The sequence below is a fragment of the Clostridioides sp. ZZV14-6154 genome (genome assembly GCF_020657785.1).
In the GTDB taxonomy this organism is placed as follows: Bacteria; Bacillota; Clostridia; order Peptostreptococcales; family Peptostreptococcaceae; genus Clostridioides.
The window spans coordinates 115344-173014 of record NZ_JAGWCY010000006.1 but is presented as its reverse complement, the minus strand read 5'-3'; the positions used below and the strand labels follow the sequence as shown (position 1 = coordinate 173014).

The following is a 57671-nucleotide window of genomic DNA, read 5'->3' as shown; positions in this document are numbered from 1 at the left end:
ACCTTATGCTTAATAAGTAGATATATAATTAAGGGGGGGGTATTATTAAAAAAAATATTGTAGCTATCATAGGTTCTAATAATAATAGATCACAAACAAAAGCAATTACAGAGAATATACTTAATGAGTTGACAAAACTAGATCAAGCTTATAGTTACAAAGGTATTTTTCTAGGAGAATTAAATCTTAAGTATTGTATAGGATGTCAAAAATGTTTTAATGATGGTTTTTGCGAATTAGATAAATTAGATGATATGGTCTTAATTCGTGAATATATGGAAAAAGCAGATATTATACTTTTGGCATCGCCAGTATATGCCAATGATGTATCTGGGATAATGAAGACATTTATAGATAGGATATCTTATCAATTTCATCTATTAAGTTTTTCAGGTAAATTAGGATTTACTTTAACTGTTGCTGATCACAGCGGGTCAGAAAAAGTTATTGAATATCTTGATCATTTATCTATTCATTTAGGAATTAAAAATTTATCTAACTATAGTTTTATTTATATTAATGATTCAATGTATGAAAAGCCAACTTTAATAGCTAAAGATATGCTTAGAAAGATACAAGGAAACTATGGATATTCAAACTATTATTTAGAGTATTTATTTAGAATGTATAAATCTGAAACATTACCAAAGGATGCTGTGAATTTTGAAAATGTGTCTCATCAAAATGAGTTAAAATTTTGGTCTCAAAATTGGATAAAAAATACTGATTCTTTCCAAGAATTTGCTGCCAAAAAAAGGAGCATAAATTATGATCTCTATGAAAAGTAATATTGAATTGAAAAAAAGTTATTTTGATAAAATTAAAGTTATTATTGAATGGTATTTAATATCAATAAAACAAGAATATAGAAATGATTACATACCACCATTTAGATATGAAGATTATTTAATTACAATATCCGAATTTATTCTTTTGGTAAATAATGAGAAAAAAGAAGAATATATAGAAATAGGATATAGTTTAGCAAGAGGTATAAAACATAAACTAGAACATGATTTTGAAAGTAATAAAAAGCCTTCTATGTTTATTGGTTTAGGTTATTCAGCTTTTTCAGTATATTTATTTAATAAAAAAACAGGTCTTTTAGGAAACTTTTTATACTCATTAAATAATTTATTATTGAGTGAGTGTTATAAGAAAGTTGAAATTTTAACAAAAAATATAACATTTAAAGGTTCTAAAGATACTGATTATGATTTAATATATGGAGTATCTGGTGTATTGTACTATCTTTTAGAATTTGAGTGGGCTGATGAAGATATTTGTAAAATAATGAAAATTGGCGAATATCTTATATCACTTTGTTTTGATTATGAATATAAAGAATATATAATTCCAAGATTCCATATGGAATCTAAGTATATCATTAATGAAATTGATAAAGATAGATTTCCAGAAGGTTATTTAAATTTTGGAATGGCTCATGGTATGATAGCACCTTTAATTTCAATAACTAAATTAAAGAAAAAGATTAACAATATAAAAGATATTGATAAGGCTATAGATAAAATTTTAAATTTATATAAGGTGTTTGTAAATAAAGAAAAAGATTATTATAGATGGCCAACACAAATATCCCCTGATGAGTATATGAAAAAAAGTTTCGATGTTAATCGCTCGCAGATAGAGAGTTGGTGTTATGGAGGAATGAGCATAGCTAAAGGATTGAAAAATGTATTTATAAACTTAAAAAATGATACTTTAGTATTTCAAAGCAATGATATGTTAAAAAACTTATTAACTCAAAATTTTGAGCAATATGATTTGTACACACCAATTCTTTGTCATGGACATAGTAGTGTTTTATCTATAATGACATCAATATATAAAGAAACTAATGACAAAGTTTATCTGTACAATCTTGAAAAAACTTTGGACGAAATATACCTATTATTTGATCCATCATTAAGATTTGGTTTTAAAACATTTAGAGACGCAGAAATAATTAAAAATACAAGCTTTTTAGAAGGAACAACAGGTATAATTTTATCATTAATTTCAATAATAAGTAATGAATCAGATTATGAAAAATTATTATTTCTAGTCTAAAGTGATATGAGGGCTACTTCAATTACAGCATGAACAATTTTATTATATGATATTTTACTGCTTTATCAACTAAACCAGTAGCCCTAAATTCTATGGCATATTTAAAAATCAAATTTAAATATTTATTCTGAACATTTGATATCTAAAACTATTATAGTAATATATATAGTCATCTGTAGCTTTAACTAATTGTTAATATGTATCAAACTTTTGCAAATAATACCTTTCCATCTTTAAAATCTCCCCAAAACATGCCATAGGAGACTTATCAATGCAACGACTAACTCTTGACATACTTTGTACCATGACTTGTGTTAAAAGCTTTGATTTAAATACCTTACTAGTATACTGGTAACCTCTATTACTATAAAAGATAGGTTTTTCACATGGATAGACTTCTATTGTTTTATCAAAAGTTTCGAATAACATATGAAAATATACTTCTATCATCTAAATCCAAAATCGCATTTAAATAAGCCTTAGTCCCATTAGTTAATTTAAATTCAGTTACATCTGTTAACCATTTTTGACAGGTTTTATCTGCACTAAATTTTCTACTTAATACATTTTCAGCAATAATTTCTGGTATACATTTAACATAAATAAATTTATTTTTTCTATAAATAGATCTTAAGCCTGTGCTCTTATTAGTCTGTATACTCTTTTGTGACTCACATAAGTTTATACTCTATATTTAACTGTAGAGTCATCTTTAATGAACCAAAGACAACATTTTTCTCTTCATATATCTTAGTTATCAATGTTGTTAATTTAATGTTTTCAAGTTCTAAATTACTTTTATCTAGATTTAGCCATTTATAGTATCCAGAACGATTTACTTTAGCAATTTCACATAATTGGATAAGCGAAGCTTTTTTTTCATTGAATAAATATTGAATCACTTTATGTTTATCTTCATTCTGGGAAGTGTAATTACCACCATCTTTTTATTTTTTTAACTTCTTTAAGAATTCATTTTTCAGTTATAATTTGTGTTTTCTGCTTTTACAATTTTCAATTCCAGCTTTATCTCATCTAATTGAGTTAATGCATCTTCTTTTTTGCTTTACCTCTTCTATTTTCTAATCCATCTATACCTTTTTCTTTATATTTAAGAGTCTATCTTCTAACTTAATTGTATGAAACAGAATATTTTTCTGCTATTAAATTGTAAATTACTGATGACTATGATTGGGGCTATAAATGAGTTTGAAAGAACTAATCTACTGGAACGTAAAGTGGAATGTATAATAATAGCAAAACAGAAAGGTAAGCACAAAGGAAGCAAAAATATTGTGATTGAAAATTTTGAAGAATACTATAATAAATATATTAATAAAAGAATGTAAAGTTGATACGAAAGTTGGGTTATAATTAAAAGAGGAGCTATAGGGAAATTTGTTTTTACACAAATCTACTTATAACTCCTAAAATAATTTATTTTTTTAAAAATGGGTAATGTAAAATAATTTGTACTTCAAGATTAATAAAAAGCTTCTTTGTGGCAATGATTTAATCATATTCTAAAAATTTGCCATAATAGATATGGTTTCCAAAAATATTTAAGAATATCCAAATATATATATTTTACAATTTATTAAAATAAAATTCATATATTGGGAAACATTAATAGTAAATAAACAATTGTTGCTATAAAGTGAAAATTATCTTTAAAAGCACAAATTAATTTACAGTCTCGAAATCGGTGTAATAAATTTACACCGATTTCTTTTTTTGTAAGTATTATCATTATATATAAATTATTTTTTTAGTACAACTGTCATGCAGATATTTAATTTATGCAAGTCCAGTATTTATACAAGTACTAATTATTATATAAATATTGTTTTTGTATAAGTATAATTTTATCATCACATACAGATTTTTATTTTTCAAAAATATTATAAGATATATCATATTTAGATATTGGATAAAGTTCAATTTCAACTCTAGGGTTATCCTTATCTATAAAATCAAATAAAAGTACTGGCTTAAGCTGCTTATCATTTTTTATTATTCCACTTTTTTCAATACCATCACAAATGCTCTTTGGATAGTTATGTAAATCGCCCATTCTCTTATTAGGGAAGAATAATTTTAACACTGTTATTAAATTTTCTTCAACAGTTTCTCCTTGATACTGTTGATTTATAAAACCTGCAATCATGTTCTCATATGCTAAATACTTAGAATATTTTCCCTTTGAAGGCATCCATGCTTGACCATTTATATTATGAAGTTTAAAATTAGATTTACTAATGGGTCTACCTGGTATTGTTATTTTAATCAATTTATTCACCATCCTTATACAGTATTTATTATAATCTGTGGATGGTTTAAAAGCAAATTCTTATTTGTTGTGCTTTTATGAATAACAAAATATAGATAGTGAAAAATAAGTAGTGTTATAAGAGCAAAATAGCTGAAAATTTAAAATAGATAAATATTAAATTATACTAAGACAACAGTACATAAAAGTCAAATTATATAGAAAATAAATTATATAAATATGTAAATTTAAAAAATTAGACTATTTAGACTATATATTTTTAGACTATACAAATGTTGTTATGTCTAAACAAAGAAACAGAAGTAGCATAATTGTAATTTTAGAATTTAAGTTGAGAAGGAATAATTTTATGGATAATAACAGAGTAAAAGAATTTTGTAATCTTATAGGATTAAAGTGTGTAGGAATAGCTGGAGTAGATAAGTATGAAAATCTAAGAGATATACTTGAAGATAGACAGAAAAAAGACTATTTAACAGGTATGGAAGAACCTATAATTGAAAATAGAATTAATCCTAGAAATATAATGGAAGATGCTAACTCCATAATAGTGTGCGCTTTTCCATACCATATAAATAGACAAGAAAAGAATAAAAATTCAAATTTATCAAAATATTGTCATGGAAAAGACTATCATATTGTAGTAAAAGATTTTTTACAACAAATTTGTGATTATATTTCCAAAAATGTAGAAGGTTTTAAATATAAGGTATTTGCTGATAATGGACCATTAGTTGACAGATATTTAGCTTATTTATCGGGTATTGGATATTTTGGAATAAATAATAATATTATAACTGATGAATATGGTTCTTATATATTTATTGGATATATAGTAAATAATTATAAGTTTGAAGAAGATAAACCACTAGAAAAAAGCTGTTTTAAATGTGGAAAATGTGTAAAATATTGTCCGGGAAATGCTATATTGGGAAATTATGATATGAATCCTAAAAAATGTTTATCATATATAACTCAAAAAAAGGGAGATTTGACAGAGGAAGAAAAGTATGTTTTAAAGAAAAGTAAAAAGATATTTGGATGCGATATTTGTCAGGAAGTATGTCCGCATAATATTGAAATACCAACAACTCACATCTTGGAATTTAAGGAAGATATAATAGATTATTTGGATTATGATGAGATACAAAATATATCAAATAAAGAATTTAAGAGGAGATACGGAGATAGAGCTTTTAGCTGGAGGGGTAAAAATATAATAAAGAGAAATATGGAAATAATTTTAGATAAGTATGATGACTAATAATAAGAGTCTATTTCATATACTTTAATGTGTATTTACTTTAACACTTATGGTGTAAAAGTCATATTATATCATTAAAGTTAAATATGGGGAGGTGGGGGAGTATTGAAATATAATAATACATCTGAAATAAGTCCACTAGATAGTATATTGGGTCAAGAAAGAGCAGTAGAAGCTATGGAGTTAGGTTTAAAGATAAATAATCCAGCCTATAACATATACCTAGCTGGGGAATCTGGAACAGGTAAAAGTACTTATGCCTTAAAGGTTTTAAATGAATATGCATCTAAAAAAAGTACACATAAAGATTGGTGCTATATATATAATTTTGAAAACCCTAGAGAGCCTATGATAGTTGAATTAGAAAAAGGGTTTGGAAGAGAACTTAAGAAAGACATGGAAAAGTTAGTTGAAAGTCTTTTAGAAGATTTTAAAAATGCATTTGAAAGTGAAGATTTTGAAATAGAGAAAAATAAACTTTTGGATGAATATGAAATAGAAAAAGATATGTTACTAAAGCAGATTAAAAAATATGGAGAAGAAAAAGGATTTAAACTAAAACAAAGTAAAATGGGAATAGTTTTCATACCTTTGAAGGAAGATGAAGAAGAAAGTGATATATCAGATGAAGAGTTTTATAAGGCTAAAAGAGAACTCGAAAACATGGCAATACAAGTTGTGTATAAAATTAGAAACTTGGAAGAAAAAGCTGAAAAGGCTGTATTAGAGCTTGAAGAAGAGATAGCTAAGCTTGTAGTAGAACCTCATATTAAATCGTTATGTGAAAAATATGAATGTTATGAAAAAATTCAACTTTATCTGGAAAATATAAAAAAAGATATCATAGAATACATGTATTTATTTTATTTAGATGAAGAAGAATTGAAAGATAAGTATGATAAAGAACACTTTATAAAATATAAAATTAATTTATTTGTAGATAATGGAGGTTCAAAAAATAAGGAATCAGCACCTGTCATAGTGGAGATAAATCCAAGCCCATCAAACCTATTTGGAAAAGCAGAATATGATTATGCAAATGGAAATATAAAGACTGATTTTACAAAACTATTATCAGGAGCATTTCATAGAGCTAATGGCGGATATTTGGTGCTTTATGCAGACCAGTTATTAAAATATACTATGTCTTGGGAAATTCTTAAAAAGACATTGCAAACAAAAAAAGTAATTTTAGAAACACAGACAGCAATTAAACCAGAAAATATGCCATTAGATGTCAAAGTGATACTGATTGGAAGTCATTATATATATGATATTTTATATAGATATGAAGAAGATTTTGGAAAATATTTTAAAATATTTGTAGATTTTGATAGCGAAATGGATAAGAATGAAAATAATGAAGATGGAATAGCTAGATTTATAGCATATCAATGTAATAAAAATGGCTTAAAACATTTTACGAAAGATGCAGTTGACGAAGTTGTTAAGTTTAGTACTAAATTGTCTGGTGATTTAGAGAAGCTATCAACTAAGTTTAATAAAATAATGGAAGTTGTAATAGAAGGAAGTGCATATGCAGAATTTAGAAGTTCCAATTATACAGAGCGAGATGATATTAAAAAAGCAATAAGTGAAAAGAAAAAGCGTATTAATAGAGTAGAAACACACATGGATGAATCAATTGAAAATGGTTTTACTCTAATAGAAACAGAAGGAAAAAAAGTTGGAGTAATAAATGGGCTATCAGTTTTAAGTACAGGAGAATATTCTTTTGGTAGGGCTTCAAGAATTACAGCCACTACTAGTCCAGGAAGTAATGGTATAGTAAATATAGAAAGAGAAGTAAATATGAGTGGCTCAATACATAATAAAGGAGTGCTTATATTAGGGGGCTATCTTTCTGAAAACTTTGCACAGAATTTATTGATGTCATTAAATGCGTATATTTGTTTTGAGCAAAATTATGGAGGTATAGATGGAGATAGTGCATCTTCTGCGGAGTTATATGTATTGTTATCATCTCTTAGTGGTGTACCAATTAAGCAAAATATTGCGGTTACAGGCTCTATAAATCAAAAGGGAGATATACAAGTAGTTGGTGGAATAAGTGAAAAAGTAGAAGGATTTTATTCTATATGTAAAACTAAAGGTTTAAACAATGAACAGGGTGTAATAATTCCTAAGAAAAATCAGAGAAATCTTGTTTTATCAGATGAAGTTAATGATGCTATAAAAGATGGAAAATTTAAAATATATACAGTTGAAAGAGTGGAAGAAGCTATAGAGATATTGACAGATGTTAAATTTGAAGAAATAAAAAAATTGGTCAAAGAAAAACTACTATCTTTTAGTAAGATACAAATTGAGTCAAAAGAATAAGTTTATAATAGAATTTAATGGGTATTTATATGTATAATAAAAAGCAGGAACTTTAATAAGTTTTTGCTTTTTTTGTGAAATATCTGTAGAGTAAGTTTTGTTTTGTATGTTGATGTTTATTTTTTGTTGATATGATTAAACTATATATAAATAGTGTTTTATAAATTGGTATTTTAAGGGGGATAATTATGAAAAATGTAAATAAGAAAGATATAAATAAGAAAGATGTAACTAAGAATGATGTAAATAAAATTGAAACTCAAAAAGAAGTAGATGGAATAATTGATGAAAAAGATATAGAAAATTTTGTAGATATTAAGGATAATAAAAAAAGTGTCAAAGTTAGCAAAAAAGATGCTCAAAAAAGTGAAAAAGATAGAAAATTAAAAGATAATAAGTCTAGTAAAAATACACAAAAAGTGAGTAATAAGAAAGCTAAGAGTAAATCTGTAGATAAGAAAGAATCGATAAATGAAAAAGATGTAAATAAAATTTTAGATGAATTAGAAAAATTGTATCCAGATGCTACATGTGAACTAAATTATGGGACAGCCTTTGAACTTTTAATAGCAACTATATTATCAGCTCAATGTACTGATGTAAGAGTAAATAAAGTTACATCAGAGTTATTTAAGAAGTACAATACAGCAAGAGATTTTGCAGATTTAAGTATTGAAGAAATTAGTAAAGAGATAAAAAGTTGTGGTCTTTATAAAAGTAAGGCTCAAAAAATAAAAGATACATCTGAACAGTTGTGTGAATTATATAATGGTGAGGTACCAGATACTTTAGAAAAGCTTGTAAAACTTCCTGGCGTTGGAAGAAAGACAGCAGGCGTTGTTCTTAGTAATGCTTTTAATCATCCAGCAATAGCAGTAGATACTCATGTATTTAGAGTTAGCAATAGAATTGGAATAGTGGACGAGCCAAACCCTGAAAAGACAGAATTTGCACTTATGGAAGCTATACCAAAAGAAAGATGGTCACACTCACATCATGTATTGATTTTTCATGGAAGAAGAATGTGTAAAGCTAGAAATCCAGAGTGTGAAAACTGTCCAATAAAAGATAATTGTAATTATTATCAAGAACTTAAAGAAATGAAATAACTTTTCCAAAGTAAGTTGTACAAGAGTGATTTTCTGATATAATAATACTTATGAAAATGTTAGATAGAAAACTATTATGTATAATAAAATAAAAATTATTATTAAAATTATTATATATAATAGTATAATATTATTGTTATTCTATTTATAAAATAAAGTTTAGTAAACAAGAACGATATTTAGGAGGATAAAAATGTCATTAAATATAGTATTAGTAGAACCAGAAATACCTCAAAATACAGGAAATATAATAAGAACTTGTGCGGCAACAGGTTCAACTTTGCACTTAGTAAAACCATTAGGTTTTTCATTGGATGATAAGCACTTGAAAAGATGTGGTCTTGACTATTGGGATATAGCTGATATACAATATTACGATAGCTTTGAAGAATTACAAGAAAAATATCCAAACAGTAAATACTTTTTTTCTACAACAAAGGCTAAACAATCACATTCAGATGTAAAATATGAAGAAAATTGTTTTATAGTATTTGGTAAAGAAACAAAGGGATTACCAGAGCCTTTGTTGAAAGCAAATATGGATACTTGTATTAGAGTACCTATGTTAGATGTTGAAAAAGCTAGGTCGTTAAATTTATCAAATTCAGTCGCTATAGTAGTATATGAGGCTTTAAGACAAATAGGATACCCTAATATGAGGTAGTTTAAATAATCCTAAATTAGAAAGGAGCATACTTAATGAAAAATCTAAAGATAATCTGTGACAGTTTATCGGACGTGCCAAAAGATTTGTTAGATAAATATGATATAGATATTGTTTCATTAACAGTTATATTAGAAGAAAAAGAATACAAGGATAGGATTGATATATCTGGAGATGAATTTTATAAAAAGCTTAGAGAAGAAAATGCATATCCAAAAACTTCTCAAGCTACTTATGCCCAATTTAAGAAAGTTTTTGAGAAATACACGAGTGAAGGTAGAGCAATACTTTATATAGCTGGTTCGGCTACAGCTACAGGAACATATCAAAGTGCTGTAATGGCGAAGAATGATGTAGAAGGTGAAATATATACATATGATTCTAACTTACTTTGTATGGGAACTGGTCTGCTTGTAATAAAAGCAGGAGAGCTTGCAAGTGAAGGAAAATCTATTAATGAAATATTACCTGTTTTAGATGAATTAAAAGAAAAAGCTTTTGTCATATTTTCCGTGGATACATTGGAGTATTTACAAAAGGGAGGAAGAATATCATCTACTAAGGCGGCAATAGGAAGTATATTAAATATAAAACCTATTCTTGAAATAAAAGGTGGGTTAGTCTCACAATTATCTCAAGTAAGAGGTAAGAAGAATGTAATTTCTAAGATGATAGACTTGATAAAATCGAATTGTGGGGATGATTTATCAGACCAAGTTGTATATATAGGATATAGCGATGACATTAAGGAAAAAGAACAATTATCTAGAGTTATGGAGGATGAACTGAGACCTAAGGAAATTAAATTTTTCCAAATTGGTGTGTGTATAGGTGCACATGCTGGTCCTGGTGTAACTGGAATTATATGTATAAAAAATAAATAACAATTTTTTATATTGGGATTATTTATTTTTTTATTAAATTATGATAAGATATGTTAAACATTGATACACTAGATATGATTTGTTTTAGATATAATTAAGTGTTGATATATTAAGTTGAGCTTTTAGGGAAGTGTGTAAATAGATAAAAATCTATTACACACTTTTTTATGGTAAGTTTATTGAAAAAATTAAAGAAATACTTGCAAATGAGGTATAGCAAATTAGTAAATAGGATGTAAAAATATCACAAAAATATAAGGAGTGAATTTTGATGCGTTTAAAAAAATTGTTGGTATTAATGTTAACTTTGGCAATGAGTACTGGAATATTAGTTGGATGTAGCAGTAATTCAAGTAATAGTTCTGGTTCTAATCAAGATAATAAAAATAAGCTAAATGATAAAGAAAATTCAAAAAAATCTGTATCTATGATATTAGATATTGAAGGGTCAAACAATGAAGTTATGAATAATTCAGCTTTGTTAGCTTTAAATACTGCACAAAAAAATCTTAACATAGATACAAATAAAGTGGAATCAGATGATTCATCAACTTTTTCTAATAGCATAGATATTTTATGTAATGATAATACTGACTTGATTATAGCTGTTGGTTCTAGATTTGCAAAGCCTCTAGAAAAGATAGCCAAGAAATACCCAAAGCAACAGTTTGCCATTGTAGATTATGAGTATGACAAACAACCATCTAATATAACTTCAATTTCTTTTGAGGATAATAAGACTGGATATTTGGCTGGATTAGTTGCTGGAAAGATGACAGAAACTGATAAGGTTGGTTTTATAGGTGGTGTAGAGGGGTCCAGTAGAAACAAATTTGAATCTGGATTTAAAGAAGGTGTTAAATTTTCTAATAGCAATATAAAAGATGTTTCAGTTGAGTATGTAGATATTTTTAAGGATAGTAAATCTGCTGAATCTGTCGCTAAAAAAATGATGGATAGCGGAGTAGATATTATTTTTTCTAATACTGAGGATGATTCAAAGAGTGTAATAAATGCAGTTAGAGCAAAGAATAAAAAAGTGATAGCAATTAATAAAGATCAGCATGAGTTAGCCCCAGAAAATGTTATAAGTTCTATTGTAAAAGACTTTGAAAAACCTACTTATGACTTAATACAAAGCTTTGTAAAAGGAGAATATAAGGGTGGTAAAGTTATAGAAAATACAATGAAGTCTGGAAGTACTGGACTTGCTCAAAATAGTTCTCAAAATATTCCTCCTGATGTGTTAGAATATGTAAATAAGAACAATAAATAATCTATAGAGACTTCATGTTCTATATCAGGGAGTGAGTTTTGTGAAAATAAAAAGGATATTGATGTTTTGTTTTGTCGTGGTCTTTACAGTTTTTATACTAGTTATCTGTAATTTTGATTTTGGATTTAATAGAGTAAATAATAATTCTAATATAAATAATAATAAGTCTAAACAAAGTGAATCTAAAAATGTGTCAACTTCGTCCGATAAAGATAAGTCAAATAGTACAAGTAGCAATAATGAAGATGAATTGGAAGATGATTCTTATGTACGAAAAACTGTTGGAGTATTGTTAGATACTCAAAGCTTAGGGAATGAATCGTATAATAATCATGTACTGTCAGCTTTAAAAACAGCTGATGAGGATTTTGATATTAGAGAGAAGATTGAAAGACCAAAGACTTCTAATGACTTTGCAAATAGCATAGAAAAATTATATAAATATGAACCAGACTTGATAATAGCAGTTGGAGCTAGATTTGCAGAACCAATTAAACAAGCTGCTACAAAATATCCAAAACAGCAATTTGCGATAGTTGATTATAATTATAAGGTTCAACCAGCTAATGTAATTTCTGTATCATTTCAAGATAATTCTACTGGATATCTGGCAGGTCTTATTGCAGGAAAAATGACTGACACTGGTAAAGTAGGATTTATAGGAGGAGTTGAAGGCTCTAGTAGAGATAAATATGAATCTGGATTTAGAAAAGGGCTTAAAACTTCAAATAAAAATGCTGATTTATTGGTAAAGTATGCAAATGTATTTGAAAATCCTGAGTCAGCTAGAACTATTGCAAAAGAAATGAGAGATTCTGATAGAGATGTTGTATTTTCAGCCACAGAAGATGATGGGAAAAGAGCTATTCAGGTAGCTAGAGAAAATGGTGGTAAAGTTATAGCTATTAATAAAGACCAATATGAGATGGCTCCAGATAATGTAATAAGTTCAATTGTAAAGGATATAGAACAGCCTGTTTATGAATTGATACAGAATGTTGTAAAAGATGGTTTTAAGGGAAGTAAAGTCATGGAGTTTAAGATAAAAGATGGAGAAATTGGACTTACTCCAAATAGCAGTAGAAACATACCACCAGATGTTTTGGAATATGTAAAAAAAGAGTACAATAAGGTGAAAGATACATACTAATTATTGCTGAAGATATGTATAATATTTATGTGAAATGTTATAATTATCTGTAGAGGAGTTGATACATATGGAAGGTAAAATTTTGCAATTTCTGGATAAAATGCAAAACAGTATTAACGACAGATTAGATAAGATGGATGCTAGATTTGACGAAGTGGGCATAAGACTGGATAAAATGGATGCTAGATTTGACGAAGTGGGCATAAGACTGGATAAAATGGATGCTAGATTTGATGAAGTGGACATAAGACTAGATAAAATGGATGCTAGATTTGATGAAGTGGACATAAGATTAGATAAAGTAGATGCTAGATTTGATGAAGTGGACATAAGACTGGATAAAATGGATGCCAGATTTGATGAAGTGGACATAAGACTGGATAAAATGGATGCTAGATTTGACGAAGTGGACATAAGATTAGATAAAGTAGATGCTAGATTTGATGAAGTGGACATAAGACTAGATAAAATGGATGCTAGATTTAATGGAATAGACTCTAGATTATATAAGATAGAAAATAATCTAGTAGAAATTAAAAAAGATTTAAAAGACACAAAGATAGAATTAGAATATACAGAAAAACATGTTGTATCTGTTAAGGGAGACACACAAGAGATAAAAAGAGACTTAAATAAAATTGAAATAGTAACAGCAAGCAATTGGAATGATATAGCTAAATTAAAATCAATTAGATGATAAAGTAGAGTTTTTATAAGAATTTATAAAAAAATAAATAAATTAATTTAGATTAATTACATAAAAGTCCAATAATAAGTGTGTAAGTAGAAAAAATCTACTGCACACTTTATTTATATTCAAATAAGAAATTTATCAAAAAAAATAAAAAGGAGTAAAAAATGGAATTTACAAGAGAGCCATTTATACTAGATGACGATTTATGTCTAGCTTTGGTGGACAAAAGAATTAGTTATCTAATGGAAAATGAATTAAAATTAAGAAATATAGAGATAATAAAAACAATAGAATGTAAAGAATTATATGAAAGTATAAAATATCACCCAGATATATGTATTTGTAATTTAGGAAAAGGAGATATAATTGTTGCGCCGAATGTATATAATCAATACAAAGAGTTATTAAGTAAACATAAATTTAATATAATTAAGGGAGAAGCTAATTTATCAAATAAATATCCTTATGATATACCTTACAATATTGCTATAGTTGGTGATTATGCCATACACAATTTTAAGTACACTGATAGAGTAATATTAGATTATATTGAAAATAATAAACTTAAAAAGATAAATATAGAGCAGGGCTATTCTAAATGCTCAATCTGTATAGTAGATAGAACATCTATAATAACATCAGATAAAGGTATTTGGAAAAGCATGAAGAATACAGAAATAGAGTGTTTATTAATAGAAAAAGGTCATATAAATTTATTTGAGATGAATTATGGATTTATAGGTGGATGTACAGGGTTAATTTCTAAGGATAAGCTAGCTTTTTGTGGAGATGTTAAAAAACATCCTGACTATGAACGTATAAAAAGTTTTATAGAAAGTAAAAACAAGGAGATAGTTACACTTAGTAGTGAAAATTTACTCGATATAGGTTCTATAGTTCCTCTCATGACAAGAAAGGAGCGATAACTTTGGTTGAGAAGGATAATATTTCTTCTATGAAATTTTTGAGGAATAATAACGTAAACGATAGATTAATATATACAAATGACATTGTAGAAGTCGTAATTGATTCTGCAAAGCAAGAAGTGTTAAATAAGAAAATACTTAATGGTACTAAAACTGAACAAAGAGCTCTAAATATTGATGAAATATCTACAGAAATAACTAGTATGATAATAAGTATAATGAAAGAGAAACTTTTAAAAGAATACATTCTAAAATACTATGGGCGTACATATCCTGAAGATAAAAATAATATATACATATATTCACTGAACATATTTGCTAAAAAAGAGATTTTTATGAGAGAAACAGTATTTACAAGGGTTAGGAACTATATAGAGGAAAATGATTTTATAAATGTGGAAGGTTTTATTCGATTTAGAATGAGAGAATTTATGAAATATATTTCTGCTATAGGTGATATTGCAGTTGAAGAGTATTTAATAAAAAGAGACCAAGATGAGTTTATAAGAGTTTTAAAATATTTTATAGATACTCAAGAAGAAAAGATAGATTTGCTTAAAGTTCATATAATGGAAGATAATACATTTATTTTATACGATAAAAATGGAAATAAAATAGATAGTATAGATGATGAAGAAATTATAAATATGGTCATAAGAGAAAATTTAAATTATGAGGACTTTTTAATAAGTACCTTATTGACTCTATGTCCTAAGAAGATAGAAATATTAGATTTATTAAATAACAATTGCTCAAAGGAAATCATAGATACAGTAGAAGCAATTTTTGAAAATAAAGTTAGTATAATTATGGAAAATTAGAATTGAAAGATATAATTTAAGAGTTGAAAAGAAAGCTAAAAATAAAAATATATTCAAATTAAAGGTGAATCGAAGTTAAAAGAGAGTAAAATATAACTAAAATAGTAAAAATAAAAATTAGAAATCAAAAAAATTCTTTTGAAATCGACACGAAAGACTTATAATTGTATATAAAGCTATGATATAACTAGAGTTATTAAAGATAAAATATAGCTAACAAATATACAATTGATAAGGAGAAGTTTTATAATGGATAATTTAATTAGGATACTAATATTAGCTGTTATTGGTGGATTTATAGGTTATGTCACAAATGTAGTTGCTATAAGACTGATATTTAGACCAATAGTACCTATTAAGATACCTGTTTTAAATATAGAGATAGTAGGTCTTATACCAAAGAGAAGAGCAGAAATAGCAGCAAATGTAGGTGAAATAATTCAAAACGAATTTCTTTCAATGGACGAAATACTTGCAAATATCATTACTGACGAAGATAAGGAAGAAGTTGTAAGATACATAAAAGCAAGGGTAAAAATTATCATACATGAGAAAGTTTCATTTATACCAAGCAGTATAAAGAACATGATTCAGGACTATTTAGGAGATATAATTGAATCTGAAGTGAAACAAAGTATAGATGAATTAAGCAAAAATATAATAAATAAAGCAAATGAGCGTATAGATATACAAAAAATGGTCGAAGATAAGATTAATGAACTAGATTTATATGAACTAGAAGAAATAATTATAAGAATAGCTAAAAATGAATTAAAACACATAGAAATCTTAGGCCTTGTATTAGGTTTCTTAATAGGTATAGTTCAAGGATTAGTGACTATATTTATCTAGTTATATCTATCATGCATGTAGATACGTTTTAAAAATTTAAAATTAGTGAAAATATTATAATGTCACTATAAATCAAAAGATTAAACTAATACAAAATATAAGAATATTAGTTTACAATTGATTGAAATGAAAAATAATGGGTAATTAATATATTACATTAATGTTGATTGATGTATGACTATCTGTTATAATGAAAATATATCAAAAATTATAGTGTTGAAGAGGAAGAGTAAAGTGGAAACCATTCACAGAGAGTCTGGGTCTATGGCTGAAAACCCATGTAATAGGTCTATTTGAAAACTACCTTGGAGCTGAGCTTATTAGCAGTGTTTGTTTTATACAATTTGTGAAAGTGCTCGGGTGACGACCTTATAGTCATCAAGAGGGTTGTATATATTTGTATACGCCAACTTGGGTGGAACCGCGAATTAATATCGTCCCAAATATTTTTGGGGCGATTTTTTATTACAAAAAATTTAAAAATTATCTCAATAAGGAGGAAAAAACAATGATTAAAGTTGCTTTAAAAGATGGTTCAATAAAAGAATTTGAAAATGCTCTTTCTGTTATGGATGTGGCTAAATCCATTAGTGAAGGATTAGCTAGAAATGTGGTAGCAGCGTCTGTGAACGGAGAGGTTGTAGGTCTGGACCACATGATAGATAGTGATTGTGATTTAAACTTATTTAAATTTGAGGATAAAGAAGGAAAAGACGTTTTTAGACATACATCAGCACATATGTTAGCTCAAGCTATAAAGAGACTTTACCCAGAAGCAAAACTTGCTATAGGGCCAAGTATAGAGAATGGATTCTACTATGATATAGATTTAGAACATAGATTAGTTCCAGAAGACTTGGAAAAAATAGAAGCTGAAATGAAAAAAATAGCTAAAGAAGATTTAAAGATAGAAAGATTTGAACTTCCTAGAAATGAAGCTTTAGAGCTTATGAAAGAACAAGGAGAAGATTACAAGGTAGAACTTATATCTGATTTACCTGAAAGTGAAATAATATCTTTCTACAAACAAGGTGATTTTACTGATTTATGTAGAGGACCACATTTACCATCTACTAAAAAGGTTAAAGCTGTTAAATTACAAAGTGTAGCAGGTGCATACTGGCGTGGTGACGAAAAAAATAAAATGCTTCAAAGAATTTATGGAACTTCTTTTGAAAAAAATAAAGATTTAGAAGAGTACCTACATTTATTAGAAGAAGCTAAAAAGAGAGACCATAGAAAATTAGGTAAAGAATTAGGTTTATTTATGATACCTGATGAAGGTCCTGGATTCCCTATGTTCTTACCAAAAGGAATGGAACTTAAAAATGAATTATTAAAATTCTGGAGAGAAATACACAGAAAAGCTGGATATATTGAAATAGAATCTCCAATTATATTAAACAGAAAATTATGGGAGACTTCAGGTCACTGGTATCATTACAAAGAGAATATGTATACAGTTAAAATAGATGATGAGGATTATGCTATAAAACCTATGAACTGTCCTGGTGGATTAATTTACTACAATTCTCAATTACACTCATATAGAGATTTCCCAATGAGAGTTGCAGAGCTTGGTAGAGTTCATAGACATGAGTTATCTGGGGCATTACAAGGGTTAATGAGAGTTAGAGCATTTACTCAAGATGATTCACATATATTCATGTTACCAGAACAAATTAAAGATGAGATAAAAGGTGTAGCTAATCTAATAGATGGTATTTACAAGACTTTTGGATTTGAATACAATCTAGAATTATCTACAAGACCAGAAAATTCTATGGGAAGCGAAGAAGAGTGGGAAGCAGCTGAAAATGGATTAAGAGAAGCTTTAGAAGAGTTAGGTCTACCATATACTATAAATGAAGGTGATGGAGCATTCTATGGCCCTAAGATAGACTTCCATTTAAGAGACTGTTTAGGAAGAACTTGGCAATGTGGTACTATCCAATTAGATATGCAACTTCCAAGACAATTTGATAATACTTACATTGGACAAGATGGTGAAAAACATAGACCAGTTATGATTCATAGAGTTGCTTTTGGTAGTATAGAGAGATTCATAGGTATATTAATTGAGCATTATGCTGGTAAATTCCCAGTTTGGTTATCTCCAACTCAAGTTAAGATACTTCCTATATCTGATAAGTTTATGGATTATGCTAATGAAGTTAAAAAAGTATTATTTGATAAAGGCATAAGAGTTGAACTAGATGATAGAGCTGAAAAAATTGGATTTAAAATAAGAGAAGCTCAACTTGAAAAAGTTCCTTATATGTTAGTAGTAGGTGAAAAAGAAGTAGCTGAAAATAATGTTTCTGTAAGATCAAGAGATAAAGGTGAAATAGGTAGCATTAAATTAGATGAGTTTATAGCTAGTATCTCAAAAGAAATTGAATCAAGAGAAAGTATTATCCAAAACTAATATATAAAATAAAGTTAATTGATATATAAAATATTAACTTGTGTATAGCTAAGTATTTTTTGGATAGATAAGTATCTTATGAATAAATAAGTATAATTAGAGGCACATTTAGTCATATTTTTTATGATAATGTGCCTCTAATTTTTGTTTGTAAGATATAAAGATTTATCTTCATGTAATTTATATAACTTTTTAATATATATTTATCTTTATGTAATTTATATAACGCTTTAATATAGCTATTTTTTGTTAGTTGTTTTTTCTAATATTTAAATTGGCACCTGTAGTATCTACATACATCTTTGCAGTCCCATTTTTATAAATATATGAATCGCCATCCTGAAGTAATTTAAAGCTACTATTTAAATTACCAGAGACCTTACTAAAATCTAAAGTAAATCCTGAATTTTCAGGAATATACAAATCAATATCACCAGAAATAGTATCACATTTGAAAGAAGATAACATTTCACTTGAATTAATTTTTATATCCCCACTAGTTGCCTCAGATTTAATATTAGAAAATCTACCTTCTATATTAACTTTACCAGAAGTTGATTCGCATATAAGATTCTTGTTGTCCATATTTTTTAAATCTATATCTCCGCTTGTTGTATTTATCTTCAAATCGTCAGTTTTACCAGAAAGCTGAATTTTACCAGAGACTGAATTACAAATAACACTTTTACTATCAAGTTTTTTTATGTTGATATTGCTACTAGTTGTCTCCAAAGTAATTTTGTCAATCTTACCAGACATTTCTATATTACCTGAAACTGATTCAATATCCGTCATGTTACTTTTAAGATAAGTACTATATATATCTGCTGAAGTAGTAGATACATTTATATTGTTATATAATTTTCCAGGTAAATATAGTTCAAGTACTGTTGATTTTGGAAGTCCAATTCCAATGAAGAATTTTTTTGCAGAATTATCAATGATAGAAAGAGTATTGCCATCAACCTTTATTTTTGCAATCTTTTTCTTTGAAAAATTAGAAGGAGCTTTTTGAATTAATTTAATTTTATTAGAATCACTCTTTAAAACTCTAACTTCACCTGAAGTCCAGTCAACATTAATATTATTTATTTTGTTTGAAAAACTCTCGCTTTTAACGGTTAGATACTTATCATAATTTTTATTAGAGGATAAAAAACTTTCATTTTTAACTGAATCTTTAATCAAATCTTTGACATCATATTCAGACGAAATTATAGTATTTGTAAGGAAAACAATAAATATTATAGAAAATACTATAGCTACAATACTCCAAACAATAATTTTTATTTTTAAAAATTTTTTATTCATATTTATCATCATCCTCCGCGTCTTTTAATTGTAGTACCCCTTCGGCTATATGAATTCCAGCAGCACCTATTATGAATATTATCCATGAAAAGCTCCAAGCATCAAAACATATGTTAACAATTAAAAAGATGCCAACTATTATCATCCAATATGCACTCATAAATGATTTATAAGCAAGATTTGTACTTTTAGTTTTTACTCTCCATTCTTTGAATTCTTCTACCATAGTATCATCAGATGGACTATAGTTTTGTTTTGTCATTCCATTGTAGACTAGTAGACCTGTTCCAACTGCTATTAATATAAACATTGGAAGACTAGCCAGAGTTGGTTGGATACCAATGTTTACAATTAAAACCGCAGTTAAAAATGGGCTTATTATAAAAAGAGCAATTGCTATTGATACTCTCAAAGCTCTTTTCTTTCTTTCTTCAATTAATTCAGAAGGCATAAAATATGGCTCTTTAACACTTTCAATTAATTCAGATAAATCTCCAATCCCAGATATTACTGAATTATATGCTTCTTGCTTTGATTTACCATTTTGTACTTGGTCGTTGTATTTTTCTTTTAGATTTTCGAATAGTTCATCTTTAAGTTCTTTGACCTTTCTTGTTTCTTTAACTTCTGTAAAGCTTTGTTCAATATAATCATGTATTTTATCTAACATATTTTCACCTCCTAAATTAATGTGTCTATTAACAATTTTGTATTATCCCATTCTTCACGGCTTTTTTTATATTTTTCTCTACCTTCGCTTGTTATAGAATAATATTTTCTTCTAGCACCAGTAGCTTCATCTCCCCAATAAGATGTTATTGCACCAGATTGTTCAAGTCTACGAAAGGCTGTGTATAAAGTTGCTTCTTTTAACTCGTACAAGCCTTGTGTTTTTTCTAATATAGATTTATTAATCTCATAACCATAGCTATCTTTTTCAAGTAAATGCTTTAAGATAATTGTTTCTGTATGACCTCTTATCATATCAGATGCGATTGTCATAAACATCACCTCCGTTTAAGTATATAATACTTTTATATACCTCGCCTGTCAATGTATTTCGTGTGATAAAATTTATTTTATTATAATTTGAGTAGAGCTTCACTATTTATTGGATAAATAGTTTAATAAGGATTATTAGGAAAAAAATAAATAGTAGTATAAATAATTTAATATAAACTAGATTTATTTAATATAATTTTCATATACTATTTACTACAACTGTAGTAAATAGTATAATAATTATAATATGATGTAAAAAACGTTTAGGAAGAATCAATATAATAGGAGATGCATTATGACAAATTCAAATCTTTTTTGGGATATTTTTATTGCAGTATCTTTTATAATAGAGTGGTTTGTATGTAAAAAAATATTGGATTATACTAGTGAGCCCAAATTTTATGAATATAAAATAAATATTTGTATGTTGATAATAATTGTTTTTGCAAATGTACTTTATTTTTTCAATATACTTCCAGATGTAAGAGTAATAATATCTGTAACTATAACGGTTATATTTTATAAAGTTTTATATAAAGTAAAGTTTACAAAAGCTGTTTTAATATCTTTGATGTACTGGTTATTATTGATTGGTATAGATGCTTTAAGTATGACTTTAACTATTTGGATGAACTCAATTGATGATATGTCTAGATTATTAACTGAAAATATCTATAGAATTGAATCTGTCTCATTAGGAAAAATAATCTTGCTTTCAGTTTTATTTATATATAAATCATTTAAACAAAAATTAGATGTAGAAATAAATAAAAGAACATTAATATTTACAATTATACCAATAAGTGCTAATATAGTGTCTTTTTTTGTGATTTTTAAATATGTGTTTAATCCATCAAGAAGAATTTTAATTCATAGTTATGAGATTTTAGTTGTATCAGCAGTGCTTTTTTTATCTAACATATCATTGATATTGATAACTATAAAATTACAAAAAGATAGTAAGCTAATATTAGAAAACAATATGATTAAAAAGATTGGAGAGATGCAAAATCTATATTATGAAAAGATGGAAAAGAAATATATAAAAACTAGATTATTAAGTCATGATATGAAAAATCATATTTTATGTATTAAGGCTATGCTTGATAGAAATCTTGATGTAAGTTTATATCTAAATAACTTACAATTAGAAATTCAAGATAATAACATTACTTTTGATACAGGTAATATCATACTAGATGCTATATTAAGTGATAAAAAAGAACTCTGTACAAAAAAGGGTATAGAATTTAATACAAATATAAATTTTTCTCATTGTGATTTTATCGATTCAGTAGACATATGCCATATATTTTCAAATATACTTGATAATGCTATTGAAGCATGTAGTAAAATTGAGATGGGAACTAAAGAAATAACTCTTAAAGGAGATGTAAAAAATTCTTTTTATTTTATGAGAGTTGAAAATACAAAGATTAATAATATAATTGTTAAAAATAATAACTTTATAACTGATAAAGAAGATAGATTTCAACATGGTCTTGGTATAAAAAGTATTAAAAATGCTGTAAATAAATATGATGGAACTGTAGTCATTGAATATGATGATAAAAAATTTATTGTTAAGATTACTATACCAATTAAAAATGCAAATAAAGTAGATTATGTAGTATAGTGAGTATATATAAAATTATTTGTTTAATATTAGAACAAAATTACTTTATAAACATAAAGAATTAGGAGAGAGAGTTATGATTAAAAGTTGCTCAGAAAAAATGGCTTATATTCTAACAAATAATAATTTGATTGAGGACAGTGAGTGTAGTGTTTATGCATATGGGTTTGAAGTAATGATTGCATCTTTTATAAACTTTTTACTGACATTGATTGTTGGATTTATTTTCAATAAATTTATACATACAATAGTTTTTTTAGCATCTTATTGTTTACTTAGACAGTTTGCAGGAGGATATCATGCATCAAATCATAGAAATTGTACATTGATATTTTTATGTATGTTTTTAACTACAATATTACTTTCTAATATGATGATTCACATTGAATATGTTCAGGCTATTGTATTAATGTTTTCAATTTGTAACTATATAGGTATATTTATTTTGTCTCCAATAGAACACAGAAATAATCCTTTAAATTCAAAAGAGAAAAAAATATATGGCAAAATATCAAAGTTGATAGTAACTATATTATTAGTTATTATAATTATTATTGCTAAATTTAATAATATGATGGACTATGTACTATATATATCATTTGCAATGTTTTGGTCAAATATTATGTTAATTTTAGCAAAATTTAAAAATGGAGGGAATTAAAAATGAAAAAAACTGCATTACTTATGATGAAATGTTTAGGATTTTTATCAGTTATTACACTTTATTTATCTGCAAATACTACTTGCACATGGTATAATTGCCAACCAGAAGCACCAAAAGATTTAAAAAGATTTAAAAAGATTTAAGGAGATTTTGAACAGATAAATATTGACACATACTAAAAATAGAGTACTTAAAGTATAGTAGGTACTCTATTTTATTAAGAATAAATTTATAAAAAACTTGAAAATGTATAAATAATAGTAGTATTATAAAAGACTACACATTTAATATATCAAGAATTTTTAATTTGGCTTTATTATACTTACTTTATATGTATGATAGCCTATATTTCCATTTCTGGAATTAGGCTTCTCATAGCCTCTATAGTTGTTTGTATAAGTTTGTCAAGTTCCCAATCAAGCATTTCTGCACCACTTCTTATAACGTCTCTAGAACAGCCAGCAGCAAAAGACTTATCTTTGAATTTCTTTTTAACAGACTTTAATTCTAAATCAGATACACTTTTTGAAGGACGCATTATTGCAGCAGCACCAATTAATCCAGTAAGCTCATCTACAGCAAATAAAACTTTTTCCATAAATTGCTCTGGTTTAACATCTGAGCCAGTTAATCCATATCCATGACTTACAGTAGAATCGATTATTGACTTATCTAAATCAAGTTCAGTCATTAATTCTCTTTGCTTAACACAATGTTCTTCAGGATACATCTCAAAGTCTAAGTCATGTAAAAGTCCAACGATTTCCCAAAATTCTACTCTTTCAGGGTCGTATTCTTTTGCATAATATCTCATAACACCAGATACAATTTGAGCATGTCTTATATGAAATTCTTCCTTATTGTATTTTTTTAAGATTTCCCATGCTTGTTCTAAATTTGGCATGTAACTCATTACTATCACTCCTCTAGCTGAATATTTTGAATTTTTATAAAGCTTGTTTTTAATTGATTATATCAATCAATTTCCAATACGTCAACACACTAATACATAATTTTGCGCTTAAATTCAGAAATTAGTGAAAATTAAAATTTTATCAGTGTATATGACACATTCGTATATTATGCTACAGTTATATAGTTTTGTATGTTTTGTAAAGTTAATACTAAAATTAAACATAGTAATGCATCTATGAATATAAATGTTATACTGATATTATTTATGAAAAATACAATTAGATATATAATAAAATCTCTATTTGTTGTACTTTGCACTTTTGTCTTTTAACATTACTTTTGAAATAATTGCTATAAAGAATGTAACTACACCAACGCCTATGATAATAATGTAAACTCTATCTGATAATAAATCAAAAAGTTTACCATATATGACCTGACCAAGAGGCATTGCGGCTGCTGTTCCTGCAAAAAGTATTGCCATTACTTTTCCTAACAGTTCATTTGGAGTTTCTAATTGAGTGATTGTTATGGCAAATATTGAGATAATTGTTGTCATGAAAAATATTAACATAGAGGATATTACAAGAAATAAAAATGGTACTGCCAACCCTGTTTCTAATATAGATGGATATACTGAAAATGCCATTGGAATAAACATCAGTGCACATACACAAAGATATATATATAAATTACTAATTTTTAGATGTTTAGAGAACATGCCAACACTTATAGCAGCTACTAGCGAACTAAATGATATTGCTCCCTGTGCGGTACCATATAAGGTATCATTAGCACCCATTGTTATTTTTATTATATAGGGGATACCTACAATTAGCATTGAAGTTAAAAAGAGATTTAATGCCATTGCTATAAATAATATTTTCAATAGAGTAGGATTTTCTTTACATATGTGGATAACACCATCTTTTATATCATTAAAGATAGATTTTATGATATTACCAGACTGTTCTTGTTTAACAAAAGGCATCTGAATAAATATTTCCATAATCGCTGATAAAAAGAAGCTTATACAACTGATAATTACAATAGCATTAATTCCAAGAATGCCATATAAAACACCACCTAGCACAGGTCCAGCGATATTTGTAAGAGATGCAACTCCAGCTACGATACCATTTGCATTCATTAAATTTTTACTATCAACTAGGATAGGCGTACTCGACTGAACAGTGGGTTGATACATCGTACTTATTACTGAAAGTAGGGTCATGATAATACCTACAAGCAGTATTGAACCTTTATTGTTAAATAAAAATAATGTTAAGACTAGAACAGTTAAACTACTTGAAAAATCAAAAATAACCATTAAATTTCTTTTATTAAATTTATCTGCAATAGCTCCACCAATAGGGGAACATATTATAATTGGAATTGAAGATACTGCAAGTATTGTGGCAAATATTCCTGCTTTTCCTGTTATATCAAGTATGTATAGAGATAAAGCGAATTTAAGTATTGAGGCACCAAACAGCGAAATTATTTGACCTAATACCATTAAGTTGAAGTTTCTGTTGAAAGTATTTAGTGATTTTGTCATATATACACCTACCTATCTAAAATTATTAAAATATTTATAATAATTGTTATAACACCAATTACTATTGGAAATGTTCTTTTTATCTTAATTCCTAACACTATCAAAAATATAGAAAATATTATAGATAGAATAGAGTAAAAAGGCATAAGTTCACTACCAGGGTCTACAAGTTTTGTATGTATGTTTAATTTTTCATTTACTTTATATATAGCATCGTTTAGTTTTTGTATTAGTTCAATCATAGAGACCTCCTAAAAGAATTTTAAAGCAATTTTAACAGAAAAACAAAATTTGCTATTTTGCTGTGTAATTCAATTTATTTGTTTATTTAATTTTATAGTTACTTATTCTACATAATCATTTATTTTACTTATATAATCTAGCAAAATTAGCACATCATATTATTCAAACATGTCATCTACAAGACTATCTATCATGAAATCAAATACTTCAAAATAGTTATATCCAATATCTTCTTTTAACAGTAGACTTGATAATAGAGCATTACAAACACCAAAGGCTTTTTCTTTCTCTATTTTTAGTTTAAAATCATATTTTTCAATTAAATCGTAGAAGCTTTGTATATTGTTATGTTCAAGCGTTGAAACCATATCTTTAGGTAATTTATTTAAAAAAGCAATAGAATCAGAATCTCTAGGACAATATAAGAATGGGTTTTTGTCATATAAGCGATATAACATCTTTAAAGATGCTACAAATCCTTCTTTTGCAGGCATATTATTCAATATTTCGTATATTGATGATATAAGTCTATTTTGAATTCCATTTAATACTTCAAAAAATAACTTTTCTTTTGAATCAAAAAATGTGTAAAAAGAGCCTTTTGCAATTCCTGCTTTTGAACAAAGTTCGTCAATATTAGTTTTTTTATATCCATATCTAGACCAGTGGTTTTCACATTCTAAAATTAATCTTTCTCTTATATTGTTTTTTTCAACTTCTGTAAAGCTTTTAGCCATATTTATCAATCCTTTCCATAAGCATGTATTATGTATGACTTAAAAAGTTTTTTTAGTCATACATATATGATATTGTCCATTTATAAATTTGTCAAGTATAAAGCTATTTATATTTATGTTATTTTTAATTTAAAAAATTAAACTATAGATTGTTTTTCAGTTAAATAGGTTAATAAATCATATATAAATTGATAAAGATAACTAATTTAATGAATAGATAAAAAGAGAAGTAGTAAACAAAAGTAGTTAGGATACCTTAAGAGAGAAGTATTTAAATTGCAGGGATATATTAAGATAAAATCACATAAATTACAAAGATACTTAAATTAAAAAAAATACTGATTATAAATTTTTTTTTGAGGTAAACGTTTATGAAAAAAAGAAATGTTTACATAACAAATAAATGGCTATAATTTAAATACATAATGTTATATCACAGAGAGGAATAAAAATATGTTTAATGAACTTAGAACAGAAGAAAATGTATATAAAAATTTAATAAATGGAAAATGGGTAGAATCCAATTCAAAAAAACCAATAGAAATTTACTCGCCAATAGATAATTCACTTGTTGGAAAAGTACAATCTATGACAAAGCATGAAGTAGATGAAGCTATTAAAAATACAAAAGAAAGTATGAAGGTATGGTCTGATATGCCTGTATATAAGAGAGCTAATATATTTCATAAAGCAGCTGACTTATTGATAGAGAATATGGATGAAATAGCTAACATATTGGTACTTGAAATAGCTAAAGATATAAAATCTGCAAGAGCAGAAGTTGAAAGAACAGCAGATTTTTTAAGATATACAGCAGATGTAGGAAAGAATATGGAAGGTGAAGCTATTAGTGGTGATAATTTCCCTGGAGGAACACGCAATAAGATGTCTTATGTTTCAAGAGTTCCATTAGGTACTGTCTTAGCTATATCTCCATTTAATTATCCTGTAAATTTATCCATGTCAAAGATTGCACCAGCACTTATTGGTGGAAATGCAGTTGTCCTAAAGCCTGCTACACAAGGAGCTATTAGTGCACTTCATTTAGTAGAAATTATGAGAAAGGCTGGTATACCAGATGGTGTACTTAACACAATTACAGGTAGAGGTAGCGAAATAGGGGATTATGTTGTAACTCATAAAGGAATCAACTTTATAAATTTCACTGGTAGTACTGAAGTTGGTCAACATATATCCAAAATATCTAAAATGGTACCATTATTATTGGAACTTGGTGGAAAAGATGCTGCTATTGTATTAGAAGATGCAGACTTGGATTTTGCAGCCAAAAATATAGTGGCTGGAGCTTACTCATATTCAGGTCAAAGATGTACAGCAGTAAAGAGAATTTTGGTTCAAGAGAGTGTGGCAGATAAACTAGTTGAAAAAATAAAACCGTTAGTAGAGAAGTTAACAGTTGGAAATCCAATGGATGAAGTAGTTATTACGCCTCTTATAGATAACAAATCAACTGATTTTGTTCAAGGATTAGTTGATGATGCATTGCATAAAGGTGCAAAATTAATAACAGGTAATGTTAGAAAAAATAATTTATTCTATCCAACATTGTTAGATAATGTAAGTGTTGATATGAAAATTGCTTGGGAGGAACCTTTTGGACCAGTACTTCCGATTATAAGAGTTAAAGATATAAATGAAGCAATTGAAATTGCCAATCAATCAGAGTATGGACTTCAATCATCAGTATTTACAAGTGATATTGATAAGGCTTTTTATATAGCTGATAAGCTTGAGGTTGGTACTGTTCAAATAAATAATAAGACTGAGAGAGGACCAGACCACTTCCCATTTTTAGGTGTGAAGGCATCTGGTATGGGAACTCAGGGCGTTAAGTATTCAATTGAGGCTATGACTAGACCTAAGGCGGTAGTAGTAAATGTTAAGGGGCTGTAGACTGCTTATAAAAGAAGTAAAAAAAGTAAAGGAAATAGAAGAAATAAAGGAAATAAAATAAGTAACTAGAAATGTAAAAAAATAACTAGAGGTATGGATAAATAACTAGAAATATAAAGATAAAAGTATAAATATATAAAAATTAATATAAAGGCAGGATAAAGTGGAGGTATTAATTTTCTCCACTTTATATTTTGTTTTTTAAGATAAATCGATACATTTTTATATTAGCAAAAAATTAAATTTAAATTTTAATTTATAAAGTATTAAATTTATCTGTTATTTTTACAAAGTATAGATATTCATATCATTAAGAATATTAATATAAGAATTTTATAGTTAAATGTGCATTTAAAAATACAAAGCTATATAAAATAATTTCTATTATTTATTCTTTATTTTAGAACGAATCATGTCATATTGCTAATTAGTATATTTAAAATAAATATCTTTTAGAATGAATCATTTTATACCACTAATTAGTATATTTCTGAAACATAAGTTTTTCAAAATCCTTTATTGGTAATGGTTTAGAAAATACATAACCTTGTAACATATCACAGTTTATTTCTCTTAAAAAGTTTTTTTGAAAATTAGTCTCTATTCCTTCAGCTACAGTGGTCATATTTAACTTTTTTGATAAATCAATTATAGAAACAATTATATCTCTTTCCCGTTGAGAATCTAATCGTTCTGATTTAAAAAATGCTCTATCTAATTTTATAGTATCAACATAGATATCTTTAAGCATATTAATTGAAGAATAACCACTTCCAAAATCATCAATAGAACATTTAAATCCATTTTTATGAATCTCATTTATTATTTCACTAAACACTTTAACATCTTTAAATACAATCGTTTCTGTAATTTCAATTTCTATAAGATGTGGAGGGATAGAATACTTTTCAGCTATTTCTTTATATGCATTAATAAAATCTTTGAATGAAAAATGATAGCGAGACATATTCACAGAGATTTTTACTGCATTTAATCCACTATCAATCCATTTTCTTAAAGTACTACAAACTTCTTCAAACACATATAAATCCAATTGTACAATGAATCCATTTTTTTCAAATAAGGGAATAAATTCATTAGGAGGCATTATTCCTTCAACAGGATGAACCCATCTTACTAAAGCTTCTGCACCACATATAACTTGGGTGGATAATTCTAGTTTTGGTTGTAAATAAACCTGAAATTCTTTTTTCTCAAGTGCCTCATACATTCTGTTTTCTATATTCTTCTCAAGTATAAGTTTTTCTTTATCTGATTTACTATAGAAATTAAAAATACATAGCTCATGATTTTCAATATTCTTAATAGATTTAGAAGCTACATTTGCTCTATCTTGAATCTTTGTTATTTCCAAAGAAGTGTCATTAATTATATAGGCACCAGCAGTAAAATAGAGCATATATTTATAATCTTTGTTATCATTGAATCTATTAATATGTGTAACTATTGCGTTTAATCTGGAGTTGATATTTTTTTTATCTTCTTTTAGAAGAAGAGTAAAGTTGTCAGCAAAAATTCTAGTAACAAATTCACCTTCATTTAAATGTAATTTTATACAGTTGTAGATATATTTTAAAAGCTTATCTCCAGCAATATTTCCTGCTAAATCGTTTATTAATTTAAACTTTTGCATATTTAGCCAAACAAGAGTGTATGTGCCAGCTGGTGACAAACTTATGATTTCATTTGCTATTATATTAAACTGTGTGCGATTCATTCCACCTGTAGTCTGGTCAGTAAATGCTAGTTTTTCTAGTTCCTTATTATTTTCTTCAATAATTTTGTTTTGCTCAACTAATTTTGTAACATCTGAGTATATCAAAAGATAGATAGGTTTATCATCTTCCCAATCTATACATTCAGCTATGACTTGCATATGGACAATTTCACCTTTAAGATTCTGTGGAGAAATTGGAAAGCAAATATATTTTCCATTTCTAAAATCATCATAATATTTATAAATAGAGTCGAGGTAAATTTCTGAATTTATATCTTCTATTAAAAAATTTACTTTGTTTTTAAACATATCAAAATACTTTTTATTTGCATCTAATAGTTGGAAACCAAAATCAGTAACTTTAAATTTAGCAATAAGACCTGGAAAATTATTGTAAGTTACAGTTTGTTCTATTTGAGTCAGCATTTGTCTTGTAATATCAACCATGACAGAGTAGGAAACAGGGAATCCATCAACAACTTCTCCAGTTAAAAACCCCATTAATTTTATCCAAAGTTTTTTCCCATTACGATGTCTCATACGACCAAGGTGTTCGTATTTTCTCTCTCCCTTAGAGAAAGCTTTTGCGACATTATTCACAAGTTCATTCCAATCATCTGGATTTTCTTTGTAGAAAAGGTCACACTGGTTATGAAAAAGAGATTCATATTCCTCTTTTGTATAACCAAACATTTCATAATAACGATTATTAGCCCAAACCACAGTGTAATGTTCATCAATTAGATGTCTACTTACGCTTACATCTAATGCGTTCATTAAGAAGTCGTATTCAATATTTGTAAAGTCTGTGTCTTTTGACATTATCGGGCCTCCTCCACAATATACATTTTTTATAGATTAATTTCAATTAAGCAAAAACATAATATATAAATTATTAATAATTTATATATTATAACTAGAGATGTAATAATAGTTTTATTTGACTGTTACTTATTTTTAAGCTTATTTTCATACATCAAGGAGTCTGCTTTTGCTATTAAAGTTTCAGTATCAGATATTCCGTCCCATTCAACTAGTCCATAACTAATAGAAAGTGTATAAGGGTAATCTTCAGTGTTACTTAATTTTGATAGTTCATGGTTAATATCAATCATTATTTGCTCTGCTTGGGAAGTAGTTATCTTGTATAAAAGAAATAAGAATTCATCTCCACCATACCTAAACAATAAAGATTGTTCTATATTTATACATTTTTTTATTATTTGAGCAGTAGTGGATATGTATTTATCTCCAAACTGGTGTCCAAATTTATCATTTACAATTTTTAAATTATTTAAATCTGCAAAACATAAAGTAAATTCATAGTTATTAAATCTCCATTCTGATAGCTTTTTATTTGCAAAAGGCCTATTATAAAAACCAGTCAATAAGTCTTTATATACAGTATCACTCAATCTTTTAATTTCATCTTCTATTTTTAGACTTTCCAAATAATCTAGTTGGTTTTTAATATCATAGCCCTTAATTTGAGTGATTCTAAAGCTATATTTTTCTGCAATATAGTTACCTATTAAAACCATTATGGATGATTTAATTCCATATAACTTCAAAATTAATGTGTTTTCAACAGTATAGTATACCATTAGACTCAGGCACAAATATAGATACATTACAAACATAAGACTCAGTAAAAAAATTAAATTTTTTTTATCTTCTAAGATATTTTCAAAGCTAATCTGAGTATTTTTATAAATTTTATAATAAAAATATAATCCTGTAACAATAAAACTAAATGCTATAGGAAATACTCTGTAAATATTTGTAATAGAGTTACTATCAAATAAATATGCTGGCATATCTAAGACTATCGAAATTAATGACCTGAAAAATATATTTATTGACAGACCAATAATAGTACAGTTTAATGAATAAAAAAAGGCTTTTATGTTAGACATGGAGTAAGTTACTTTAATCTGTGTAAATAAAACTAACATAAAAATTGTCCAGTTTATAATTAAATTTAACCTTAGATAGGTACAGATTAAAAAAATTGAATAATTAAATAAAGAATATATAATATATATTTTATATTTGTTTTTAGAGTTATCAGTTATAGCATCAAGATATTTAAAAAAATTATAGTGATAAAGATAATAAGATAAATAACATGGTAACGTTGTTAGGATAATTATCATATACATTTTCATTTTAGTTTTTGTTCTTTCTATGATTATTTTGTTTATCAGTATACATTCTAATATCTGCAGTATTAATAATTTCTTCTAGAGTCATTTTATTTTTACTGGATACCTCTACAATACCATAACTAAAAGATATCTGATTTTTCATGGTATTACGTATTTTATCCATGACTTCTTTTGTAATATTTTCACTATATTGAGGCATAATCACTATAAATTCATCTCCTCCTATTCTAGCAAATATATCTTCTGTTCTTAAATTGTCAATAACTATATTTGAGAAGCTAATAATGTAGCTATCTCCAGCCAAGTGTCCATATGTATCATTTATTGTTTTTAACTTATCCAAATCAATATATACTAATGAAAATAATAACTTATTATCAATATAAGATTGCATTTTTTCAAAAGCAAATTTTCGAGTATATGCTGATGTTAAATCATCAATATTAGCCTTTTTATTTAATAAGTCAACTCTTAATAATTGTTCATATTTTGTTATTTCTAATTTATGGTGTTCTTTTTCTAAATAAATATTTTTTTCAATAGAATATATATGATTAATAAATATAATTATTTGTAAAGCTAATAATATATTACTTCCAATTATAAAGTAGGAAGTTAAAGCCTTTGGAGGTGAAAGTATAACCTGTATGCTGTCAAACAAGATATATCCTATAGCAAACCAAATAAACTTTGAAAACAAATTAAGTTCTATATTATTTTGAACTAATATAAAAACATGTTCTTTTATTTTATCTATACAATACAACAAGATAAAAATTAAAGTATAAGCTATTAAAATACTAATTAACCTATAGTATGTATCCATATATAGGGTATATAAGCTTGTATTTTCCAAGAGTGATATTACACTTAAAGTAATAAGGTGAAAAATATAAAAACTTATCACTGACATATTAGATATAAAGTATTTATTAGCATTTTTATTATTTATTAAAAATGCCTTATGATTCATTAGATGAAATAATATATAAAATAGTGGTAATGGTAATTTTGTAAACATCATTATCAAAAAAATTAATGGTTTTATTAAAAATATTGATTTATAATTTTTATATGGTGATACAGTTTTGTTTTGGGCAGATAATATTCTGCATATATAAATATTACAGAATTCAATTATTGATATAATAGCTATAGCTAAAAAAATATAGTATTTCATAGTAAATCCTCTTTTAAAGTGAAATTGTGTTTAATTAAAATAGAATAAGTCTAATGTATTCAAATTTTGCGAATCTTAGTTGTATATCTACAAATTGCTTTAATATGATTATATTTTTTTATCATATGTGTTTATGTTATAGAGTATTTCAATCTTGTTCACCCATTTTATATTACTACCATAATTCTATCTGCTTATTCTGTAAAATAAGTTAAACCATTTCATTGTTAAATATATGTATATATTCATTAGAAATTTGCATTATTGACAATTTTCTAACTCATTTATAAATAATGGTAGGATATTTTACAGTGTTATAAGATTATAAAACTTAGACCATATATATAAATGGTTCATAATAATTATAGTTTATAGCATAAAAATAAGCAACTATTTTAAATTATTAAAGAGGAAAAAATATGAAAAAAAAACCACAGTATTTAATTATTTTTCAATGCTTAATTCAGCAAATTTATACAGGCAAAATTGTAGTTGGAGATAAACTCGACTCCATTCAAAAAATGTCTAAAGAATATATGGTATCAAAAAATACCATAAAAACAGTAATTAAAATGTTATCAGAAGAAGGTTTTATAGAAACAAAAGCTGGTGCTAGACCAGTATTGATTCATAATGTAAGTGAAAAATTAGTGGAATCTGAATTGGTGTATGAGAAAATTTTGCAAATAGCAGATATGTATCAAGTTTTTAGCTTAATATTTCCTGCGCTTGCTGTTTATAATATAGAGCGATTTACATCAAAAGACTTGCAAGAATTATATGATATTATCAGCTATATGGAAAAAAATAATTCAAACCATTTTATATTTAGAGAGCAAAAACTAAAATATATAAATAAACTAATCAGCAAGTCAAATAATTTACTTATTCATTCTTTTTGTGATATTATTCAGAGTAATGTAATGGTTTCACAAATAACCTATAGTATTGATAAATTAGATGATAGTTCTGTAGATTTTTTTCGAGATAAGTATATTGAACAAATAAAGCAGGTTTATTTATATGTATTAAATAGAAATTTTACTGCACTTAAACAATTATTAATTTATATGTATGAAAAAAATAGGGAATTTACTTTGGAAATTGTAAAAAACCGTATTTCACAGGAGAAAGCTAGAGATAATTTTAGTTCTATGGCATTAAAAAATTGTTATCTATATGATTTAATTGTTTCTGATATCATATCTCAAATTTTTGAAGGAAATCTTAAAACAGGGGATTGTCTACCATCTATTAATTCTGTAATTAGTAAGTATAATATATCTCTTCCAACAGTTAGAAGTGCATATAATGAATTAAATGAATGTGGAATTGCTAAAACAATTAATGGAAAGGGAACATATATAACTCTTTTTTCTGAGTATACTGATGATTATATTAAAACAAAAGAAGGAGCTAAAAGATTAAAATTGCTTTTAGATGCTATGGAGTTTGTTACAATTACATTAGAAGATGTGGTGCTTTTAGTGGGTGAGAATATAGATTCTGTGATGATAGAAAATATAGAAGCTCATTTAAGACATCTACAAAAGAATTCTGAAGAATGTAATATCTATCCAGATTTCGTTTTGCTATGTAAAATAGTGGACTGTTCAGAAATTTATATAATGCAAGAAATATTTATGCATTTAAAGCAATATATTGTATTTGGGATTTATATAGAGCGATTTTTTCCTGAAAAATACCCCGAAATTTTAAAAACACGTTTCGGGATATGTTTTGAAATATTGATGTACTTAAAAAAAGGTGATGTTAAAGGATTTTCAGTAGCATTTTCAAATCTTTTTAAGAAGTCTTTTCAACAATTGAAAAAATGTTATGTCTATATAGAAAGTATAATAGAAGAGTAAAGTTAAAAGTATCATTAAAGACAATATAGAGATAGTATAAATTTTATTTATCTTGTACGTATAATAGGCTAGATAGTGGATTTTTTATGGGTGGAGTAGTTGAAAGCATCCATTATTAATTTTTAAATGTTTATTTAACAACAATACATATTTTACTATAAAAAAAGGTTCACTCTAATTAGGGTGAACCCTTTTTATTATTTATCAGAATTAGATTTTTTATTTATATGGGATAAATAGTAACTGTCATCAAAAATAATTAACATACACTCTAAAATTATTATAAAATTTCCAACTCCATATACAGTCCAATATTCTTTAAAATGAAGGTAAATCTCCCTTCAATGCTATTAGATTTGTAATAAACGCATAGAATTAGCACTTCTAAAAGCACAACCTCTACTTAAATATCTATCATAAGCCTCTCTATCGTATTTAGTTATATATGTACACAAACCTTCTTCATAATTATCTCCTTCAAAATCTACAAAATGAGATAAATACATATATACTACCTCATCATTGTATTTTGGAGCTCCTCCTCTTGATTTTTTCTAGCTGCTGACATAGCATATGAATTTGCTGTTGTTGCTACGAAAAAAGTAGTTGCTAGTGTTAAACTTAATACCTTTGATTTAGTTTTTTTCATTTGTTTTCCATCTCAAATAACTTTACATTATCCTACGATTTAATTATTTATAGAATTTTTATCAACTTTATACTTATGCTTTAAATTAATAGTAATAGCAATTGCTGTTGCTATTATAAACTCGCTTAATATTACACCTGGATTCCAAATTTCAAAATAGAAGTGCCCAATAATATATATAGCGAATGCAATTAAGTATGTGGCTAGACAGCTTAATACAATAAATAAGATTTTATCCTTTTTTATTTCCTTTTCAACTAACTGCTGTTGCTGTTTTTCTAGAATTTCTGTTCTAATTGATATCTCATCTATTTCAGATGGCTTCAAAAGATAATCTATTGTAACATTAAATATTTCGCTTAAAGCAATTAACTTTTCTGTTTCTGGAACAGATTGACCTGTTTCCCATTTTGATATACTTTGTCTTGATACATTAAGTTGTTCTGCTAAATTCTCCTGAGATAGATTATTTGCTTTTCTTAGTTTTAAAATTTTTTCAGATATATCCATTTTATTTTCCTCCTCAATATTTCTCAATCTTTATTCTAAAATATTAACAAATATACAAGTTGCACACTATCAATCCTACTATGTTTTTTGTCAACTTTGAGTTGCATCTTTGTAATAATAGGCATTTTATATAAATTTTATTATTTGATAAAGTAGCTTAAAGTTATGAATTCAAGAAAATTTTAATATCTAAGTATAGTACAGGGGATAAAATTAGAGGAATGAATCTTTTGGTATAAGCTTAAAATATTACTAATTACTAAATAAAACTCCCAAGCTCATTTGAATTTGAGAGTTATTTATTGCAAAACTAGACAAATTAACTGGAATGGAAAAGAAGAAAGTGCTATTCCATTTGTAACAAGTGAACCCCTACCTGTTGTTCCAGTTGAGATAAATGGAAAAAGAATAAATGCTTTTATTGATACTGGTGGTGCAATGTTTGTTGCGGATAGTAAACTTACAAAAGAGCTTGGTATTAAAACAGCTTCAAAGAAAGAAGGTACATTCCAAGGAGGTAATATCGTCGAAGTTGGTTTTGGTCAAGTTGACTCACTTACTATAGGAGATGTAAACATGAAGAATGTCCCTGTAATGATGGGTTCATTTGAGGGATTTGAAGAAGCATTTAAAGGTAATGCGTCAAATGTTCATGGCGTTATTGGTACAAGTGTATTGAAGGAATTTATACCTACAATTGATTATTCTAGTGGCCAGTTGGTATTAAGACCTAGAAATGAAGTAGGTATGGCCAATGCCAATAAAATGCTTGCCAACGATAAAGTATTAGAAGAGATTCCATTCACGCTTGCTTCTACTCATTACATGTATGCTAAAGGTTCAATAAATCAGAAAAGTGGAATGAACTTCTTTATGGATTCAGGGTTTGCTAATGGAGAAGGTGCTGGAATGCAACTACCTAAAGAAACAATGGACTTAGCTGGGATTCCAATACCTGAGTTAAAGTCAGCTTCTGAAGGACAAAGTAGTGGAATGGGAGGAAGTGATTATAAAGATGGTACTTTTGAAATCTCATCATATAGTCTAGGTAGCTTGCAACTGGAAAATGGATTTGGGAACTATACAACAGGTGAGGAATCCAGATATTATGAGGAGGTTGGATTCTTTGAAGATGGTTTGATAGGTCATAATTATTTTAAGAATTACAAATGGACAATGGATTTTGATTCTATGAAGATGACATTCAGTAATTTGAAATAGTACATAGACTAAAGACTAAACAGTATATAAATCAAACTTAGTTAACACTGCCTTTTATTATAAAAACTATTATTAAAACATTACATGTATTTTAACAACACGACAGTACAAGAGATGTATTGTTGTGTTGTTTTATTTATAATATAAATTATTTGTAAACCATTTAATTATCTTAATCATCATTCAAATTTATGTTTACTTGTATAGTTATCAACACTTATATGATATTGATTAAATCTAAAAGAATGTAGGTTTAAATTAGATGATTCTGTTTTCCTTTTTTATGTTTATGTATAGTTCGATTCCTAAAATAATTATTTTAACATTGTTGAAATAGAAACAAAAGTTTAATATAATATTGTTAATGCACTAACGGGTGGGAGGACAGGCTATGAATAAAGAAGAACAGGTCATAATGGGTTTCAGGGACTTATTAAACAAGATGGTTTGGCTTAATAAATTTAAGATGGAAGAAAGTCTTAAAGGTTATAAATCTTCTGAAGTACATTGTATCGAATACATTGAAAGAAATGTAGATTGCAACGTGACAAAGCTTGCAGAGCACTTTTATATGACTAGAGGTGCAATAAGTAAGCTAACTAAGAAACTCATAAAAAAAGGAATTATCGAAAGCTACCAGAAGTCTGATAACAAGAAAGAAATTTATTTTAGACTTACTGAACAGGGGAAAGCAGTTTATAAAATTCATGAGGGACTGCACAATGAGTTTCAAGAACGTGATAAAGCTGTATTTGAGCAGGTAACTGACGAACAATTTGATATTATGATTAGCTTTGCGGAAAATTACAATAGGCATCTGGATGCAGAAATAAAGAAACAAGGTATAATATTAAGTCAAAATAAATTAGAATAAAGAAATTGAAACTATAGACAGCCCAACTCTATTGAGAACGGGCTGTATTTTTATTGCTATTATTTTGTTGACAAGGAAACAAAATGGTGATACGATAAATATGTTTCCAAGGAATCAAAATAATAAAGAGATAAATATATTCCCTAGGAGTTGAAGTAATAAAAAAAAGAATATGTCTCCAAGGAATTAAAATAATGAAAAAAGTAAAAAAGTAAAAAAGTAAAAAAGTAAAAAAGAAATAGAAGGAATGTGTTCCTGAAGGAAACCAAATTATACTTTTTGAGAGGAGGATTTAAGTGTTTATATTTAAATCAAATAATGAACAGAATACAGAACAAATTGTAAATAAAAAGGCTTTGATATTTGGTCTTATATCTGCGTTTCTTTGCGGAATCGGGTTCACTATCATAGCACCTGTTGTTCCATTCTTAGTGCAACCTTATACAAATAGTCCATCAGAACAAGCTATAGTTGTTACAATGCTAACTTCTGTTTATGCAATCTGCGTGTTTTTTGCAGCTCCTGGGCTTGGAGCTTTGAGCGACCGATATGGACGTCGTCCATTACTCTTATCATGTCTTTTGGGTTCTGCAATAGGGTACTTAGTTTTTGGAATAGGAGGAGCTCTGTGGGTACTATTTGTTGGACGTATAATAGAAGGTGTAACAGGTGGGAGCATAAGCACTATCTTCGCATATTTTGCAGACATCACTCCTAGAGAATATCGAAGCAAATACTTTGGATGGGTGAGTGCCTTTTCAGGTGTAGGCTGTGTTATTGGTCCAACTGTAGGTGGATTACTTGCTAAGTTTGGTTATTCTGTACCAATGTACTTTGGGGCAATAATAACTTTATTGAATGTTATTTATGGATTCTTATATATGCCTGAGAGCCTTGATAAGAAGAATAGATTAAAGGGGATTACACTTGCAAGGCTAAATCCATTTATACAGCTTGCAAATGTACTTTCTGTAAAAAACTTAAAAAGGCTACTTGTATCAGCATTCTTACTTTGGATACCAAATGGGTCTTTACAGTCTGTCTTTTCACAATTTACAATAGATACTTTCAATTGGAAACCCGCACTAATTGGACTTGTATTTTCAATTATGGGTATCCAAGACATCATTTCACAAGGTTTTGTAATGCCAAAGCTTTTGAGAAAACTCAGTGATGCACAGATAGTCATTCTTGGAATGATTTCGGAGATTATAGGTTACAGTTTTATTGCAGCATCGGCACTGTTTTCATTCTATCCTATTTTTATTGTTGGAATGTTTATATTTGGTTTTGGCGATTCTATCTTTGGACCTTCATTCAATGGGATGATATCCAAGTCTGTCGATTCTAGTGAACAGGGAAGGATTCAAGGGGGTAGTCAATCTATTCAATCTTTAGCGAGAATAATTGGACCTATCATTGGAGGTCAAATCTATGTGTCTCTTGGTCATGCGGCACCTGCTTTTATGGGCATGATACTTATAGCAGTGGCAATATCAGTTTTGTATAGGGGAACACATGCAAATGTATAAACTTTGTAAAATCTAATAAGTAAAAATTCAATTTATGGAGCAGTTGATTTTAATAGATTGACTGTTTTTTTGTATTATATTATTTTTAATTAAATAAATTTGACTTTCAAAGTTTTTTATACAAACTATTTGTCCAGTTATGCACTTTTATCGACTAGTTACACGAATTGTATTGAATATTTAGAAAATTGGTACTATTATATAAATAAATTTAAACATATAAGGAGGTTTTTTATATGAATATTCATTGTGGAGGATGGTCAAAGTTTAGAGCAGTAGAAAAAATAATATAAAGTAGAAAATGTAATTAGATATAAAATAAAAAGTATAATTAGATATATAAAATAAAATTACTGTGTTAGTAAAGGCTATATTTTACAAGCACAGTTATTTTAACATTAAAAAATTTTATAACAATAAACAAGGGGGAAGATACATGGAAGAAAAAAATCAGCTTTTAGAAGAAATCAAAATCCTATTAGATGAAGGGAAAGTAGCAATAGATAAGGCTATAAATAAGAATCTAATTTTGATTCTTGGAGGCACAGGTTGTGGGAAAAGTACAGCAATTAATTATCTTGCAGGATGTGAAATGAAGGAAGTAGAAGATGAAGATACTGGTATCTCATATATTGAATGTGTAGACCCTGTTGCAGAAATTGGTTCAGGAGCTGTTTCACAGACTTTGTATCCAAATATTGTAGATATGAGAAGAGAAGTAGAAGGAATGGATGCAAAATTATGTGATACTGCAGGATTCAGTGATAACAGAGGTGTAGCACATGACATTAGTGCAGCAGTTTCGTTGGGAGAGGTGTTTAGAAATTCTGCATCTATATGTGGCGTAGTTGTACTAATACCAGAAGCAGATATATTAGAGGCTAGACTTACAAAAGTACTTGATTTATTTCAACAATTAAATATGTGTCTTCATAAAGAGAATTTTAGAGGAAGTATTACTTTCTTTGTTTCTAAAAGCTTTTTAGGAAGAACAGAAAAACAAATATATAATGTGATTAGAAAAAAATACGAACAATTGTGTGAAAGTCCAGAAAATAATATACAAGATAAAGCTTGGTTGTTTGAAGAATTGCTAAAAGGAGAAGGAAAAAATATTCATCTTTGTAAACCGCTTGAAGCAGAGCAAAGAGAAGGATTATTAAAAGAAGTAATAAATTTAGAAGAAGTAAAAGATAAAACATCAGCATTCCAATATCCAATCAGTGCAGATGCAAGATTAGTTTTAGATACATTAATAAAAGATATTCAAGGTGGTATAGTATCTAGACTAGAAGTTTATGTTAAGGAATATACAGAAGACTTTATTGAAAAGGTTGAAAGAGTAACAATGATTCAAGAAATGTCAAACTATGATAGAGTAGTAGACATATTTAAAGACTGGTTAGAAAGTTCAGTTAATACAGCTAGTATTACTTTAGATAAATTTATCAATTTATTATCAGGAGAAAGTGGATTATTCTTGGAAGACACATGTATAAAGTTACAAAATGAGATAAAGAGAAACTTGGGTATAATTAAAGACTTAAATAAATATACAGACCATGGAGATGCTGAAATTTCACTATCTTCTGTATATATGGAATCTATTATAGAAAAAACAAGTAAAAGTATAATGGAACAAAAATTTATTATTATAAGAAAGAAAGTAGAAGAGATTTTAGTTTCTTATGAGGTACAAAAACAGGTATGGACATTATCAAATAGAGATAAATTGATGGAAGTTGCAAATAAAACAGATTACATATATAGTAAACGTGATTTTGAGCCTATTTTAAAGAATCTTACAGATAGAAATAGTGAAGAATTAGAAGAAAATATAACAAGATTAAATACCTATGGAGAAAAAGGTAATGAAATAATTAGAAATCTTGTAAGTAAATATATTTTAACTCCATTTATAATAAAAACATTTGAAATTAAAAACAAGACAGTCATAGAAGTGAAGGCACTAATTCCAAACTTAGTAATAAGTAGTGTTCTAGAGGCTTTTAGAAATAGAAAAGTGGGAGAGGATGTCTCTACAATTATGTTTTCAGCTAAAGATACTATCTATATGGATGATAATCTTGGAATGGATTTTGCATCAGAAAAAAATATCATTATTTCTTGTAAGAATCTTGATGTAAGTAGTAATGCTAAGATTAATGTAAGTGGAAAGAGTGGAAATATTATAGATAATTCTATATATGGAAGAAATGGTGAAGATGGTAGAGATGCAGGAAATATTTATTTATATATTAAAGAAGAAATTAAAAACTATCGCCTTACACTAATAGCAAATGGAGGAAATGGTTCAAGAGGAACAGATGGTAAAGATGGTGAGACTGGAAGCACAGGTAGAAATGGAAGTGATGCAGGATATACAAGTAGTTTCCATGGAAAAATGTTTAAAGGTTATTTTGCATCAGGAACAAGTGGTGCAAAAGGAGATAATGGAGGAAAAGGAGGAAATGCTGGAAGAGGTGGAAATGGAGGAAGTAAAGGAAATATCTACTTCTTGGCAGATTCAGATGAAAAGAGAGATAAGTTAATCAGCTGTTGTGATATAACAGTAAGAGATGGAGAAAGAGGTCCAGATGGAAGACCAGGTTTTGGTGGAAATGGAGGAAAAGGAGGTCATCATGGTTATAATACACTTTCATTTTCTCCAAGTGCTATAGATTCCACTGTATACTATACAGGATATTTTACAAGTTGGGATTATAAGCTAACTGGTATTGCTAGTTATCGTATAACTTTTGAAGGTGGAAGTTGGAAAGAAGGAAAAGAAGGTCCATCAAGAGAGTATGCTGATTATGGAGATAGAGGAGAATCTGGAGGATATAATAATCCAAATTCTAAAGTATCAACAGCAGTTTTAAAAGTAGAGGAAAGTTTTGTTAAAGAGAAATATCAAAACTATTGTGCTGAAGTATAGAAAGGGATGAACACATGGCAAATGAATTGTACAATGGAATCATAAATCTTTTAGAAGATGGAAGGCATGAACTGGAAAGATACAATTTAGGAGAAAAATCGATTTTGTTATTCCTGGGTGCTTCAGGAGTTGGAAAAAGTACTTGTATCAACTATTTAAAAGGTTGTGAGATGGAAGAAAAGACAGATGCGGAAACTGGACAAGTATACATCACAGCTAAAGATTCAGCAGTTGATATTGGAAATGGTGTATATTCTAAGACTTTATGCCCAGAAGTTGTAGATATTGAAAATAAAGCATTTTCTTTATGCGATTGTCCTGGTTTTTTTGATAATCGTGGAGCTGAATATATGATTGCAGGAGCAATGCTTGTAAGAGAAACTATCTCTGCATCTTCAAATGTAAAAGGGATAGTAGTCATTTTAGACTACCAGTCTTTACTGGACTCTAGACATACACTGTTAATTGATACAGCTAAAAACTTAAAAGATATGTTTAATGAATATACACAGTATAAGGAAAATTTTTTCTTTCTTATCAATAAAATACCTAAGTCACCTAGTAGTAGTGTAACAAAAGAAAAAGTTAGAAATATACTGAAAAAAGTAAAAGAAGACCTAGATAGCCAAGAAAAAGATTATGAAGGTTATAAAGAACTGGTATATCTGTTAAATGTGGTACTATCAGATAATGTGTCTATAGAATTATGTAATCCGATGGACACAAAGCCAGAAAATCTATTGGGAGAACTAGAAAAACTTCCAAATACTTTCCAAAAAACTGATATGGGATTAATGCTTACTGCCTCTTGTAAAATAGAGATACAAAAAGCTGTTGATATAACATATAAAGAACTAGAAAAACTTCTAGCTCCTTATATAGAAAGTGTAAAAAAGGCGTTAGAAGATTCTATTTCTATTTTATCTTCTATAGAAAATCTAAAAGAGAAAAAAACTCAGTTGGAACAAATGAGTCAGAGCTTAGGAAAAACAAATAGTATTGAAGGACTCATGAGATTTGTGCAAGAACTTTTCTATGGTGATGGTGTACAAAAAGTAAACATATTAGAAAAAATACGCCTTGTTTTAGAGCTAAATAGTTATTGTAGAGAAACTAATATTGTCGGTCTAAGTGAATTGTTAAAATCATTATTAAATACAACGCTAGAAGACACTTTAAAATGTATTAAATACTGGATAGCAGAGAAGGAATTGGAAGAGGAAGAAGCTGAGAAACTTCTAGATGAAGAATATAGAAGAGAAAAAATTCAAAACTGTACATATATAAAATCATATGAAAAAGACAAAGTACTTTCTATATATATTCCTGTACCTAAAGTGAATTTATCAGATTTGACTAAAATCATATCTGGCTATAAACTTAATGAATTATCATCTATATATATGTATGGAGAGTGTGAGCTAAAAATAGATTGTGATATGAAGAAGGATGTTTTCTCAGGTAAAAACATAGTTCTATTAGTTGAAAAATTATGTATACCAAAAGATTCTTATTCAATTAATGTTTCTGGAAATGATGCAAAAAAATTGGATGGAGAAAGTTCTATTTATAACGGAATGAATGGCAGAGCTGGAAATAATGCAGGAACTTCAGGCGATATTTTAATATCTTTTAAACATATACAAAAAGAAGGCGAACTTAAGCTTTATGCTGATGGTGGACAAGGTGGAAACGGCCAAGATGGAAAAGTAGGAGAAACAGGAGCATCCGGAATAGCTGGAGCAAATGCAAAACTAGGTTCTAAGCCAGAGAAAAAAGAGTTTACTAAGGAGAAAGATACAAAATACTATATAGTAGAAGCAGAAAAAGGAAAACAAGGAAATACTGGAGGAACAGGTGGAGATGGTGGAAATGCTGGTCTTGGAAGTAAGGCTGGACAGATTTATCTCCTTGGACAAGCAACAGTACTAAAAAATTCTATAAACCAAAGAGACGGAAGACATGGCTTAGCAGGAAAAGGCGGTTCTGGAGGAAAAGGTGGAGCTGGAGGTCTTGGAGGAATCCGAGGAATTTTTGAAGAAACAATAAGATATATAGGAACTTCTGTTCCAATAGATGATAGTGACAGAAACTATTACTATTTTGATAGATATGTGATAGGTCGTGGTTCAGACAGTAAGGAAACAGCAGATGATGGAAAGGCACTAGATGCTCTTTATGCAAAACACAAGGACTGGACAATTAAAAAACTTGCAGACTCAGGTCTAGATGGAGCAGATGGAAAAGAAGGGCATCCTGGAAAATCATTAGTAGAAAACGCATTGCTAAAGCAGGAGTATTCTCTATCAATGGATACATTTTTCTATCAATTCTTTGAAAGATTTGGTTTTTCTGGAAGTAAAGGATATAGAAACCTTAAACTTTTGTGTGCAGTAGGAATTTTAGAAGCAGATATTTTAGAAATTTCACATATTTATGAGATTTTTAATGCAGTTGAGAAAGTGGAAATGCAGTTAAATAGAGAAATTCTTCAGAAGTATTATAAATTTGATAAGAAAAATAAAGAAGTAATTTCACTAGATGATATGCATACAAAGAAAGAGTTTTACCAAGAAGCAAAAGAGATTTATGACTATCTTATAAATAAATTGATGCAGTCTAATAGAATAGAAGCTTTTGTAAAAGAAAATCAGAATTTTAGTGAATGGAGCATGATTTTATTTGCATTAGAACAGAAAGCAGCATTTTATATGCAGATGATAGAGGAAGATGAAATTGGAGGAAATCGTGTTACAGATATTCGCACTCTGACAGATTATCTAGAGAAGACTTTAAAAGAATTGGAACAAGGAAAAAAAGATGAATTAAAAGAAGCATATTTCAATACATATAAGGAAAATGTCTTAACTCAAATTGACTCAGGAAATCAACAAATAGAAGTTTTGAAAAAAGAACTTGAAAATAAAATGCTTTCTGTTGGAGCAAAAATGAATCTTTTGATTCAAGAAATTCTAAAGATAAAAGAAGATGAAAAAGGAGACATAAAGAAATTAGAAGAAAAGAAGGAAAAACTTCAGGAACAAATGAAAACACAGCTAATTCTTTCTGGAATACAGAGTGCGTTGAGCTTACTATCATCATTAAGTGGTATTGGTCAAGCTTGTCTGGGAGCTTTTGATAGTGCAAAATCTTTAAAAGAAAATCTTTCAGCTAAGGAAGAAGAGTACCAATGGACTAACAGAATGGTTAGTTTTTCAGATTTCAAAATGGATTCTGAAGGTATGAGTTTTGTCCTTGGAGCTCAGTTAAATGAAGATAGAAAGAATGCTTTAGGAGCAATGACAAATAAATTAGTTGGTGTCGATGATGGAAAGATAGATAATTTTAATAAAATTAAAGAGATTATGACTAAGTCTTTAGATAATAATGACTACCAAGGGAAAGATAATGACATTGCAGCAGCAAAAAATGGACTGGATGAAGGCGAGTATGAAAAGATATACACAAACATTCAGAAAAAAGAAATGGGTATGTTGGAAGCAAATTATAGTAATAAACAACAAAAAGATAAGTTGGCTGCACTAGAGAAGTGTAAAGCATCTATTGAAAGACAGCAAAGAACAGCAACTATTAAAAATGTATTAAGTATTGGTAGTGCAAGTTGTTCTTTTATCAATACAGCAATTAGTAGTGTTAATAATTGTCTAAATGTAAAAGCTAGTTTTGAAGATAAAATAAAAGTAGTCAAAGATGCGATTAAGACAAAAGAAGATAATATTAAAAAACTAGATAGTTTAAATACTCAGATGGCAGAGTTCAAAGATAAAACATTGAAAGAATCTATTATACCATTTGTAGACGGATTTGATACTATAGTTAAAAATCAGGATATTTTTGAAAATGAGATAAGCAGACTAAAAATGAAAGATGTATTAACTGAATTAATTAAGAAGTTTGAAAGCTTGAAAATGGAAAATGCAGAGGATATTTCGGGAATTTTCAAAAAAGTACAGGACATGATGGATGCTCAGATTATTATTACTGACAAGATTGACAAGAAAAAAGACAATCTTGCAATGGGAGAACTGATTTATCACATGTCAGACAGTGGTAACCAAATGAATGAGTATCAGAAAAAGCTTATTCATCAAATTGAATTGAATCAGATTAGATATTTGTGCCAAGTGGAGGCAGCAGCTTTTCAATTATGGACGTTTCCATTTGGAAGCAATATAGTAAATATCTTAAATAGATGCCATGTAGGAATAACAGAAAATGAAGATGAGGTGCTAAAGCAGGCAAAGGAACAAAATAGACAAATTAAAGAGTTTTTAGCTCAAGATACTTATCAATGGCAAAAAACAGATAATCATATTTTGAAAATACCATTAGCAGGAAGTTTGGCTGGAAAATCACGTGTGGGATTTGAAAATACATTTTCTTTATATGATTGTGATGAAGAAGAAGTGAAAAAGCTTTTGACAGGAGAAGAAATTAGCTTTGAAATTCCAATAAATCAAAACTATGATGCAATGAAATATGTAACTATTTATGCAAATATACCTAATCTTAGACGAAATATTTTAGATGATAGTTTAAAAATAAATGTACATATGCATTTATATGATAAAGGATATTTTTCTCTGTATGATGATAACAAAGATATGTACTATCAATATGTATTTCCACAAAATTATATCGATATTACACATGGTTTGGATGTTAAATATAGAAAAGATGATGATTCAGATTCAGTAAACTCTATATGGTCTTCAATAGAAGATAAAGGAATAGAAAAGTTTAAAAATGCGGGATTAAACTCTGGTAGAAGCCCGTATTCTATGGCTAAACTTTCTTTGAAAGCACATTTTAATAAGAAGCTTTCTTATGACTTATTGACAAGTGAGCAAAGTAAAAAGCTAGAGTCATATTTTGATAAGAGTAGTAAAGATGCATGGAATCAGAGTATAGAGAGCTTTAAAAAACTTGGATATATTGATAAAAGAGGCGTCTTGCTAAAAAACTGGTCTGAAATCAAAAAGGATATGGATAACAGTGGAGAAAGTATGAAGTATTTCTCTATATTACAGGCTGATTTGTGGGAAAAAATTATATATGAACAGATGAGTATATTGAAAGAGAATATACCAAATCTAACAATTGAGTTTATTGGTTGTGGTATTTATGTAGAGTCTGAATTTAACTATCTAAAACAAAATGAGCTAAAATGCTATGAACAGAGATTGATTGAAATATAGCAGTTTGAAGTGAGATTTAAGGAAGGGTGTTTTTAGTAGTGAAGTAGAAATATTATGGAAATTTACCTTTTGTATTGAGTAGTATTGAAAGGTAATATTGAATAGTATTAAAGTAGTGTTGAGAGGTAATATTGAATGGTATTACGCAATATTGAATATTATTGAGAAGTAATATTGAAGTAGGTTGATTTTAGTTATAAAATTTAGTCATAAAAGCACTTTTAAATATTATTGCTTAATTGTTTAAAAGTGCTTTTTTTAATATGAATTATAAATTTTTTAGATAGAAATGTGTTATACAATGGGGGTTAATTGTAGTTATAAGTATTAGGTTTATCTAATAAATTTGTCATACTGTTTAAACTTATTCCAACAGTAGAAGCATTATGTAAAAATGCGGATGTACTTGGTCTAATAAATCCACCTACACCAAGAAAAATCAAACCTAAGTTGAAAGCAATAATAAACTTAGAACTTAAACCAATTCTTTTCATAAGTTTATTGCTAATCTGTTTTAAAGTAATTAAATTATTTAAATTATCTGCTGATATAGTAATATCTGAAATTTCTCTTGCTATTTCAGCTCCTTCACTCATTGCAATTCCAACATCTGACTCAGATATAGCAGGAGAATCATTGATTCCATCTCCAATCATAATAACTTTACGACCTTTTAGTTTCTCATCTTTAATAAAATTAGCTTTGTCCTCTGGTAGGACTTCTGAATAATATTCATCCACTCCAATTTTGCTGGCTATAGATTTAGCTGTTTTTTCACTATCACCAGTCATCATTACAATTTTTTTGAGTCCATATTGTCTTAAGTTTGAAATTACATCTTTAGCTTCTGTTCGTAAAGGGTCACTGATACAAATAACAGCTGATAATTTCCCCGATATTGCCATAAATAGGTGAGAATATTCGTCTGAAAGATTATTATATTTATACTCCTCGCCATCTGGTATAATACATTTTTCATCTTCAAATACGAAGTGTTTACTACCTATTATAACCTTTTTATTATCAACTTTTGTTGAAATACCATGTGCAATAATATACTCTACTTCTGTATGCATTTCCTTATGACTGAGACCTTGTTTTTCAGCTTCATGCACGACTGCATTAGCTATAGAATGTGGGAAATGTTCCTCTAAACAAGCAGCTAGTCTTAACATATCTTTCTTATTATAATCTTGGAAGGTAATTATATCTGAAACAGTTGGTTGAGCCTTTGTCAATGTGCCTGTTTTATCAAATACAATAGTATCTGCATATGCAACATTTTCAAGGAATTTCCCACCTTTTACAGCAATATTATAATTGTTACATTCTCTCATAGCTGATAATACAGAAATAGGAATAGAGAGTTTTAATGCACAAGAAAAATCTACCATCAAAATAGAAAGTGCCTTTATAGGATTTCTAGTAACTGCATAAGTAAATAGAGTTCCTAAAAAACTATATGGAACTAAGGTATCTGCTAAATGTTCAAATTTTCCTTCGACAGAAGACTTAAGTTTCTCAGATTCTTCAATCATAGTTACAATTTTTTGAAATCTGGTAGTACCAGCCTTTTCTTTGACACACATTACGATATTACCTTGTTCTATCACAGTTCCAGCATAGATGTAAGAGCCTTGTCTTTTATTAACTGCAAGAGATTCACCTGTAAGAGATGCCTGATTAATCATTGCTTCACCAGATTCAATAACTCCATCTAATGGAATCATATTTCCCATATTTACACTAACTAAATCGTTTTCTTTTATTTCTGAAATTGGAACTAAAATTTCAGTATCATCCTTTTTTAACCATACTTTTTCAATATTTAACGACATACTTTGTGCTAAATCATCTATAGATTTTTTTCTAGTCCATTCTTCTAGTAATTCGCCTATACCAAGAAGAAACATCACTGACCCAGCTGTATTCACGTCTTTTCTAAAAATGGAGATACCTATTGCAGTTGCATCCAAAACAGAAATTTCTATCTTTTTATTTAATAAAGAAGAGATACCTTTTTTGAAATATTTTATAGAGTGAAGTCCTATAAAAAAAAATCTTAAAGATTTTGGGAAAAATATCTTAGATACACTCTTTACCAATAGCTTATTTACTAATTTATCCCTGTAGTAATTATTTAACTCTCTACCAGTGTGTTCAGGGACTAATTTTTCTATTTCACTATTATTAAAACTGAACTTAGTGATTTCTTTTATTATAGAGTTTCTTTCACTAGTGTAATAAATAACAGCGTCACCAGTCCTATCATAAACTTTTGCTTTGGTAACACCATTTATAGAAGTCAAATAATATAGTAGAGTATCTGCCTGCTTGTTATTCAATTTACCAAGCTGTAAATCAAAACGTATACGACCTCTGATTTCATGCTTTATATAAAGATTCAATTTACTTCCTCCTGATACTATTAATCATAATACTTGATATTATTAATCATAACACCTGATAGTATTAACCATAATAATCGTTAAATTTATTCTGCTGTGCAAGTACTATTTTTTTCTTCAGTACCATTTTCCTTGATGTCTTCACATTTAATGCTATTAGAATCAGTGTTTTTTTCTACAGTTTGTACATTTTCAGCTTTAAGAGCTTCTTGTACAACTTCAGCATCTTCTTGCACTTTTTTTACTTTAGATGAAGATAATTCTTCTAGTTCATTGATTTCTTTTGCTTCAGCTAAAATATCTTCCATATTTTCTTGGATTTTAGTAGTTGTCTCAAGAACAGAATCCTTAACTTTCAATGCTCCAGCAGTTGCTTTAGTACAAGATTTTTTTACACAATCACTTGAAAGTATTTTGACACCTACAGTACCTAAAAGTACTCCTCCTAAAAATATCCCTGTTTTTTTCATTTTTAAAATATTCATTTTATCGTATCCTTTCATTAAGTTAAATTTTATTTATATATCTTATGTATAGAGTAATAAATGCTAAAAATAGAGTATGATTTTACGAAAGTAGTATTATATAGTTCTATTATATTTTTAAGTGTACTATATGTTTTTGTGTAGTTTTATGTGTTTTTATATAACATATATAATTCTTTTATATTTTAATAATTCTCTTGTATTTTAGAGAATTCTTCTATATTTTAGAAAATTCTTGATATTCATTTCGAAATTTAAAAGTTAATAATAATTATTATTAATAGAATTGTAAAATCATATGACATTTATTACCATTTATGAAATTAAGTATAGCACGCATGAATGTAACTTTCAACAGAAAATGATAATTTATATCAATTATTTGGCTTGTTTTGTGAAAAATATTATTTTATCACTACTCAAGGCTCAATTATTGAAAGTTTTATTTGTAACATATTCCTATAAGTATCACATTGTTTAGAGAAACAAACTTATTCTTGTTTATAGTTGATTTTATTATATTAAATCTAATTTCTAAATAATATTTGATGATAGTAGGTATATATGATGCTGAAAAGAAAAAGGAGTTATTAGAATAAAAACACAGGTAAAATATGGGAAAGTATATGTTATAATATTTATAGCAAGAAGATGTAACCTATAATTTAAGAGTGGAGTTCATACTAGGATAAAACCTACTTCCTAATGAAAGGAGGTGGGAAGTATGAATAACTTTTTACTTAATGTAATAGCTGGCGTTGTTGCTAGTTTAATATTTTACTTAATTTGTAAAGTATTTACGAAAGTAAAAAGCCACTCAACTCGTGGCAAGAGTAAAAGTGGCTGGGAATTTGATTTTAAAATCAAGTTCCATAAGTTCAAATAGCTTCATTTAATTATGAACTTCACTCTACGACGAAATAGATTGTAGTTCTTCTTGCTTTTATTATACCACAAATTGGTACAGATATTCAAAAACAATATTTTTACTCTTATAGAAATTTGTTAAGTATAGTTATCCTTTTATGAGTGCATTTTCGATTGCTTTTTTTATAACTTTACTTGAATTTGTTGCACCTGATACAGCATCTACATCTACTTTTTGCTTGTTAAGTACTTTATCAATAACTTTTTCTGCTGTTTTTCCTCGTTCATTTTTATGTTCCAAAAGGTTAATGCTTGAAATTTTACCACTCTTTACAGTGACTTCTACTTTAGCAGATATGATATTTACATTACATTCTCCAACATAGGTTCCATCAGCAATATAGGAAATATTTACTTTTTTAAAGGTCATATTTTTTACTGTTTGTTTATAATCTTTAACTTGTTTTAAATATATTCCAAGGCATACAAGTCCTATCAGCAAAACTATAACGATAATACGATAAATGATTTTTTTCTTGCTTACTTTCATTTCTAATACCTCTCAATCCTTTTAGTTAGAGTATTTGGTAATTGTTTTGAATATCTTTTGTTTTAATGGAATTTCAGATATATTCAAATATATAAAGTAATAATGTCTATTATAAGAAATTGTATAGTTGTATATTTGTAGATTTATCTTATCTATTTAGAAATAGAACGATAAAGCATATCAAATCCGTATTTAAGAAATTCCTGTTTAGAAAGTTTTACTTCTTGTTTGATATAAGCTTCTTTATTTGCTACTGTCTGTATAATGCCAGATAACATTCCCCAAAGTGAAAATATAGTAGGCATAATTTCAATATCTTCTCTAAGCTCACCTGATAAGATACCAGCCTTTAGCAACTGTTTTATTTTCTCATTGATTTCTTCACCAACACGGAAGGTTTCTTTTTCCTCAGGTAAGTAGTCGGTATTTTCAAAGTCAATGTTGATTTCATCGAGAGCTATTTTAAAATAAAATGGAAATTCTTCTTGATATTTTAATAGTGCATTGCAGATAAAGTCGTATCTTGTTTTTGTACTTGTTTGTTTTTCTAAAGCAGAAGTGATGTATGTATGCAGTTTTTTCATGCTTTCAAGTACTAATACACCAACAATTTCTTCCTTGTTTTTAAAATATACATATAAGGTTGCTTTACTGTAACCAGCTTTTTTTGCAATATCATCCATTGATGTTGCTTCAATTCCTTTTTGCATAAATAGAATTTGAGCAGCAGAAGCAATGTTTTCACGGTGTACACTTTTTGGCTCTTTTTTTCTTCTTCCCATATCATATTCCTTTCATGAAATTAATTAAACTAGTAGTTTAATTATAATGAGGTTTAGTTTTTTTGTCAATTAGTATTCTAAAACGTATTGCATAAAAAAGCACCAAAGATATGACAAGCCAGTGTTTATCATTCTTTGGTGCTATTTATATTAAATTATTTTAAAATTCTAACACTGTCGTTTTCAATTAATATTGCTTGATTATCATTAATAGCTTTTAATTCTAAAGTTTTAGAATACGCATTTACTATTTTTTCTACAGCTTTTCCAAATTCCCAATTTTGGGAATGTGGTACTACATAAAAATCAATTAAATTCAAGCGAGAGTAGTCTTTTAAGTAGGGAGCTTTTTCTATATAGTCTATTTCAGATGAATATTTATTTTTTTATAATATTACAAATATCTGGAATATAGAGTGTTATATATAGTAGAGCAAATAAAGTTGTTAATAGAGGATTGAGACCTAAAACTAAGCTAATTCCTATATCCATAAGCAATCCTATTGTAAATTTGATACCTTTATTAAGTTTCAATGAAATCACCATCCTTTTATTTTTTATTACCCAATTTAACTAAAAATATATACTAATTAAGTTATAGGGGATAATTTGTAATTAGGTCATAAAAGTGTGTTTTATGATGCGATATAAAATAATATAACATATGTAAAAGAGAGTACAATTTGTGATGATAATTAGAAAATTGAATTTATGATAATAATAATAAAATTATATAACATATGCAAAATAATATTGTACTTAATGTCTTTAGTCTTAATGTAAATATATATAAGTGATGCTGAAATCACTACTCTTGGAAGAATAGACGCTAATAAGGATAAAAATAAATTAAAATTTGGAAAACCAAAACTAGTATAATGCATTATTAAAAACGTTATGAGATTGACTATAATTGTAATCTTAATTACAGTGTTATTTTTCATATCTAGTAAGTTAGACGCAATGTTAAAAAACATACCTCTAAATATTAATTCTTCTATAAATGGTACATATGTAAAAGAACTTATAAAAATGGCAAGACTAAGCTCTGTGTCAGAACCATATTCCTGTGTTAAGTCATATATAATTAATGCTAGTATTTTACAAAATACTATAGATATTATTAATAGTGATAATGTCAATGAGATATATTTTTTGTCATAGTTTAAAAAACTTTTTATAGAAAGTTTTTTGTATGAATCCTCTAGTATACCTTCATTATATACCTTAGCTAATACGAATACGATTATAAAAGAAATTATAAAAGTTGACATAGAATTAATCGTTTGATTTGAGAATAATTTATTGGTTGATTCAAAGGCTGAAGCAATAAGATATACGAAAACTATTAATAAAGATACTAGTATTGCTCCACAAAAATTTAAAAAATACTTTTTTATGTTTGAAAAATTCATAAATCCTCCTAAAAATAATTAATAAAACAATCAATTTAAAAATAATTAACTTGAAAATAATCAATAAAATAATTGACTTGAAAACAATCAATGAAATAATTACCTTGAAAATAATCAATGAAACAATCAATTTAAAAATTAATCAATGAAATAATTAATCTAAAAATAGTTGATTTTTATAAAAATTATTGATGTATGAAATTACGACCTTATAAGTTAATAGTATATTTAAATACTATACATGTCTATATTATTTTAAATATGATATATGTTTATATTATTTTTCTTATAAAACAATAAAAAAAGCAAAGACATTTTTAAAATTTACCTAAGAAATATATAATCTAAAAAATTATAAACTTGGAAAATAAAAATTTGATTTTAAAAATATGTAAAATACAAAATATTGGGCTAAATACTGAAGAAATAATGATAATTATGCTGTTGGAAAATTATGTAAAATAATGGTAAAATATAGTTTATAATAGAAAAATTGATTTATATTATAATTATATTTATTTTTTTGGATTTATGCACTTAGAGGATGCATAATTTATGCTGATTACTACTAAAAGTGCATATATAATATTATGTTATAAGTTTTCATGAACTTCTATTTGAAAGGGGAGATTACAAATGGATAAAAGATATTTGGAATCCAGTGTATTTGAAGCTTTTCAAGACAGACTTTCTTATGTTTTCAGTGAATTTGATTATATCTATGTATCTTTCAGTGGAGGAAAAGATAGTGGTCTATTATTGAATTTAGTTTTGGATTATAAAAGAAAATATAATATAAAATCCAAAATAGGAGTATTTCATCAAGATTTTGAGGCTCAATATAGTATGACAACAGAATATGTTGAAAAAATGTTTGAAGACAATCTTGAAGATATTGAACCATATTGGGTATGTCTGCCAATGGCTACGAGAACAGCTGTAGGTAATCATGAAATGTTTTGGTATCCATGGGATGATGAGAAAGAAGAATTATGGGTAAGAAGAATGCCAAACAAAGAATACGTAATAAATCAAGAAAGTAATCCTTTTACCTACTATAAATATAAGATGAAGCAGGAAAGTTTGGCAAAGCAATTTGGTAGGTGGATGAGAGACAAGCATAAGGGTGCAAAAATTGTTTGTTTACTTGGAACAAGAGCCTCGGAATCCTTACAACGTTATTGTGCTATTGTGAATAAACAGCATGGATATAAAGGCAAGTGTTGGATAACAAAGGAGTTTAAAAATGTATGGACAGCATCTCCTTTATATGACTGGGGACTAGAAGATGTTTGGGTAGCCAATTATAAATTCGACTATGAATACAATAAAATCTATGATTTGTTCTATAAAGCTGGATTGCCTCCAAGAAAAATGAGAGTAGCATCTCCTTTCAATGATTCAGCAAAAGAGAGTTTAAATTTATATAAGATATTGGACCCAGAAGTATGGGTGAAATTGGTTGCTAGAGTACAAGGGGCTAATTTTACTTCTATTTATGGAAAAACAAAAGCTATGGGGTATCGTAGTGTAAAGTTGCCAGAAGGACATACATGGAAAAGTTTCACTTATTTTCTGCTTGATACTCTACCTGAAAATATAAGAAATAATTATATTAAAAAATTTTCAACATCTATTGACTTCTGGAATAATAAAGGCGGAGGTTTGCCAGAAATCGCTATATGTGAGTTGATAAGAAAAGGGTATAATATAGAAAGAAATGGAATTTCTAATCATACAAAAGATAAAAAAAGTAGAGTTATATTCTTAGGAGATATACCTGATGATACAGATGATATTAAATTTACTAAAGATATACCAAGTTGGAAAAGAATGTGTTATTGTATTTTGAAAAATGACCATATGTGTAAGTTTATGGGATTTAGTCCTACAAAAGAGCAAAGAATGAAAACAGAGTACATTAAGAAAAAGTATGAAAAATTTTTTGAGATAGGAGTTAAGATGCTATGAAGTATAAAAGTCCTGTATATGAAATTATCGCTGTCCCGATTGAAAAGATAGAATCTAACGACTATAATCCAAATGCAGTGGCTCCACCAGAAATGCAGTTATTGTATAAAAGTATAAAAGAAGATGGATATACAATGCCGATTGTTTGTTATTATAATCCAGAAAATGACAAATATGTTATTGTAGATGGTTTTCATAGATATCGAATAATGCTTGAAAATAAGGATATATATGATAGAGAAGGTGGAGTACTTCCTGTTTCAGTAATTGATAAATCACTTGATGAGAGAATGGCAAGTACTATTCGTCACAATCGTGCAAGAGGTTCACATAATGTGGATTTAATGAGCAATATTATAAAGGAACTTTGTGATATTGGAAAATCTGATAAATGGATATCAAAGCACTTAGGGATGGATATTGAGGAGATTCTTAGATTAAAGCAAATAACTGGATTATCCTATTTATTTAAAGATAAAGAGTTTGGACGTGCATGGATTCCTTTTGATTCTGATACTAAATAAGATAATTAAAAAGAT

The 57671-nt window shown here is 27.5% G+C and carries 50 protein-coding genes and 1 other annotated feature; of the genes, 28 read left to right on the top strand and 22 right to left on the bottom strand.

What is annotated here, in order from left to right; translation table 11 throughout:
- Positions 1–41: 41 nt before the first annotated feature.
- Together KGF45_RS13790 and KGF45_RS13785 are read left to right on the top strand one after the other, a co-directional pair.
- On the top strand, positions 42–788 hold the full coding sequence (locus tag KGF45_RS13790) for a flavodoxin family protein (RefSeq protein ID WP_413926594.1): 747 nt from the start codon (positions 42–44) through the stop codon (positions 786–788).
- Positions 778–2070: a lanthionine synthetase LanC family protein gene (locus tag KGF45_RS13785; protein WP_227830320.1), complete on the top strand. Its 1293-nt coding sequence runs from the start codon at positions 778–780 to the stop codon at positions 2068–2070. Before KGF45_RS13790 ends, KGF45_RS13785 begins: the two co-directional genes overlap by 11 nt.
- A 192-nt stretch (positions 2071–2262) precedes the next feature.
- Here KGF45_RS13785 and KGF45_RS13780 read toward each other — a convergent pair whose 3' ends face one another.
- Both KGF45_RS13780 and KGF45_RS13775 read right to left on the bottom strand, forming a co-directional pair.
- Positions 2263–2520: a hypothetical protein gene (locus tag KGF45_RS13780; RefSeq protein ID WP_227830319.1), complete on the bottom strand. Its 258-nt coding sequence runs from the start codon at positions 2518–2520 to the stop codon at positions 2263–2265.
- Between the two features lie 221 nt (positions 2521–2741).
- The gene (locus KGF45_RS13775; protein ID WP_227842749.1) at positions 2742–2972 is read right to left on the bottom strand and encodes a hypothetical protein; all 231 of its coding nucleotides are present in this window, start codon (positions 2970–2972) and stop codon (positions 2742–2744) included.
- Between the two features lie 279 nt (positions 2973–3251).
- On the opposite strand from KGF45_RS13775, the gene KGF45_RS13770 reads away from it, so the two are divergent.
- Complete coding sequence (locus KGF45_RS13770) at positions 3252–3419, top strand: recombinase family protein (RefSeq protein WP_227830317.1); 168 nt, start codon at positions 3252–3254, stop codon at positions 3417–3419.
- 536 nt (positions 3420–3955) lie between these two features.
- Here the strand turns inward: KGF45_RS13770 and KGF45_RS13765 are convergent.
- Positions 3956–4360, bottom strand: coding sequence for a RusA family crossover junction endodeoxyribonuclease (locus KGF45_RS13765; RefSeq protein WP_227433607.1), 405 nt, complete (start codon positions 4358–4360; stop codon positions 3956–3958).
- 349 nt (positions 4361–4709) lie between these two features.
- Here KGF45_RS13765 and queG point away from each other — a divergent pair, with 349 nt between their 5' ends.
- The 12 genes from queG (at position 4710) to thrS (ending at position 18771) form a co-directional block, all read left to right on the top strand.
- Positions 4710–5624, top strand: a complete 915-nt coding sequence (queG, locus tag KGF45_RS13760; protein WP_227842748.1) for a tRNA epoxyqueuosine(34) reductase QueG — start codon at positions 4710–4712, stop codon at positions 5622–5624.
- Between the two features lie 105 nt (positions 5625–5729).
- Positions 5730–7967 carry a Lon protease family protein gene (locus KGF45_RS13755; RefSeq protein ID WP_227830315.1) on the top strand — a complete coding sequence of 746 codons (2238 nt, stop codon included), beginning with the start codon at positions 5730–5732 and terminating at the stop codon, positions 7965–7967.
- Positions 7968–8155: 188 nt separating this feature from the next.
- Positions 8156–9076: an endonuclease III gene (gene nth / locus KGF45_RS13750; RefSeq protein WP_227842747.1), complete on the top strand. Its 921-nt coding sequence runs from the start codon at positions 8156–8158 to the stop codon at positions 9074–9076.
- Positions 9077–9269: 193 nt separating this feature from the next.
- Complete coding sequence (gene trmL / locus KGF45_RS13745; protein WP_003429657.1) at positions 9270–9740, top strand: tRNA (uridine(34)/cytosine(34)/5-carboxymethylaminomethyluridine(34)-2'-O)-methyltransferase TrmL; 471 nt, start codon at positions 9270–9272, stop codon at positions 9738–9740.
- A gap of 35 nt (positions 9741–9775) precedes the next feature.
- On the top strand, positions 9776–10624 hold the full coding sequence (locus tag KGF45_RS13740; RefSeq protein WP_227840916.1) for a DegV family protein: 849 nt from the start codon (positions 9776–9778) through the stop codon (positions 10622–10624).
- Positions 10625–10895: 271 nt separating this feature from the next.
- Positions 10896–11900 (top strand): BMP family ABC transporter substrate-binding protein, encoded by a 1005-nt coding sequence (locus KGF45_RS13735; RefSeq protein WP_227842746.1) that lies wholly within the window; start codon positions 10896–10898, stop codon positions 11898–11900.
- A 40-nt stretch (positions 11901–11940) separates the two neighbouring features.
- Entirely contained in the window at positions 11941–13050 is a 1110-nt protein-coding gene (locus KGF45_RS13730) for a BMP family ABC transporter substrate-binding protein (protein ID WP_227830311.1), read from the top strand.
- A gap of 67 nt (positions 13051–13117) precedes the next feature.
- Complete coding sequence (locus KGF45_RS13725) at positions 13118–13747, top strand: hypothetical protein (RefSeq protein ID WP_227830310.1); 630 nt, start codon at positions 13118–13120, stop codon at positions 13745–13747.
- Between the two features lie 161 nt (positions 13748–13908).
- The gene (locus tag KGF45_RS13720; protein WP_227830309.1) at positions 13909–14670 is read left to right on the top strand and encodes a DUF6873 family GME fold protein; all 762 of its coding nucleotides are present in this window, start codon (positions 13909–13911) and stop codon (positions 14668–14670) included.
- A gap of 2 nt (positions 14671–14672) precedes the next feature.
- The gene (locus KGF45_RS13715; protein ID WP_227842745.1) at positions 14673–15491 is read left to right on the top strand and encodes a putative sporulation protein YtxC; all 819 of its coding nucleotides are present in this window, start codon (positions 14673–14675) and stop codon (positions 15489–15491) included.
- 249 nt (positions 15492–15740) lie between these two features.
- Entirely contained in the window at positions 15741–16343 is a 603-nt protein-coding gene (locus KGF45_RS13710; RefSeq protein ID WP_227830307.1) for a DUF445 domain-containing protein, read from the top strand.
- Positions 16344–16550: 207 nt separating this feature from the next.
- Positions 16551–16788: a binding site (T-box leader), on the top strand.
- A gap of 63 nt (positions 16789–16851) precedes the next feature.
- Positions 16852–18771, top strand: coding sequence for a threonine--tRNA ligase (gene thrS, locus KGF45_RS13705; RefSeq protein ID WP_227830306.1), 1920 nt, complete (start codon positions 16852–16854; stop codon positions 18769–18771).
- Positions 18772–19020: 249 nt separating this feature from the next.
- On the opposite strand, the gene KGF45_RS13700 is transcribed toward thrS, so the two are convergent.
- Genes KGF45_RS13700 through KGF45_RS13690 form a run of 3 tightly spaced genes read right to left on the bottom strand, consistent with a single transcriptional unit; the run spans position 19021 to position 21084 of the window.
- The gene (locus KGF45_RS13700) at positions 19021–20082 is read right to left on the bottom strand and encodes a DUF4097 family beta strand repeat-containing protein (protein ID WP_227830305.1); all 1062 of its coding nucleotides are present in this window, start codon (positions 20080–20082) and stop codon (positions 19021–19023) included.
- Positions 20075–20752, bottom strand: a complete 678-nt coding sequence (locus KGF45_RS13695; protein WP_227830304.1) for a TMEM198/TM7SF3 family protein — start codon at positions 20750–20752, stop codon at positions 20075–20077. Before KGF45_RS13695 ends, KGF45_RS13700 begins: the two co-directional genes overlap by 8 nt.
- A gap of 11 nt (positions 20753–20763) precedes the next feature.
- Positions 20764–21084 carry a PadR family transcriptional regulator gene (locus KGF45_RS13690; protein WP_227830303.1) on the bottom strand — a complete coding sequence of 107 codons (321 nt, stop codon included), beginning with the start codon at positions 21082–21084 and terminating at the stop codon, positions 20764–20766.
- A gap of 295 nt (positions 21085–21379) precedes the next feature.
- Here KGF45_RS13690 and KGF45_RS13685 point away from each other — a divergent pair, with 295 nt between their 5' ends.
- From KGF45_RS13685 to KGF45_RS13675, 3 genes are all read left to right on the top strand, one after another.
- Positions 21380–22720 (top strand): sensor histidine kinase, encoded by a 1341-nt coding sequence (locus KGF45_RS13685; protein ID WP_227842744.1) that lies wholly within the window; start codon positions 21380–21382, stop codon positions 22718–22720.
- 76 nt (positions 22721–22796) lie between these two features.
- Positions 22797–23381 carry an accessory gene regulator B family protein gene (locus KGF45_RS13680; protein ID WP_227842743.1) on the top strand — a complete coding sequence of 195 codons (585 nt, stop codon included), beginning with the start codon at positions 22797–22799 and terminating at the stop codon, positions 23379–23381.
- 2 nt (positions 23382–23383) lie between these two features.
- Positions 23384–23527, top strand: a complete 144-nt coding sequence (locus KGF45_RS13675) for a cyclic lactone autoinducer peptide (RefSeq protein ID WP_227842742.1) — start codon at positions 23384–23386, stop codon at positions 23525–23527.
- 200 nt (positions 23528–23727) lie between these two features.
- Here the strand turns inward: KGF45_RS13675 and KGF45_RS13670 are convergent, their stop codons facing one another.
- The 4 genes from KGF45_RS13670 to KGF45_RS13655 all read right to left on the bottom strand — a co-directional run bounded on the left by KGF45_RS13670 (position 23728) and on the right by KGF45_RS13655 (position 26840).
- Entirely contained in the window at positions 23728–24297 is a 570-nt protein-coding gene (locus tag KGF45_RS13670) for a hydrolase (RefSeq protein WP_227433591.1), read from the bottom strand.
- Between the two features lie 300 nt (positions 24298–24597).
- Positions 24598–25860 carry an MFS transporter gene (locus KGF45_RS13665; RefSeq protein WP_227842741.1) on the bottom strand — a complete coding sequence of 421 codons (1263 nt, stop codon included), beginning with the start codon at positions 25858–25860 and terminating at the stop codon, positions 24598–24600.
- 8 nt (positions 25861–25868) lie between these two features.
- Positions 25869–26102 carry a hypothetical protein gene (locus KGF45_RS13660; protein WP_227828810.1) on the bottom strand — a complete coding sequence of 78 codons (234 nt, stop codon included), beginning with the start codon at positions 26100–26102 and terminating at the stop codon, positions 25869–25871.
- A gap of 159 nt (positions 26103–26261) precedes the next feature.
- Entirely contained in the window at positions 26262–26840 is a 579-nt protein-coding gene (locus KGF45_RS13655; protein ID WP_227828809.1) for a TetR/AcrR family transcriptional regulator, read from the bottom strand.
- Positions 26841–27293: 453 nt separating this feature from the next.
- Between KGF45_RS13655 and KGF45_RS13650 the strand changes: the two genes are divergently transcribed.
- Positions 27294–28754, top strand: coding sequence for an NADP-dependent glyceraldehyde-3-phosphate dehydrogenase (locus KGF45_RS13650; protein ID WP_227828808.1), 1461 nt, complete (start codon positions 27294–27296; stop codon positions 28752–28754).
- Positions 28755–29229: 475 nt separating this feature from the next.
- Here KGF45_RS13650 and KGF45_RS13645 read toward each other — a convergent pair whose 3' ends face one another.
- The 3 genes from KGF45_RS13645 to KGF45_RS13635 all read right to left on the bottom strand — a co-directional run bounded on the left by KGF45_RS13645 (position 29230) and on the right by KGF45_RS13635 (position 33486).
- Positions 29230–31314, bottom strand: a complete 2085-nt coding sequence (locus KGF45_RS13645) for an EAL domain-containing protein (protein WP_227828807.1) — start codon at positions 31312–31314, stop codon at positions 29230–29232.
- Positions 31315–31439: 125 nt separating this feature from the next.
- Positions 31440–32408: a GGDEF domain-containing protein gene (locus KGF45_RS13640; RefSeq protein ID WP_227842740.1), complete on the bottom strand. Its 969-nt coding sequence runs from the start codon at positions 32406–32408 to the stop codon at positions 31440–31442.
- 253 nt (positions 32409–32661) lie between these two features.
- A complete protein-coding gene (locus KGF45_RS13635) occupies positions 32662–33486 on the bottom strand; it encodes a GGDEF domain-containing protein (protein ID WP_227828805.1) in 825 nt (274 codons plus the stop codon).
- Positions 33487–34259: 773 nt separating this feature from the next.
- Between KGF45_RS13635 and KGF45_RS13630 the strand changes: the two genes are divergently transcribed.
- Complete coding sequence (locus tag KGF45_RS13630) at positions 34260–35711, top strand: GntR family transcriptional regulator (RefSeq protein WP_227842739.1); 1452 nt, start codon at positions 34260–34262, stop codon at positions 35709–35711.
- Positions 35712–36061: 350 nt separating this feature from the next.
- Here the strand turns inward: KGF45_RS13630 and KGF45_RS13625 are convergent, their stop codons facing one another.
- Genes KGF45_RS13625 through KGF45_RS13615 form a run of 3 tightly spaced genes read right to left on the bottom strand, consistent with a single transcriptional unit; the run spans position 36062 to position 36870 of the window.
- Positions 36062–36217, bottom strand: coding sequence for a hypothetical protein (locus KGF45_RS13625; RefSeq protein ID WP_227842738.1), 156 nt, complete (start codon positions 36215–36217; stop codon positions 36062–36064).
- A 5-nt stretch (positions 36218–36222) separates the two neighbouring features.
- On the bottom strand, positions 36223–36360 hold the full coding sequence (locus tag KGF45_RS13620; RefSeq protein ID WP_227840414.1) for a hypothetical protein: 138 nt from the start codon (positions 36358–36360) through the stop codon (positions 36223–36225).
- Between the two features lie 39 nt (positions 36361–36399).
- The gene (locus KGF45_RS13615; RefSeq protein ID WP_227828802.1) at positions 36400–36870 is read right to left on the bottom strand and encodes a helix-turn-helix domain-containing protein; all 471 of its coding nucleotides are present in this window, start codon (positions 36868–36870) and stop codon (positions 36400–36402) included.
- Positions 36871–37152: 282 nt separating this feature from the next.
- Between KGF45_RS13615 and KGF45_RS13610 the strand changes: the two genes are divergently transcribed.
- The 5 genes from KGF45_RS13610 to KGF45_RS13590 all read left to right on the top strand — a co-directional run bounded on the left by KGF45_RS13610 (position 37153) and on the right by KGF45_RS13590 (position 48654).
- A complete protein-coding gene (locus KGF45_RS13610; protein WP_227842737.1) occupies positions 37153–38091 on the top strand; it encodes a retropepsin-like aspartic protease in 939 nt (312 codons plus the stop codon).
- A gap of 391 nt (positions 38092–38482) precedes the next feature.
- A complete protein-coding gene (locus KGF45_RS13605) occupies positions 38483–38965 on the top strand; it encodes a MarR family transcriptional regulator (RefSeq protein WP_227828800.1) in 483 nt (160 codons plus the stop codon).
- Between the two features lie 296 nt (positions 38966–39261).
- Positions 39262–40497 (top strand): MFS transporter, encoded by a 1236-nt coding sequence (locus tag KGF45_RS13600; RefSeq protein ID WP_227842736.1) that lies wholly within the window; start codon positions 39262–39264, stop codon positions 40495–40497.
- Positions 40498–40933: 436 nt separating this feature from the next.
- On the top strand, positions 40934–43435 hold the full coding sequence (locus KGF45_RS13595) for an ATP-binding protein (protein WP_227842735.1): 2502 nt from the start codon (positions 40934–40936) through the stop codon (positions 43433–43435).
- A 14-nt stretch (positions 43436–43449) separates the two neighbouring features.
- The gene (locus KGF45_RS13590) at positions 43450–48654 is read left to right on the top strand and encodes a GTPase (protein WP_227842734.1); all 5205 of its coding nucleotides are present in this window, start codon (positions 43450–43452) and stop codon (positions 48652–48654) included.
- A 308-nt stretch (positions 48655–48962) separates the two neighbouring features.
- On the opposite strand, the gene KGF45_RS13585 is transcribed toward KGF45_RS13590, so the two are convergent.
- A complete protein-coding gene (locus tag KGF45_RS13585) occupies positions 48963–51062 on the bottom strand; it encodes a heavy metal translocating P-type ATPase (protein ID WP_227842733.1) in 2100 nt (699 codons plus the stop codon).
- 86 nt (positions 51063–51148) lie between these two features.
- Entirely contained in the window at positions 51149–51547 is a 399-nt protein-coding gene (locus KGF45_RS13580; RefSeq protein WP_227828795.1) for a DUF6110 family protein, read from the bottom strand.
- A 724-nt stretch (positions 51548–52271) separates the two neighbouring features.
- Here KGF45_RS13580 and KGF45_RS13575 point away from each other — a divergent pair.
- On the top strand, positions 52272–52433 hold the full coding sequence (locus KGF45_RS13575) for a type I toxin-antitoxin system toxin (RefSeq protein ID WP_227433577.1): 162 nt from the start codon (positions 52272–52274) through the stop codon (positions 52431–52433).
- 129 nt (positions 52434–52562) lie between these two features.
- Here the strand turns inward: KGF45_RS13575 and KGF45_RS13570 are convergent, their stop codons facing one another.
- From KGF45_RS13570 to KGF45_RS13555, 4 genes are all read right to left on the bottom strand, one after another.
- Complete coding sequence (locus KGF45_RS13570; protein ID WP_227842732.1) at positions 52563–52964, bottom strand: FMN-binding protein; 402 nt, start codon at positions 52962–52964, stop codon at positions 52563–52565.
- Positions 52965–53116: 152 nt separating this feature from the next.
- Positions 53117–53746, bottom strand: a complete 630-nt coding sequence (locus KGF45_RS13565) for a TetR/AcrR family transcriptional regulator (protein WP_227828793.1) — start codon at positions 53744–53746, stop codon at positions 53117–53119.
- 155 nt (positions 53747–53901) lie between these two features.
- Positions 53902–54111, bottom strand: coding sequence for a Type 1 glutamine amidotransferase-like domain-containing protein (locus KGF45_RS13560; protein WP_227828817.1), 210 nt, complete (start codon positions 54109–54111; stop codon positions 53902–53904).
- A gap of 330 nt (positions 54112–54441) precedes the next feature.
- The gene (locus KGF45_RS13555; RefSeq protein ID WP_227828791.1) at positions 54442–55161 is read right to left on the bottom strand and encodes a CPBP family intramembrane glutamic endopeptidase; all 720 of its coding nucleotides are present in this window, start codon (positions 55159–55161) and stop codon (positions 54442–54444) included.
- A 636-nt stretch (positions 55162–55797) separates the two neighbouring features.
- Here KGF45_RS13555 and KGF45_RS13550 point away from each other — a divergent pair.
- Positions 55798–57132: a phosphoadenosine phosphosulfate reductase gene (locus KGF45_RS13550; RefSeq protein WP_227828790.1), complete on the top strand. Its 1335-nt coding sequence runs from the start codon at positions 55798–55800 to the stop codon at positions 57130–57132.
- Entirely contained in the window at positions 57129–57656 is a 528-nt protein-coding gene (locus KGF45_RS13545) for an IbrB-like domain-containing protein (protein ID WP_227828789.1), read from the top strand. The genes KGF45_RS13550 and KGF45_RS13545 overlap by 4 nt, the downstream gene beginning before the upstream one ends.
- Positions 57657–57671 lie beyond the last annotated feature (15 nt).

What these genes read in the sequence shown, in the direction of transcription:
- KGF45_RS13590 (WP_227842734.1), top strand. Translation starts at nt 43,450, where the DNA reads ATGGCAAATGAATTGTACAATGGAATCATAAATCTTTTAGAAGATGGA.
- KGF45_RS13780 (WP_227830319.1), bottom strand. Translation starts at nt 2,520, where the DNA reads ATGATAGAAGTATATTTTCATATGTTATTCGAAACTTTTGATAAAACA.
- KGF45_RS13690 (WP_227830303.1), bottom strand. Translation starts at nt 21,084, where the DNA reads ATGACAATCGCATCTGATATGATAAGAGGTCATACAGAAACAATTATC.
- KGF45_RS13555 (WP_227828791.1), bottom strand. Translation starts at nt 55,161, where the DNA reads ATGAATTTTTCAAACATAAAAAAGTATTTTTTAAATTTTTGTGGAGCA.
- KGF45_RS13620 (WP_227840414.1), bottom strand. Translation starts at nt 36,360, where the DNA reads ATGAAAAAAACTAAATCAAAGGTATTAAGTTTAACACTAGCAACTACT.
- nth (WP_227842747.1), top strand. Translation starts at nt 8,156, where the DNA reads ATGAAAAATGTAAATAAGAAAGATATAAATAAGAAAGATGTAACTAAG.
- KGF45_RS13770 (WP_227830317.1), top strand. Translation starts at nt 3,252, where the DNA reads ATGACTATGATTGGGGCTATAAATGAGTTTGAAAGAACTAATCTACTG.
- KGF45_RS13645 (WP_227828807.1), bottom strand. Translation starts at nt 31,314, where the DNA reads ATGTCAAAAGACACAGACTTTACAAATATTGAATACGACTTCTTAATG.
- KGF45_RS13685 (WP_227842744.1), top strand. Translation starts at nt 21,380, where the DNA reads ATGACAAATTCAAATCTTTTTTGGGATATTTTTATTGCAGTATCTTTT.
- KGF45_RS13625 (WP_227842738.1), bottom strand. Translation starts at nt 36,217, where the DNA reads ATGTATTTATCTCATTTTGTAGATTTTGAAGGAGATAATTATGAAGAA.
- KGF45_RS13580 (WP_227828795.1), bottom strand. Translation starts at nt 51,547, where the DNA reads ATGAATATTTTAAAAATGAAAAAAACAGGGATATTTTTAGGAGGAGTA.
- KGF45_RS13650 (WP_227828808.1), top strand. Translation starts at nt 27,294, where the DNA reads ATGTTTAATGAACTTAGAACAGAAGAAAATGTATATAAAAATTTAATA.
- KGF45_RS13655 (WP_227828809.1), bottom strand. Translation starts at nt 26,840, where the DNA reads ATGGCTAAAAGCTTTACAGAAGTTGAAAAAAACAATATAAGAGAAAGA.
- KGF45_RS13670 (WP_227433591.1), bottom strand. Translation starts at nt 24,297, where the DNA reads ATGAGTTACATGCCAAATTTAGAACAAGCATGGGAAATCTTAAAAAAA.
- KGF45_RS13565 (WP_227828793.1), bottom strand. Translation starts at nt 53,746, where the DNA reads ATGGGAAGAAGAAAAAAAGAGCCAAAAAGTGTACACCGTGAAAACATT.
- KGF45_RS13570 (WP_227842732.1), bottom strand. Translation starts at nt 52,964, where the DNA reads ATGAAAGTAAGCAAGAAAAAAATCATTTATCGTATTATCGTTATAGTT.
- queG (WP_227842748.1), top strand. Translation starts at nt 4,710, where the DNA reads ATGGATAATAACAGAGTAAAAGAATTTTGTAATCTTATAGGATTAAAG.
- KGF45_RS13630 (WP_227842739.1), top strand. Translation starts at nt 34,260, where the DNA reads ATGAAAAAAAAACCACAGTATTTAATTATTTTTCAATGCTTAATTCAG.
- KGF45_RS13710 (WP_227830307.1), top strand. Translation starts at nt 15,741, where the DNA reads ATGGATAATTTAATTAGGATACTAATATTAGCTGTTATTGGTGGATTT.
- trmL (WP_003429657.1), top strand. Translation starts at nt 9,270, where the DNA reads ATGTCATTAAATATAGTATTAGTAGAACCAGAAATACCTCAAAATACA.
- KGF45_RS13785 (WP_227830320.1), top strand. Translation starts at nt 778, where the DNA reads ATGAAAAGTAATATTGAATTGAAAAAAAGTTATTTTGATAAAATTAAA.
- KGF45_RS13615 (WP_227828802.1), bottom strand. Translation starts at nt 36,870, where the DNA reads ATGGATATATCTGAAAAAATTTTAAAACTAAGAAAAGCAAATAATCTA.
- KGF45_RS13725 (WP_227830310.1), top strand. Translation starts at nt 13,118, where the DNA reads ATGGAAGGTAAAATTTTGCAATTTCTGGATAAAATGCAAAACAGTATT.
- KGF45_RS13550 (WP_227828790.1), top strand. Translation starts at nt 55,798, where the DNA reads ATGGATAAAAGATATTTGGAATCCAGTGTATTTGAAGCTTTTCAAGAC.
- KGF45_RS13680 (WP_227842743.1), top strand. Translation starts at nt 22,797, where the DNA reads ATGATTAAAAGTTGCTCAGAAAAAATGGCTTATATTCTAACAAATAAT.
- KGF45_RS13740 (WP_227840916.1), top strand. Translation starts at nt 9,776, where the DNA reads ATGAAAAATCTAAAGATAATCTGTGACAGTTTATCGGACGTGCCAAAA.
- KGF45_RS13695 (WP_227830304.1), bottom strand. Translation starts at nt 20,752, where the DNA reads ATGTTAGATAAAATACATGATTATATTGAACAAAGCTTTACAGAAGTT.
- KGF45_RS13575 (WP_227433577.1), top strand. Translation starts at nt 52,272, where the DNA reads ATGAATAACTTTTTACTTAATGTAATAGCTGGCGTTGTTGCTAGTTTA.
- KGF45_RS13545 (WP_227828789.1), top strand. Translation starts at nt 57,129, where the DNA reads ATGAAGTATAAAAGTCCTGTATATGAAATTATCGCTGTCCCGATTGAA.
- KGF45_RS13735 (WP_227842746.1), top strand. Translation starts at nt 10,896, where the DNA reads ATGCGTTTAAAAAAATTGTTGGTATTAATGTTAACTTTGGCAATGAGT.
- KGF45_RS13605 (WP_227828800.1), top strand. Translation starts at nt 38,483, where the DNA reads ATGAATAAAGAAGAACAGGTCATAATGGGTTTCAGGGACTTATTAAAC.
- KGF45_RS13700 (WP_227830305.1), bottom strand. Translation starts at nt 20,082, where the DNA reads ATGAATAAAAAATTTTTAAAAATAAAAATTATTGTTTGGAGTATTGTA.
- KGF45_RS13640 (WP_227842740.1), bottom strand. Translation starts at nt 32,408, where the DNA reads ATGTCTAACATAAAAGCCTTTTTTTATTCATTAAACTGTACTATTATT.
- KGF45_RS13675 (WP_227842742.1), top strand. Translation starts at nt 23,384, where the DNA reads ATGAAAAAAACTGCATTACTTATGATGAAATGTTTAGGATTTTTATCA.
- KGF45_RS13595 (WP_227842735.1), top strand. Translation starts at nt 40,934, where the DNA reads ATGGAAGAAAAAAATCAGCTTTTAGAAGAAATCAAAATCCTATTAGAT.
- KGF45_RS13665 (WP_227842741.1), bottom strand. Translation starts at nt 25,860, where the DNA reads ATGACAAAATCACTAAATACTTTCAACAGAAACTTCAACTTAATGGTA.
- thrS (WP_227830306.1), top strand. Translation starts at nt 16,852, where the DNA reads ATGATTAAAGTTGCTTTAAAAGATGGTTCAATAAAAGAATTTGAAAAT.
- KGF45_RS13635 (WP_227828805.1), bottom strand. Translation starts at nt 33,486, where the DNA reads ATGGATACATACTATAGGTTAATTAGTATTTTAATAGCTTATACTTTA.
- KGF45_RS13660 (WP_227828810.1), bottom strand. Translation starts at nt 26,102, where the DNA reads ATGATTGAACTAATACAAAAACTAAACGATGCTATATATAAAGTAAAT.
- KGF45_RS13720 (WP_227830309.1), top strand. Translation starts at nt 13,909, where the DNA reads ATGGAATTTACAAGAGAGCCATTTATACTAGATGACGATTTATGTCTA.